Annotated in this window: 37 protein-coding genes and 2 pseudogenes (1 of these 39 cut by a window edge); 14 read left to right on the forward strand and 25 right to left on the reverse strand. The window is 60.6% G+C overall.

Features of this window, described 5'->3' with window-relative positions:
• Positions 1 to 914, reverse strand: the 5' portion of a protein-coding gene (locus EKN06_RS09610; RefSeq protein ID WP_127612662.1) for an efflux RND transporter periplasmic adaptor subunit. Its footprint begins 247 nt before the window's first position; only the first 914 of its 1,161 coding nucleotides appear in the window; it begins with the start codon at positions 912 to 914; the stop codon falls past the left edge of the window.
• Positions 915 to 1,007: 93 nt separating this feature from the next.
• Here EKN06_RS09610 and EKN06_RS09615 point away from each other — a divergent pair, with 93 nt between their 5' ends.
• Complete coding sequence (locus EKN06_RS09615) at positions 1,008 to 1,622, forward strand: TetR/AcrR family transcriptional regulator (RefSeq protein ID WP_127612663.1); 615 nt, start codon at positions 1,008 to 1,010, stop codon at positions 1,620 to 1,622.
• 39 nt (positions 1,623 to 1,661) lie between these two features.
• Here the strand turns inward: EKN06_RS09615 and EKN06_RS09620 are convergent, their stop codons facing one another.
• Entirely contained in the window at positions 1,662 to 2,696 is a 1,035-nt protein-coding gene (locus EKN06_RS09620; protein WP_164844020.1) for an NADP-dependent oxidoreductase, read from the reverse strand.
• Between the two features lie 96 nt (positions 2,697 to 2,792).
• Positions 2,793 to 4,232: a glycosyltransferase family protein gene (locus EKN06_RS09625; protein ID WP_127612665.1), complete on the reverse strand. Its 1,440-nt coding sequence runs from the start codon at positions 4,230 to 4,232 to the stop codon at positions 2,793 to 2,795.
• 288 nt (positions 4,233 to 4,520) lie between these two features.
• Here EKN06_RS09625 and ku point away from each other — a divergent pair, with 288 nt between their 5' ends.
• The 3 genes from ku (at position 4,521) to EKN06_RS09640 (ending at position 8,317) form a co-directional block, all read left to right on the forward strand.
• Complete coding sequence (ku, locus tag EKN06_RS09630; RefSeq protein WP_127612666.1) at positions 4,521 to 5,357, forward strand: non-homologous end joining protein Ku; 837 nt, start codon at positions 4,521 to 4,523, stop codon at positions 5,355 to 5,357.
• Positions 5,357 to 7,873 (forward strand): DNA ligase D, encoded by a 2,517-nt coding sequence (ligD, locus tag EKN06_RS09635; protein ID WP_127612667.1) that lies wholly within the window; start codon positions 5,357 to 5,359, stop codon positions 7,871 to 7,873. Before ku ends, ligD begins: the two co-directional genes overlap by 1 nt.
• 123 nt (positions 7,874 to 7,996) lie before the next feature.
• Complete coding sequence (locus tag EKN06_RS09640) at positions 7,997 to 8,317, forward strand: YbjQ family protein (RefSeq protein ID WP_127612745.1); 321 nt, start codon at positions 7,997 to 7,999, stop codon at positions 8,315 to 8,317.
• A gap of 6 nt (positions 8,318 to 8,323) precedes the next feature.
• Here the strand turns inward: EKN06_RS09640 and EKN06_RS09645 are convergent, their stop codons facing one another.
• Complete coding sequence (locus EKN06_RS09645) at positions 8,324 to 9,178, reverse strand: class I SAM-dependent methyltransferase (protein WP_164844021.1); 855 nt, start codon at positions 9,176 to 9,178, stop codon at positions 8,324 to 8,326.
• A 280-nt stretch (positions 9,179 to 9,458) separates the two neighbouring features.
• Here EKN06_RS09645 and EKN06_RS09650 point away from each other — a divergent pair, with 280 nt between their 5' ends.
• Positions 9,459 to 11,219: a DEAD/DEAH box helicase gene (locus tag EKN06_RS09650; RefSeq protein WP_127612669.1), complete on the forward strand. Its 1,761-nt coding sequence runs from the start codon at positions 9,459 to 9,461 to the stop codon at positions 11,217 to 11,219.
• Positions 11,220 to 11,335: 116 nt separating this feature from the next.
• Here EKN06_RS09650 and EKN06_RS09655 read toward each other — a convergent pair whose 3' ends face one another.
• On the reverse strand, positions 11,336 to 13,810 hold the full coding sequence (locus EKN06_RS09655; RefSeq protein WP_127612670.1) for a patatin-like protein: 2,475 nt from the start codon (positions 13,808 to 13,810) through the stop codon (positions 11,336 to 11,338).
• Between the two features lie 230 nt (positions 13,811 to 14,040).
• Between EKN06_RS09655 and EKN06_RS09660 the strand changes: the two genes are divergently transcribed.
• From EKN06_RS09660 to EKN06_RS09670, 3 genes are all read left to right on the forward strand, one after another.
• Positions 14,041 to 14,508 carry a ferritin-like domain-containing protein gene (locus EKN06_RS09660; RefSeq protein ID WP_127612671.1) on the forward strand — a complete coding sequence of 156 codons (468 nt, stop codon included), beginning with the start codon at positions 14,041 to 14,043 and terminating at the stop codon, positions 14,506 to 14,508.
• Between the two features lie 72 nt (positions 14,509 to 14,580).
• A complete protein-coding gene (locus tag EKN06_RS09665) occupies positions 14,581 to 14,847 on the forward strand; it encodes a hypothetical protein (protein WP_127612672.1) in 267 nt (88 codons plus the stop codon).
• A gap of 249 nt (positions 14,848 to 15,096) precedes the next feature.
• Complete coding sequence (locus EKN06_RS09670) at positions 15,097 to 15,897, forward strand: DUF2189 domain-containing protein (protein ID WP_127612673.1); 801 nt, start codon at positions 15,097 to 15,099, stop codon at positions 15,895 to 15,897.
• 99 nt (positions 15,898 to 15,996) lie between these two features.
• Here the strand turns inward: EKN06_RS09670 and EKN06_RS09675 are convergent, their stop codons facing one another.
• The 3 genes from EKN06_RS09675 to EKN06_RS09685 form a co-directional block, all read right to left on the reverse strand.
• Positions 15,997 to 17,304, reverse strand: a complete 1,308-nt coding sequence (locus tag EKN06_RS09675) for an HlyD family type I secretion periplasmic adaptor subunit (protein ID WP_127612674.1) — start codon at positions 17,302 to 17,304, stop codon at positions 15,997 to 15,999.
• Positions 17,288 to 19,045: a type I secretion system permease/ATPase gene (locus EKN06_RS09680; protein ID WP_240654749.1), complete on the reverse strand. Its 1,758-nt coding sequence runs from the start codon at positions 19,043 to 19,045 to the stop codon at positions 17,288 to 17,290. The genes EKN06_RS09675 and EKN06_RS09680 overlap by 17 nt, the downstream gene beginning before the upstream one ends.
• 175 nt (positions 19,046 to 19,220) lie before the next feature.
• On the reverse strand, positions 19,221 to 22,919 hold the full coding sequence (locus tag EKN06_RS09685) for a DUF7507 domain-containing protein (RefSeq protein ID WP_127612675.1): 3,699 nt from the start codon (positions 22,917 to 22,919) through the stop codon (positions 19,221 to 19,223).
• Between the two features lie 817 nt (positions 22,920 to 23,736).
• Between EKN06_RS09685 and EKN06_RS09690 the strand changes: the two genes are divergently transcribed.
• Positions 23,737 to 25,407, forward strand: coding sequence for an FAD-binding protein (locus EKN06_RS09690; protein ID WP_240654751.1), 1,671 nt, complete (start codon positions 23,737 to 23,739; stop codon positions 25,405 to 25,407).
• A 9-nt stretch (positions 25,408 to 25,416) separates the two neighbouring features.
• On the opposite strand, the gene EKN06_RS16125 is transcribed toward EKN06_RS09690, so the two are convergent.
• The 12 genes and pseudogenes from EKN06_RS16125 to EKN06_RS09750 form a co-directional block, all read right to left on the reverse strand.
• Positions 25,417 to 26,112, reverse strand: coding sequence for a VOC family protein (locus tag EKN06_RS16125; RefSeq protein ID WP_127612677.1), 696 nt, complete (start codon positions 26,110 to 26,112; stop codon positions 25,417 to 25,419).
• Positions 26,087 to 26,575: pseudogene (locus EKN06_RS09700) on the reverse strand (arginase family protein); the annotation flags it as partial. The pseudogene EKN06_RS09700 and the gene EKN06_RS16125, both read right to left, overlap by 26 nt.
• A gap of 77 nt (positions 26,576 to 26,652) precedes the next feature.
• Positions 26,653 to 27,516 carry an archaetidylserine decarboxylase gene (gene asd, locus EKN06_RS09705; RefSeq protein ID WP_127612678.1) on the reverse strand — a complete coding sequence of 288 codons (864 nt, stop codon included), beginning with the start codon at positions 27,514 to 27,516 and terminating at the stop codon, positions 26,653 to 26,655.
• 252 nt (positions 27,517 to 27,768) lie between these two features.
• A complete protein-coding gene (locus EKN06_RS09710) occupies positions 27,769 to 28,575 on the reverse strand; it encodes a lipid II flippase family protein (RefSeq protein WP_127612679.1) in 807 nt (268 codons plus the stop codon).
• Positions 28,576 to 28,639: 64 nt separating this feature from the next.
• On the reverse strand, positions 28,640 to 29,419 hold the full coding sequence (locus EKN06_RS09715; protein ID WP_127612680.1) for a sulfite exporter TauE/SafE family protein: 780 nt from the start codon (positions 29,417 to 29,419) through the stop codon (positions 28,640 to 28,642).
• A gap of 31 nt (positions 29,420 to 29,450) precedes the next feature.
• On the reverse strand, positions 29,451 to 31,916 hold the full coding sequence (locus EKN06_RS09720) for a TonB-dependent receptor (RefSeq protein WP_127612681.1): 2,466 nt from the start codon (positions 31,914 to 31,916) through the stop codon (positions 29,451 to 29,453).
• A gap of 121 nt (positions 31,917 to 32,037) precedes the next feature.
• The gene (locus EKN06_RS09725; RefSeq protein ID WP_127612682.1) at positions 32,038 to 32,208 is read right to left on the reverse strand and encodes a YezD family protein; all 171 of its coding nucleotides are present in this window, start codon (positions 32,206 to 32,208) and stop codon (positions 32,038 to 32,040) included.
• 134 nt (positions 32,209 to 32,342) lie between these two features.
• Positions 32,343 to 32,792, reverse strand: a complete 450-nt coding sequence (locus EKN06_RS09730; protein WP_127612683.1) for an RrF2 family transcriptional regulator — start codon at positions 32,790 to 32,792, stop codon at positions 32,343 to 32,345.
• 52 nt (positions 32,793 to 32,844) lie between these two features.
• Positions 32,845 to 34,161 carry a chromate efflux transporter gene (chrA, locus tag EKN06_RS09735; RefSeq protein ID WP_127612684.1) on the reverse strand — a complete coding sequence of 439 codons (1,317 nt, stop codon included), beginning with the start codon at positions 34,159 to 34,161 and terminating at the stop codon, positions 32,845 to 32,847.
• Between the two features lie 823 nt (positions 34,162 to 34,984).
• The gene (locus EKN06_RS09740) at positions 34,985 to 36,022 is read right to left on the reverse strand and encodes a S66 peptidase family protein (RefSeq protein WP_127612685.1); all 1,038 of its coding nucleotides are present in this window, start codon (positions 36,020 to 36,022) and stop codon (positions 34,985 to 34,987) included.
• Between the two features lie 723 nt (positions 36,023 to 36,745).
• Positions 36,746 to 37,468 (reverse strand): ImmA/IrrE family metallo-endopeptidase, encoded by a 723-nt coding sequence (locus tag EKN06_RS09745; protein WP_127612686.1) that lies wholly within the window; start codon positions 37,466 to 37,468, stop codon positions 36,746 to 36,748.
• Positions 37,469 to 37,572: 104 nt separating this feature from the next.
• Positions 37,573 to 37,902, reverse strand: coding sequence for a helix-turn-helix domain-containing protein (locus EKN06_RS09750; protein ID WP_127612687.1), 330 nt, complete (start codon positions 37,900 to 37,902; stop codon positions 37,573 to 37,575).
• Positions 37,903 to 38,009: 107 nt separating this feature from the next.
• On the opposite strand from EKN06_RS09750, the gene EKN06_RS09755 reads away from it, so the two are divergent.
• From EKN06_RS09755 to EKN06_RS09765, 3 genes are read left to right on the forward strand one after another with little or no spacing between them, the layout of a single operon-like run.
• Positions 38,010 to 39,338 (forward strand): site-specific DNA-methyltransferase, encoded by a 1,329-nt coding sequence (locus EKN06_RS09755; RefSeq protein ID WP_127612688.1) that lies wholly within the window; start codon positions 38,010 to 38,012, stop codon positions 39,336 to 39,338.
• Positions 39,338 to 40,174, forward strand: a complete 837-nt coding sequence (locus EKN06_RS09760) for a DUF5681 domain-containing protein (protein ID WP_127612689.1) — start codon at positions 39,338 to 39,340, stop codon at positions 40,172 to 40,174. Before EKN06_RS09755 ends, EKN06_RS09760 begins: the two co-directional genes overlap by 1 nt.
• Positions 40,175 to 40,185: 11 nt before the next feature.
• Positions 40,186 to 41,103, forward strand: a complete 918-nt coding sequence (locus EKN06_RS09765; RefSeq protein WP_127612690.1) for a hypothetical protein — start codon at positions 40,186 to 40,188, stop codon at positions 41,101 to 41,103.
• A 94-nt stretch (positions 41,104 to 41,197) separates the two neighbouring features.
• Here the strand turns inward: EKN06_RS09765 and EKN06_RS09770 are convergent.
• The 4 genes and pseudogenes from EKN06_RS09770 to EKN06_RS09785 form a co-directional block, all read right to left on the reverse strand.
• Positions 41,198 to 41,478 (reverse strand): annotated as a pseudogene (locus EKN06_RS09770) (transposase); the annotation flags it as partial.
• Between the two features lie 76 nt (positions 41,479 to 41,554).
• A complete protein-coding gene (locus EKN06_RS09775; RefSeq protein WP_127612691.1) occupies positions 41,555 to 42,358 on the reverse strand; it encodes a hypothetical protein in 804 nt (267 codons plus the stop codon).
• Positions 42,359 to 42,503: 145 nt separating this feature from the next.
• Positions 42,504 to 43,349: a hypothetical protein gene (locus EKN06_RS09780; RefSeq protein ID WP_127612692.1), complete on the reverse strand. Its 846-nt coding sequence runs from the start codon at positions 43,347 to 43,349 to the stop codon at positions 42,504 to 42,506.
• 104 nt (positions 43,350 to 43,453) lie between these two features.
• Positions 43,454 to 44,677: a S8 family serine peptidase gene (locus tag EKN06_RS09785; RefSeq protein ID WP_240654757.1), complete on the reverse strand. Its 1,224-nt coding sequence runs from the start codon at positions 44,675 to 44,677 to the stop codon at positions 43,454 to 43,456.
• A 65-nt stretch (positions 44,678 to 44,742) separates the two neighbouring features.
• Here EKN06_RS09785 and EKN06_RS09790 point away from each other — a divergent pair, with 65 nt between their 5' ends.
• Both EKN06_RS09790 and EKN06_RS09795 read left to right on the forward strand, forming a co-directional pair.
• Positions 44,743 to 45,249 (forward strand): sigma-70 family RNA polymerase sigma factor, encoded by a 507-nt coding sequence (locus EKN06_RS09790; protein ID WP_127612693.1) that lies wholly within the window; start codon positions 44,743 to 44,745, stop codon positions 45,247 to 45,249.
• Entirely contained in the window at positions 45,246 to 45,938 is a 693-nt protein-coding gene (locus EKN06_RS09795; RefSeq protein WP_127612694.1) for an anti-sigma factor family protein, read from the forward strand. Before EKN06_RS09790 ends, EKN06_RS09795 begins: the two co-directional genes overlap by 4 nt.
• Before the next feature lie 112 nt (positions 45,939 to 46,050).
• Here EKN06_RS09795 and EKN06_RS09800 read toward each other — a convergent pair.
• A partial coding sequence (locus tag EKN06_RS09800) for a winged helix-turn-helix domain-containing protein (RefSeq protein WP_164844022.1) occupies positions 46,051 to 46,343 on the reverse strand: 293 nt, incomplete at its 5' end.

The raw sequence follows: 46,343 nt of genomic DNA on the forward strand, positions 1-46,343 counted from the left end.
ATCACGGCCCGCTGCGGCACGGCGATCCCGCCCGCGGCAAGCCCGGCATAGATGCGCGCCTTGACGAATTCGCCAGGGAGCAACCTGCCGTTGGAATTGGGAAATTCGGCGCGGATTTCGATCGTTCCCGTGCTTTCGTCCACCGTCAGCGCCAGAAAGTCGATGTAGCCGGGCACCGCATATTCTTCGCCATCGGCCAGGATCAGGCGGACCTCGATCCGGTCCGGATTTTCCAGTTCGATGACGCCGGAACCGATCTGGTCACGGATGGCGAGCAGCTCGCTGGCCGATTGGGCGAACGTGACGTAGACCGACTCGGTCTGTTCGATTCGGGTCAGCAGCGTACCTTCCGTCTGGCTGACCAGCGCACCTTCGGTGACTTCTGCCCGCCCGGCCCTGCCGCCGATTGGGGCGCGAACCGTGGTGTAGCCAAGCTGGAGCGAAGCGGCATCGAGCTGGGCGCGGATTTCCGCCACACCGGCGTCGGACTGCCGCGATGCCGCAACGGCTGCGTCGAATTCCTGTTTGCTGATCGCGTTTTCGGCGACGAGCGGGCGGTACCGATCGACCACTGCCCGGGCATTTGCGGCGGTTGCGCGGGCACGCTGAAGGCTGGCCTGCGTCTGCGCATAGCTGGCGCGCAGTTCGCGCGGGTCGATGCGGAAAAGCGGCTGTCCGGCCCTGACGAAAGTGCCTTCTTCATAGAGCAGCCGCTGCACGATCCCGGTAACGCGGGCGCGCACTTCGGCTGTCCGGACCGGTTCGACCCGGCCGGGCAGTTCGACTACGTTAGGCAGGCTTGCCGCTTTTACCGTATAAGTCTTGACCGGAACGGCCGCAGGCGCGGCAACGTCATCAGCCGCAGAACATGCGGTCAGCAACAGGGCAAGAGTGCCTGCCAGTATGGCTTTCATGAAAAAGGGCTTTCCAAGCGATTGTGCAAGTGCGAAGGTGTAATAGACATTACACAGGTGGTGAGCAAGGGCTTGGAGGATGGATTTTGAGAAATGGTCGTAAGACAGGAATGTGACAGGCTGGACCGCCGGCGCGAGGCTATCCTTTCCGCGGCAAGAGTGCTTTTTGTTTCAAAGGGTTTCGAGCAGACGACGCTGGGTGACGTGGTCGAACGCGCGGGCGGTTCGCTTGCGACCGTATACAAGCTTTTCGACAACAAGGAGGGACTGCTGGAGGCGGTCGTCTTCGACCGTATCGTTTCAGGAGAGGAAATGATTCGCCGTATCGTGGACGAAGAGCGTGATCCGGCGATGGCCCTGACGCGTATAGCCAAAGAGTTGCAACGAACCCTGCTCGACCCCGACGAAATCGCACTGGTGCGCGTGGTCATCGCGCACAGCATCCGCAACGAGATGTTTGCCGAACGATTCTTTTCGTCCACAGCCCGTTGCTCGCGCCTCGCACTGCAAGAAGCTTTCGAACGTTGGGCGGGACAAGGCGTAAAGCTGGCCGGTGAACCGCGCGACCTTGCCGACCTGTTCATCGGCATGATCGTCAGCGATATGCAGACCCAGGCGATCAGCCATGGGTTCGATGGCACGCCGACTTGCGATACGATCGCTTTCCGCCTGCAATTTTTCCTGCGCGGCGCCGGCCTGGCTAACTGAGCCTATATCGAACAGCCGGGCAACGTGCCCGGCCCCGCGTCAATCGGCTCTTTCGGGAAGGTCCATTTCCAGCACCGACTTGCCCACCGTCCTGCCGCTCATCAATTCGCAGAAAAGCCTGGGGGCATTGGCGATGCCGACCATTTTGTTCTCGCGATAGTTCAGCCAGCCCGACCGCAACCCGTCGATGTTGGTTTCCAGCGCGGCGTCCAGATGTTCGCCATAGCTGTAGAGCAGGAACCCTTTCAGCTCGAGTTCGCGGGTCACGATCTGCCAAGCATTGTACAACGGCGGCGGATCGTCCGCACGGTTGTATCCCGCGATCATCCCGCAACAGACGATGCGGCCGAACGTGTTCATGTTGTTGAACATCGCGTCCAGCGTCGGCCCGCCGACGTTGTCGTAGTAGATGTCGACGCCTTCGGGACAAGCCTCGCGGATCGCGGCGTCGAGATCGTCCGTCGACTTGTAGTCGATCACCGCGTCATAACCCATTTCGTCGAGCGCGATGCGGCACTTTTCCGGGCCGCCCGCTATGCCCACGACGCGGCATCCCTTGTGCTTGGCATATTGCGCACCGATGTGGCCGACCGCGCCGACCGCGGCGCTCATCACCACGGTTTCGCCGGGCTTCATCCGTCCGATGACGTCGAGCCCGACGATGGGCGTCTGCCCCGATCCGCCCAGCACGCCGACGTAATAGGTCAAAGGCATGTCCGCGGCGATATCCAGCTTCGTCAGCAGGACCGTGTCGGCGTTGACGATGGTGTAATCTTCCCACCCCATCAGGCCGCGCACGAAATCGCCGGGGTCGTATCCTTCGAGGTTTGATTTAACGACCTGCCCCATCGACAGCGCCATCAGCGTGCCGCCGATCGGAATGGGTTCGAAATAATTCTTGTCGTTATCGTCCAGCCAGCCGCGGATCGCGGGTTCCATGGAAATGGCCCGCACGCGCACCAGCATCTCGCCCGGCCCCGGCTCTGCTGCCTCGCCCGTTTCGATGCGGAAATTGTCTTCCTTCGGATTGCCATCGGGCCGGCTGGCTAGCACGACTTTGCGATTCTGGAGCACGGTGCTCTCCCTTGTCATCTTTTTCAGGCCAATCAATCGACGAAGCCCGGCGCCGTTCAAACTCTCTTATCTGGCAGGTAGTGCGCAGTCCGTGCGTCAGATCATCGGTTTTGCTGTAAATGGCCGCATTCCGGGCACGCAGCGCGGCAGCTTGCGTGCAACCTTTGCCTGGCCGGGCCCGATTTCGTACAAGAAATAGGCCTTCCCGTCATAACCTGCGGGCACGGATCCGATCCGTACGATCTCGGGCCTCGATCGGAGGCGGAGGTTGCTCAACAAATAAAACCGCCCGTCGCGGCGCGCCCTTGCCTCCAGCCAGCCGACCAATTCTTCGACCGTCGCAAAGCGTTCCTGCTGGTTCCAGCGGATCAGGTCCTGCATGCAGTCGGCCCGGGTCCGTTCGAACAGGATGCCAGTCATCGCCGAAACGCCCTGTCCATGCTGGGTGGGCAATGCGGCCCAGTGTTCGTCGCGCAATCCAAGATCGCCGATCAGCCTTGCGGTTTCGGGCGCGGTATCGAACGGCCGCGCAAGGTTGTTGCCCGCCGTCGCCAGTCCGGCGACCGCAATCAGCACCAGCCAGAAGGAAAAGAGAGAGTGCAGCCTTCCGCCTTGGACAAGAGCTCTCCACACCAGCGCGATCAACAGCACGGCGGCGAGCATCATGTGCCGGTTCTGCAAAGGGTAGAGGAAGAAAAAGAAGGCGAGCATCGAAGCGAGGAACGCGGTCATGGCGACCCGGTCTGCGGGTCGACCCCGCGTCTGGACCCACACGATGAGCAGAAACGGAGCCCACAGCGTCCAGCTCGCAACGGTCGGCAAAGGCATGTCCCACATGGGCCGATCGATCCCCTGCACGGGGAAAAACAGGATCGAGACCCGAGCCAGCCAAGCCTCCACGCTACTGAAATCGTGGTTCGATGGCGGATAGATCGGCACGACATCGGGCGCGGGCAGGACCGTCCATGCCGACACCAGCCCCAGCAGTACCCAGAACGCCAGCCCCGGCCACCAGACCGACCGTTCTTGCCAGCGGAACCAGACGAAGATTACAGAGATAACGCCGAACAGAAAATCTGTGAACGGCAACATCGCGATCAGGAACCAGACCAGCCGCCGCCGATCCCAGAACGCGACAATCGCGAAGATCAACATGACGCCCAGCGTATAGCCGCGCGAGATGGTGTTGAATTCGAACAGGACGAATTCAGACAAGGCGATCAACAACCGCGCCCAGCGTGGAAACGGGCTTTCGAACAGGATCAGGTATTGCGTGACGAACCCAAGCAGCAGGGCTGCTGCCGGCAATGCCGCATAAGGGCCCAAAACTTCACTCAATCCCCGCAGCAACAGGTACCAGAGCGGCGGATGTCCTTCATAAGACAGGTTTTCCAGCAAAGCACCGACATCGGGCGACTGCACTGCGATCTGCAACGCCTGCCATTCGTCGACGAATGGCCGGTGGGTCAGGGCAAGCCATGCCTGCAACGCGAATACCAGCGCTGCGACGACTGGCCAAGCGAAGCGCGAAGCCAACAGCCTCGCCAGTCCGGTCGCGGCCAGAAATGCGTCCCGGTTTCGCCACAGGCGCGCCACATGACCGTCCGACGAAGCAGAGCGGTTCGCAGGCAGGCGTCGATCCGATGGCGGCGGTATATTCAAACACGAACCCGAGAGACGAAGGACCGCTGAACCCATACGACACGCTAACGGCCCGCGATAGCGGCGCGCGGCGCTTTTCCCGATCCTGCCGCTTGCGCACATGGGTCCGCGATGAAACAATTGTCCTGCTCGAACGCTTGTGCAGCAACAAGGAGTGCGATGATGGCGGCAAGGGCATACTGGCAGGGGCAGATCAGGCTCGCGCTCGTTTCGATTCCGGTCGAAATCTATGCGGCCACGAAATCGGGCGCGCGGATCAGTTTCAACCAGATTCACGAGCCGTCGGGCAAACGCATCGCTTATGAAAAGGTGGTGCCCGGAATCGGCCCGGTCGATCGCGACGAGATCATCCGCGGGTACGAGGTGTCCAAAGGCAACTATGTCCTGTTGGAGGACGAGGAAATCGAGGCGGTCAAGGTCGAGAGCAAGCGCACGTTGGAACTCGTGCAGTTCGTCGATGCGTGCGAAATCGACCCGCTTTATTTCGAAAAGCCTTATTACGTCGCGCCGCAGGACGACCTGGCCGAAGAAGCCTTCGTCGTTTTGCGAGAAGCATTGCGCAAGGCGAAGAAGGTCGCGCTGGGCCAGCTTTCGGTGCAGGGGCAGGAAAAGCTGGTCGCGATCAAGCCGTGCGGCAAGGGGCTCTTGCTCGAAACGCTGCGCTACGAAGACGAGGTTCGAGGGGGGCAGGAGTTCTTCGACGGGATCGAGGATGCGAAACCGAAAAAGGAACTGCTCGACCTTGCCACCGCGCTGATCGACCAGAAAACCGCCCCGTTCGATCCGGGCGAATTCCACGATCGCTATTCCGACGCGCTGAGAAAGCTGATCGCCAGGAAAGCGAAATCTAAAACCGGCAAGGCGATCATCGAGGATGCGGGCGACACCGCCGACAAGGGATCGAACGTCATCGACCTGATGGCCGCGCTCAAGCAATCGGTCGGGCAGGACAAGCCGCCCGCGAAGAAATCGGTGACCCGCAAGCGCAAGTCCGCCTGATGCCCGCCAAGGACCTGCTCGCAGAATATAACGCCAAGCGCGATTTCGCCAAAACGGCGGAACCTGCGGCCAAGGGCGCAGCGAGGGGCAAAGGTGGCGGCAACCTGTTCGTCGTCCAGAAGCACGATGCGACGCGGCTGCACTGGGACTTGCGGCTGGAAGTCGACGGCGTGCTGAAAAGCTGGGCAGTGACGAAAGGGCCATCCCCCGATCCCGACATCAAGCGGCTGGCGGTGAGGACCGAAGACCACCCTTTGTCCTATGCCGATTTCGAGGGCGTCATACCCAAGAGCGAATATGGCGGCGGCTCCATCATGGTGTGGGACCGGGGAACCTGGGCGCCGATCGCGGGCAAAAGCGCGAAGGACATCGACGAAGGCCACCTGCACTTCACGCTGCACGGCGAAAGGATGAAGGGCGATTGGCTATTGATCCGGCTGAAGCCTCGCCCGGGCGAAAAGCGCGAGAACTGGTTGTTGCGCAAGATCGGCGACGAATATGCGCAGGATGGCGACCCCCTGGTCCAGCGCGCACTGACGAGCGTGCTGACAGGGCGGTCGATGGCGGAAATCGCCTCAGCCCAGCAGGGCGATGATCCGCCGGTTGGCCAGCAGAACGACGCCTTCGTCGCCCGGATGGAAAAGGCGTCGTCCTCCAATTCGTCACCAACCAAATCGCGCAAGGCAGCCGACGCGCCGATTCCGAAATTCCGCAAGCCGCAGCTGGCGACGCTGGTCGACGACGTGCCCGCCGGCAACGGCTGGATGCACGAAATCAAGTTCGACGGCTATCGCGCCATCGTCGCCGCCAAGAGCGCGGACGTTCGCATTTATACCCGCAACGGCAAAGACTGGACCGACAAGTTCGCGCCGCTAGTCGCCGCGCTGGCCACGCTCGACTTGCCTTCGTGCCTGATCGACGGAGAGATCGTTGCCACCGACGCGCGCGGCAATCCCGATTTTTCGGCGCTCCAATCCGTGCTGAAACGCGGGCACGGCGCGCAGGGCGATGGAGACGCCCTGTCATTCCACGCATTCGATTGTCTCGAACTGGCGGGACAGGATCTTGGCCCGCTACCAAATATCGAGCGCAAGGAGCGGCTGGAGGCGCTGCTGTCCCAAGCCCGGCCGCCGATCCACGTCGCCGACCATGTCATCGGCGCGGGCGAAAAGCTGTACGATGCGATGTGCCGCGCCGGGCAGGAAGGGATCATCTCCAAACGGATCGACGCGCCCTATGCCTCTCGCCGGTCGCGCAATTGGGTAAAGGTGAAATGCACCCGGCGACAGGAATTCGTGATCGTTGGCTGGAAAGCATCGAGTGCCAAGGGTCGCCCTTTTGCATCCCTGCTGCTGGCCCAGCACGAAGGCGGGGGCCTGATATACAGGGGCAATGTCGGCACGGGTTTTGCCGCCGACGATCTTGACGATCTGACCGCAAGGATGAAGCGGCTGGAGCGCAAGACCTCCCCTGTGGATGTGGGCAAGACCGAGGCGCGCGGCGTTACGTGGGTCAGCCCGCAGCTCGTCGCCGAAATCGCCTTTGCCGAATTCACCGCCGACGGGCGCGTACGGCACGGCAGCTTTATCGGCCTGCGCGGGGACAAACAGGCTTCCGAGGTTGCGCCCGAAACATCCGACGATCCGCCCATCCCGGAACCCGTTGCCATCACCAGCCGCGATCGCGTGGTCTTTCCCGAAAGCGGGCAGACCAAGGGCGCGCTGGCCGATTATTACGCCACCATCGCGCCGGTCATGCTGCCCTTTGCCGCGCGTCGTCCGATCAGCATCGTCCGCTGTCCGCAGGGGCGCGGCAAGAAATGCTTTTTCCAGAAACACGACAGCGGCGCGCTGGGCGATGCGGTGCGCCATGTTCCGATCCGCGAAAAGGACGGCGGGACCGAGGATTACCTTTACATCGAAGATATGCGCGGCCTGCTGCAATGCGTGCAGATGGGCACGATCGAATTCCACGGCTGGGGCGCAAGGACCGACGATGTCGAAGCGCCCGATCGCATGGTGTTCGACCTCGACCCCGACGAAGGGCTGGACTTCACCGACGTTAAGCGCGCCGCTAACGACATTCGCGCGCGGCTTGCCGACATAGGCCTCGTCAGTTTCGCGATGCTGTCGGGCGGCAAGGGTGTGCACGTCGTGGTGCCCCTGACGCCGGGGCATGGCTGGGACGCGCACAAGGATTTTGCCCGCCGCTTTGCCGAAGCGCTGTCGATCGCCGAACCGGACCGCTTCGTCGCGACGATGAGCAAGGCGAAGCGCAAGGGCAAGATATTCATCGACTGGCTGCGCAACCAGCGCGGATCGACCGCCGTCCTGCCCTATTCCGCCCGCGCCCGCGCCGGGGCGCCAGTCGCGGTGCCGATCGCGTGGGGGGAACTGGAGCGACAGGACAACGCGCATCCTTTTTCGATCGACGATGCCAAACGGCTGCTGGACCGGGCGCAATCGAAATCTCTTGCCGGATGGGGCTTTGCCGATCAGGCCCTGCCCGATGTCTAGGGCGGCGATGCCCCCCTTCACGAAGCCGCAACCTTGCGGCACTATTCACCCTGACCGAACAACCGTTTTCGCGATTAGGGAGAATATCGAATGGCAAGTCCGTGGGGAAATGGCGATGGCGGCATGATTGTCACAACCACTCCCACCGTGCAGGGGCGCGAGATCAGCGGCTATCTCGGCATCGTGACCGGTGAAGTCATCGTTGGCGCGAACCTGTTCCGCGACATCTTTGCCTCCATCACCGATCTCGTCGGTGGTCGTTCGGGCAAGTACGAGGAAGTGCTCGCCCGTGCGCGGCGCGAAGCCATCGCGGAAATGAAGGAAGAGGCGATGAAGCTTGGCGGCAATGCGGTCGTCGGCGTCGACCTCGATTACGAAGTGCTGGGCCAGAACGGTTCAATGCTGATGGTCAGCTGTTCCGGCACGGCGGTCGTGCTGGGCTAGGGCCCTTCACCCCGCCGCGCTGCCGATCAACCACATCGCACCGCGAAGCCGCACACTGTCGCCGTCGGCATAAACGCCAAGAGCCTCGCGCAGGGATGCGATGCTCGCGGCGACGATCTTGTCGGGTTGGTTGCGCAGCCAACTGTTGACCGCGCCGATCTGCGTCGACTGGATCACGGCTTCTTCCAACCCGCGCCCGGCCGCGATGTCGAGAACGAGGTCCAGCCGCTCAAAGCTAGGCGGCATCCAGCCAGCCGCGGCCAACACCTCGGTAACATGACCAGGATCAGCAAAGGCGAACATGCCGGGCGCGTGGGGCACAGCGACCGGGCGCGGCGGCAGGTGTCTTGCAACCGCCGCCATCGGCACCGCCATCCACGGGTTTTCGTCCAGCGCGCGCCAACACGCGATCGCCATGCGCGCACCCGGCGCGGCAGCGCGGCGCATGTTCGCAAAGGCCGCCACCCGGTCGCCAAAGAACATCGTGCCGAAAGCGGAGACAAGCAGGTCGTATTGATCCAGCGCTTCTGTTGCGGGATCGACCTTGCGCCAATCGACATTGGCGATACCGGCTATTCCGGCCCGCCGTTCGCCTTCTGCCAGCATCGGTCCGGAAATGTCGTAGCCCGCCACCCGCCCCGTCGGCCCGACAGCGTGCGCGAGCGCCAGCGTCGGTGCACCACAGCCGCAACCGATGTCCGCCACCTGCTGCCCGGGTTTCGGCGCGGCAAACGCCAGCAGCGCGTCGGTCACCGGAGCCAGCGTTATGTCGGTGTGTTCCTGCCGCGCGACCCATGTCTGCCCGCCGGCACCGTTCCAGAACGCCAGCATGTCGGCATTGATTTCGTCGGGATGGGGCATGAACATCTTCCTGTCGGGCGACCGTGGCCCTTTCTATTACGACGGGGTTGAAAAGCGAAACCGGGCGGGCGCGAAACGCCATTGATGGCACTCGTTAAAATCTCTTGAAGCCAAACGGACACAAACGCTGTATGGGCGCCGCAAAGCCGGCTGTGCGAATTGTTCGATTTGTCGGTTTAAAGCTTGCGGTATCCAGCGCTCCGACCTCGCGGTCTTGTCGCTCCGCAACGCCCCTGCATTCGGACTGCCGCCTTTGCGGCCAAAAAAATCGTTGGAAATCATGACATTCACTAATCTACCGCCGCTTTTCGGCGAAGCACTTGCCGAACGCGGTTACGCCGATGCCACATCGGTTCAGGCCGCCGTTCTTGCCTCCGAAGCGATCGGACGCGATTTGATCGTTTCGGCCCAGACCGGGTCGGGAAAGACCGTCGCCTTTGGCCTGTCGATGGCAAACGAACTGCAGGACACCTTCGGCATTCCCGCAGAAGGCCCGCTTGCTCTCGTCATCGCCCCCACCCGCGAACTGGCTTTGCAGGTCGGCCGCGAGCTCGAATGGCTTTACGCCAAGGTGGGCGCGCGTATCGCCACCTGCGTTGGCGGCATGGATCCGTCCAAGGAACGCCGGTCGCTGCGCGGCGGGCCGCACATCGTCGTCGGCACGCCGGGCCGCCTGCGCGATCACCTCGAACGTGGCGCGCTCGACCTCAAGAGCTTGCGCGTGGCGGTTCTCGATGAAGCTGACGAAATGCTCGACATGGGCTTTCGCGACGATCTCGAGGAAATTCTCGACGCGACCCCGACCGAACGGCGTACCCTGCTGTTTTCGGCGACAATGCCCAAGCCGATCGTCGCCTTGGCCAAACGGTATCAGCGCGATGCCCTTCGCATTTCGACCGCGGGCGATTCGCGCGGCCACGGCGACATCGCGTTTCAGGCGGTGACCGTATCGCCTGCCGAAATCGAAGCGGCGGTGGTGAACCTGCTCCGCTTCCACGAGGCGGAAACGGCGATGCTGTTCTGCGCCACGCGCGACAATGTCCGCCGCCTTCATTCGACGTTGCAGGAACGCGGCTTTGCCGTGGTCGCGCTTTCGGGCGAACATAGCCAGTCGGAACGCAATCAAGCGCTGCAGGCACTGCGCGACAAACGCGCGCGCGTTTGTGTCGCCACCGACGTCGCCGCTCGCGGCATCGACTTGCCCAGCCTCAGCCTCGTCATTCACGTCGAAATCCCGCGCGATGCCGAAACCTTGCAGCACCGTTCGGGCCGCACCGGGCGCGCGGGCAAGAAGGGCACCGCCGTAATCATGGTCCCCTATCCGCGCCGCAAGCGGGTCGAGGCGATGCTGCGCGGTGCGAAGATCGACGCCGAATGGATGAACGCGCCCACGCCCGAAGCGATCCGCGCACAGGATCGCGAACGGCTGATCGCCGCGATGCTAGAACCCGTCGAATTCGACGATGAGGATCGCGCGCTGGCCACCTTGTTGATGGCACAGCGTTCGCCCGAAGACATCGCCGCAGCACTGGCCCGCGCCCATCGCGCCGCCATGCCGCAGCCCGAAGATCTTGTCGAAAACACGCCCCAAGCCCGTCAGGCTGCGCAACAGGAACGCCATCGTCCAGGGTTCGAAGACACCGTGTGGTTCAGTATGGATATCGGACGCCGACAGAATGCCGATGCGCGCTGGATCTTGCCGCTGCTGTGCCGTCGCGGCCATATCACCCGCAACGAAGTCGGCGCGATCCGCATCGGTGGCAACGAAACGCATTTCCAGATTCCCCGCACGATCGCCGACAAGTTCGCGGCAGCGGTCGTCCGCACGGCGCAGGACGAAAGCGGCGAAGAAACGGTCCACATCGAAGCATCCGAGGGCCCGCGCGAGACTGCACGCGAAAACCGTTCCGGTCCGCCCCGCACGATGGCGCCCGGTGGCCGCAAGCATGGCCCGCCGGGCGCCGGCGGCCGCGTTGCGGGCAAGGGCGGCAAGCCCGGTGGCCAGCCCGGTGGCCAGCATCGCAAGGGCCGCAAGCCCTGATCCAATCCAGACCCGCATATGCGCTGTTCGGTCCAAAGCCTGACATGCATGTGCGGCCTGCGGACACGGCGGCGAGCGCGTTTTCGAACGAGATGCGCTCGCCGCACCCTGACCGGTCATGTTTTCGACAGTAGCGCCCGAATGGCATCGACCGTCTTCGTGGCTGTGGTGAGAAGCTCTCCCTCCTGATCGAGAACGATCTTGAATGCCTCCCGCTTGTACGCACGAAAATCGATACTGGCCCTTAGCGAACCATCGGTGACGGCGCTGGCGATGATGTCGATCAGGCGCTCGACACCATTGAGCCGTCCCCAAAGGTAGTCGTTTTCGCGCGCCTCGCGACTCATGAAACCGCCGAAACCGATCACGGACGACCCTAGCAGGCTTCGCGATTCCAAAAGATCCTTGAAGCTGTCGCCGTCGATCGGACTGATCCGGTCGACCAGAATATTGCTGAACGAATAAGTCTCGGGCCGCTGCGGATGCGATACGCTCATCGCCTGAAGGAGAACGATGTCCCAATACGGAAACCCGACGTATCCGGACCGGATCTCTTGCCGGTACGCCTCCTCCATCTGGTCCAGCAGCGGGGACGTCAGAAGTTCGTCGAGTTCTTCATTCGAGCCGACCAGCGACAGGGCATCTTCAAGCTCTTCGAAGAACTTCGTGATGTCCCCGTCGCGAACCGCGGCATAGGCCGCCGGGTCCGCATATCGCTCACATTCGGTGGAGCAGAACAGCATTTGCGCGCGACTGGCGAGCGCGGGATGATCGCGATACCCGAACGAACTGCGATCGATATCCTCAAGACATTCCGACAGGCGCTTCTTCAACTGGTCCAGATCGCTCGAAGAAGTCGTAGCGCCTCCCGCATCGTCGCTTCGCCGATACAGCGAATTGACGCTGCTTATAATCAGGGAAATCCGGCGCTTTTTATAGGGGATCGCAAAGTAGACGATGAACCGTGAAAACGCCGGCAGATCGGCATCTTGCGCGACATTATCGGGGATCAGGTAGTCGTTGATAAGAATGCCATGCGCCGTGCACCATGCCTCTACGACCTCCTTGACCCAGACCGCCTCCCGCGACGTCGCGCTGTAATGGCATAGGTCGTCGATTATCGCGGCAACGACGTCGATGCCTTCGCGTACCAGCGCCCGGATCCAAGGATCGTAGACCAGCGCCATTCGGGCAAGCGCATTGGTGGACGTGAGCCTGAGGTGACGCAGTTCGGCCTCCGACATCTTCCCCCCGATCGTCCCTTTCGTCGCTTGCTCTATCAACGCAATGACGTGCTTGCGCGAAATTTCGACGATCTCCTGAAGTCGGTCGACTTGTGCATTCAGCAGGCCGATTTTCTCCAGTTCTTCGTAGATCGGGATCGTGCGCGGCAAATCGCTCAACGCGCTGCGGATCGTCGAAAAGAAACCGGGAACCTCGAGAGCGCTGCTTGCGCCATCTCTTGCGGGGTGCGGATCGACGTAGACGAGGCGCCGGTCGACATCCCGATAGGCGTAATGTTCGGAAATGGCATCGATGGCCGCCTGAACCGGTCGGTTATTGAGCACGCTGCCGTCGAGAAAGACGAAATCCTCCGGCCTGGCGCCAGCGGCCAGATCGGCCGCGAAGTTGCCCTGGAAAAATGCATCCCTTTCGGGCCAATCCCGCCCTGTATTTCCCAGAAACCGATCCAGTTCGCCGACGCTGCACGGCGGAAACGCACCGGGGTAGCTCGCAGTCGCTCTGCTGGCGAACGCGAGCCCCGGGATATTGCCGTCGTCGAATTCGGATTCTGCCCTGAACCCCGGGGATCGCTGCGTCGTGAACCGGATCAACCGTTTGTGCTCGCGTTCGTAAACGACGGGTGGATCGTGAATGAAGATCGGTCTTTGGACCCCATGAAAATCGGTCACCGACAGGAACACGTCCAGAGAGCATTCGGACGGCAGAAGCGTGGCACCCTTCGCCATGTCACCCCTCATCGCCTCCAGCCCGACAGTCAACAGTTCGAGGAAATGAGTGCCATCCAACGGTGGCTTGAACCAGCGCGACCTGATGAATTTGGAAATGCGCCGCCGCATCATGACACTGCTTTCGGGTGGAAGCAGGCCCTCCTTCACCATCCTCACGAATAACAAGCGGGCAATCGGCCAGATGTACCATTTGCTCCACGATTTTGCCCTCGCTTCGGGGGCCAGCAGGCTGATGATGTCCGCCTGCTCCAGCCACATCGAGGTCTGTGGCGCCAGATCCAGATCATGTGCGATGGCGCGGCCCAGCGTGACGGCATTGATGCCACCTGCCGATGATCCCGAGATGATGTCGACGATCACCCGGAGATTGAAGGACTGCCCCAAGGCTTTCAAGAGATTGAAATAAACCGGCTCGGTCGACACCGGACCCTTGGCATTGCGGGATTGTTCGTAAGTGTGCGACGGGTCCTGCTTGATCGCCTGCGACCTTTGCGAATGATAGGACCGCGATGCCCGCACAAGGTTCAGAATCTCGCGATTGACGCCGTGCTGATAGATCGCGAGCGAAACGCCGCCGTAAAGGACCAGCGCGAGCCTAAGCTCTTTTTCCTTCACCATCGCACCTATCGGTTAGCCGGCATGGCGGAAGGCTTACGAACCCACCGTCATTGCGACTGTTCCGACCCTGACGGCCTTTATTCCCGATCCCGAAACTATAGCCCAAGTCCCCGCCATAGACCAGATATTCGCCCGCTCCACTTTGACAGTCAGAACGCCGGCGACTGACGCCAGCGCAAAATTGTGCTATGGCAAAGATGCGGGGAAGATCTGTTGAAAGGAAACTTCCGATGAAGGAAATCGACAGGGATCGCGTCGTCATGATCCTGAACCGTATCCTTGAGCAAGAGCTGGCTGGCGTCGTGCGCTATACGCACTATTCGTTGCTGGTATTCGGCTTCAACCGCATTCCCATCGTTTCTTGGTTGCGAAGCCAGGCCGATGAATCGCTGCTTCACGCGCAGCAAGCCGGTGAGATGATCACACTGCTTGGCGAACACCCATCGCTGAAGATCGGCCCGCTGCTGGAATCGCACAATCACGATATTGGCGCGATACTGCGGGAGTCGCTGGAATCCGAGGCATCGGCGCTTGCCCAGTACAAGGAGCTTTTGGGCGCGGTCGAAGGCAAGTCGGTCACGCTTGAGGAATATGCTCGCAAGATGATTTACCAAGAAGAACTGCACGCCGGCGAGGTCGACAAGATGTTGCGAAAGCCGGGTGATATCGCCGCCTATGCACAAGTCGAGCCTGCCTGATCGGCCGTTAGACTGGACCTGCGCGATATGGTAAAAACGCAACGGATATTTTACGCAAAGGCCAATGTGACGATGGCACCTCCACGGTCCGATCCACGCTCGCTTTACAAGGACCCGGAGTCCTTGCGCTGCGATACGTCGCTGCCGCTTGAAGAACGGCAACGCCTGCTCACGCAATGGAAAGACCTGCTGGACGAACGCCTCAATTCGGAGGCCGAGGGGATGTCGGCACCATCCCCAATGACCGCAGAAGCGGAGGGACGGATCGCGGATGAGGAGCGCAGGGTCAGCAACGCCCTGATCGCGATCGAAGAGGAGATGGCGGCCCGCACGCGATAGGCACCTGTTCGACGGACCGGGGCGCTTTGCCGCCGGGGTGTGGCGGGCAATGGCGCACTGTGCGTCGCATTCTAAAACCTTGCACGCGACTCCGCAGAAGGTGTATTCTCATAAAGTGGCAGGACTGTAATCCTGAGTTCCGAAAAGCGTCTCCACGAGCTTTTTAGCGAAGTCGACTTTACCCCGGTCGCCCGGAATGCTCGATAATTGAAAGCCTTTTCGTCCTGCCCCGCTGAGAGGAGCCGGATGATGGCTGTGGTTCATACCAACGAACGTCGCGTGCAGGCACACGACTATCCTGTTCGCGCAATATATTTGCATGACCTGCGGATTGCGCTTGGTCAGGGATGGCAGGATTTCTTGGCAAAGCGGGGCGATCTCATATTCCTTGGGCTCGCCTATCCCGTGGTGGTCGTGCTTGCCGCAGCACTTGTCATGAATGCTTCAATCCTGCCGCTTGTGTTCCCCCTCGTCGCCGGGTCCGTCATTTTCGGCCCCGTCATCGCCAGCGGCTATTACGAACTGGCCCGGCGTCGAGAGCTTGGACAGGATTCGCGCTGGCGGCATTTTTTCGATGTGCTGCGCGGTCCGGTCGCCATCCCCTTGGCCGGCCTGACGGGCATGACGGTGCTGGTCTTCGCGCTATGGGTCGTGGCGGCGTGGTTCATCTATGGCCCAACGGTCGGCGCGCTGGTGCCCGAGGGGTTTGCTTCGGCGCAGCAATTCCTGCGCACCGTATTTGCAACGCCGCAGGGGTGGACGATGATCGTCGTCGGCAATGTGGTCGGGCTGGCGTTCGCGATCCTCGCGCTGGCTATCTCGATGGTGTCGTTTCCGATGGTCGTCGACAAGCGGGTAGAACCGGCCGTCGCGGTGCGCACGTCCATTCGCGTCGTGCGGAAAAATCCAGTGACATCGGCGATCTGGGGCCTGATTATCGTTGCGCTTTCGCTTGTGGGCGCGGCATTTGCGCTCGTCGGCTTGGCGGTAGTGTTTCCGGTCTTGGGTTACGCGACATGGCATCTCTATACGCGCGCGGTCGTCCGGTAAGCCCGGATCGGTTATGGCTATAGCTCTGGGCCATAGCTTGGGGTCATAGCCTTGCCTGATCCCGATGGCTGGTGGCGAACACCGCCGGCCTCGCCGCAGTCAGTCGCGAAAGGCCGTCTGGCTCAAGCGGGTCAGGGGCGTGAAGATGTACGACAGGATCGACCGCTTCTCGCCAAGAAGGTTCACGTTCGCGATCATGCCCGGCCCGATGGCGAGGACGGAACCGGACTTGTCGCGCAACTGGTCGGTCGTCTGCACTTCGACTTGATAGAATGTTTCGCCTGATTGTTCGTTGAGCACGGCATCGGGCGAGATGGAAGTGACCTCCCCCTTCAGCGTGCCGTATACTGCCCGGTTATAAGCGGTGATCTCCAGATGCGCTTCCTGCCCCAGACGCACGTTGCCGATGTCGGAAGGGCGCACCTGCGCCTCGACATAGAGCACGTCGTTGGACGGGACGATCTCGGCAATGGGCAGGCCCGCGGAAACCGAACCGCCGACTGTGGTCACCAGCACGCGATTGACCTTGCCGCTCATCGGTGCGCGGATCACCGTGCGATCGACGCGGTCGGACAAGGCAGGAAGCTGCAATTGCTTGGCGGTCAGTTCGGCCTGGGCGGTGGATAGCTCGCTTCCTGCCCGGCTTAGCCAATCGCTCCGCGCCTGAGCGGCGGATGCGGCAGCCTCGGCGACGCCGGCCCTGGCCCGGGCCAGCGACGCTTCGGCGGAATCGACCTCTTTCTGCGCGACGAGAGCGGTATTGTCCGCCTTGATGAAATCCATCTTCGGGATGACTTTAGTATCCACCAGCGGGCGCAGCATTTCCACTTCGCGTTGCGCGGTCAGCAGGTTCGACCGCCGAGCCTCGAGCAGGGACTGAGCCTCGATCACCGCGCGTTCGGCCTGAACCACGCGGGCCCGGCTGACTGCCACGGCGCTTTGCAATTCGGCCATGCGCGCCGAATGTAGCGATTGTTCTATCGCGATCTGGTTGTCCGAAGCCGAGCCGTAATCGGGCGTGCTGCCACGCACTTCGCCGGTCAGGCGCGCGATCTTTGCCTCCAGCGCGCCGACTTCGGCATGCGAGCTGCCATAGGCCGCGTTCGTCAGCGTGGGCGAAAGCCGCACCAGCACATCACCGCGCTTTACGTTGTCGCCCACCTTGACGAGGATCTGTTCGACCACGCCTCCTTCAAGGTTCGATACGACCTGCAGCTTCGAGCTTGGCACGACCTTGCCCAGCCCGCGCACCGTTCGGTTAATCTCTGTCACCGATGCCCAGATGACGAGGACCACGATGAAGCCCATGATGATCCACAAGATGTAATTGGCCGATTTGCGGGCCGCGAACTCCTGGCTTTCGATCGAGGCTTCGCCTCCGGTGAGCCTTTCAAGCAGCGCGTTCATCGTTTTTCGCTCCAGATACCGTCCTCAATTTCGAAATGCGGGCGTTCACCGCTTCTGGCGTCCCGTCGGCCATGATCCGGCCCGCGGACAACATGATGATCCGGTCGGCCAGCTGCAGGAGCGAGGGACGGTGCGTGATGAGGATGAGCGTGCGGCCCTTGAATTCGTTGCGGAGATTTTCGATCAGCCGGCGTTCCGTTTCGACATCGACCGACGACGTCGGTTCGTCCAAAATGATCACCGGCGGACTGCCGACCAACGCCCGGGCAAGAGCGATCGATTGCTTTTGCCCGCCCGACAGGCCATCCCCGCGGTCGGCCAGCGAAAGATCGTAGCCCTGTGGCATGCGTGCAATGAATTCGTGGGCAAGGCTGACTTGCGCGGCGCGCACCATCTCGCTGTCGTCGACATCCTCGCGACAGAGCAGGATGTTGTCGCGGATCGATCCGGTCAGCAGGGTATTGTCCTGAAACAACGCGCCGACCTTGGGCCTGAGCGCCGCCGGCGAAAGCTGCCGAATGTCGACCCCGTCCATCATGATCAGGCCGCTGGTCGGCCAGTACAGCCCGATCATGAGACGCGCGATCGTGGATTTGCCGGAACCGATAGGACCGACGATCGCGACATGTTCGCCCGGCCGCACTTTGAAGCTCACGTCGCGCAGCGCCATTTCCGCAGCACCCGGATAGCGGAAATCGACACTGCGGAATTCGATGCCACCATCGACCCATGAAAGATTGAGCCCGGACCCTTCCGGACCTTCGACCGGCCGCTCCATCAACCGGTTGATCTGGGTATAGGCCGTGCGCGCGGCGTTGGCGCGCGTGAGCAGTTGCGCGATGGTGCCGAGTGGCGCAACGACCCGTCCCGCCAGGATCGAACATGCGATCAGGCCGCCCATCGTCAGGGAATGGTTGGCGATTGCGAACACGCCGAAGATCACCACGCCTGTATAGGCGGTCGTCTGGGCCGTGCCCGCGATGTTGATCGGGATTGTCGAAATCAGGCGCTGACGCAGAGACGCACCGGCATGATCAGTTACCGCCGCATCCCAGCGGCGGGTCAGGATCGGACCGGCATTGGCCGACTTGACCGTTTCGAGGCTGCCGATCATCTCGACGAGGACCGACTGCTTGCCCATTTGTCCGCTCAACGATTCCGCCGAAAGCTTGCGCATCATAGGCTGCGTCGCCAACGCGGCGATCACCACGAGCGGGATCATCATCAGCGGCACCATGACAAGCCAGCCACCGATGAGCGCGATCACGGCCAAGGTCAGAATGATGAACGGCAGGTCGACCAGCGCGGTTATCGTCGCCGAGGCAAAGAAATCGCGCAGCGTGTCGATCTCGCGCACCAGGCCCGAAAGGCCGCCGGTCGAATGGCGTCCAAAATCGAACCGCATCTGCAATATGCGGTCGAAGATGGCCTTGCCGATATCCCGGTCGACCCGGGCGCCCGCCACATCGACGAAATAGGCGCGGAGGATTTTGAGCACGAAATCGAAGAGCAGGATGATGACCAACCCGATCGACAGACCTATAAGGGAATCCGTCGCGTTATTGGGGACGACGCGATCATAGACCGTCATCGTGAACAGCGCGGTGATCATCGCGAACATGTTGATCATGGCAGCCGCCATGGCGACCTTGAGATAGATGGCTCGATTGGCCTTCAGCGGTTTCGACAGCCATTCGGCCATCCTGCCTTTGGGCAGTTCGATTTCCGTTAGCGACGCCAAGTTACCCCCCTTCGGCCCGTTTTCGGCCGGGCTGATGTCTCCGGATCGTTCGTCTTCGACTTCAACAAATTTTCGGCGTGGCTGTGTCGGGGGGAAGAAAACATCCGATATTGCATCGCTTTCTCCCCCCACATTCTTCGATCAGATTCCGCCAGATGTCGTGATCAGACGCATGTCAGGCGATCAACGTCATCTGGGTCAGATCAGCGGTGTTGTCGTTGACCTGCGCCATGGCGATGAGAGCGAACGGATCGTCACGGTCACAACAGTATTCGTCGCCGTTGATGGTGCCGAAATTGTTGAATTCATCGAGCGCTGCGTGAATGTCGTCCGCACCGTCCTTCCAGGTGGTGGAATTGGTCTTCACCGCCGCACCGGTCTTGATCTCGTTCAGGCTGATCTTGTCGTCGGAACCGATGGCAAGGCTCTGGAACCAGTCGATGGCATCGCCCAATGCTTCCTCGGGCGAATAACCTTCGGCGCCATAGCGGTCATCGAAACATTGGCCATCGTCGCCACCATTGGCGAGATAGTTCAGCCAGCTTGCGACCGTATCCCGGCCCAGAATCCACACCCCGTCAGCCTGCTTGCCAGTCAACTGGCGGTTGGATGCATTGATCAGTTCCTGCGCGGCGTCGAGCGAGATGAAGAGCGTGTCTTCACCGTTGTTCTCGATGCCGTCGCCGTTCCAGTCGCCGACCAGCAAGCCGGCCACGTCCGCTCCGTCGATGACGCCACTTCCGTCTGAATCGACCGCATATAGCAGTTCGCCGTCGGCAAAGCCGGGTTGTCCGGCATGCTTGGCTTCATCCCCTGCGATGCCGTTCCAGAAAACGTAACCGTTATTCGACCAGAAGCCCGGCGTGCCGACACCTACGCATTCCTCGCTCGGCAGTACAAAGTAACCGGCCTCGTTCTCGTCGCTGACGCCCTGATCGGTCGTCACCTCGGCGACATTGACATGGTTGCCGAGAACGGATTCGTATTGGTAGTAAACCTTTACGATCGCATCGGGAGCAAGGTCGAAGTCGATGACCTGATCCGTACCGGCCAGATCCGACCAGGTGCCACCGTCGATGTCCCATACGCCGTCGGCGTCATAGTCGGCATAGACCAGCGCTTCGCCGCCGGCATTGATCGTGTTGTAATCGAGGTTTGCACCGTCGAGAATATCCTCCAAGGTCACACCGGTCAGCGTGATGTTGCCGGTATTGATGAGGATGACCTCGAACATCACTGTCGTCGACGTGCTGGCTTGCGGCTTCGTCAGATCGTCCGCCGCCACATAGACGTTGCTGGTGTAATCGGTCTTGACGTTCTTCTCGATTGACACGTCGGGATCGCAGACCACCGGGGTCTCGACCTCGTTGCCCTGGGTGTCGGTGAAGTAGTGCGGATCGCCCTCTTCGCCAAAGTCGAACGTCGCGGCCACCGAGTTGGTGATCGTCTCGTCCGTCGCGCAAAGCTCGTCGAGCTCTTCCTGCGTGACCGTCTCGGTCCATTCGTAGGTCCAGGTCTCGCCGACCTGCAGCACGTTGTCGTCGGTATCCGATTCCAGGAAATCGTCGAAGATGCTCGCGTCGACGCCTTCGAACGTGTCGACCACGTCCACCAGGTTCAGCGTCACGTTGCCGGTGTTGGTGATCGTGATCCGGTAGGTCACCGTGTCGCCATCGCTGTCGACCGCATCGTCCGCCGTCGTCCCGGTGTCGCCGCCTTCAAGCTCGACGCCGCCCGATACCGACACGATCTCCTTCACCGCCGTGAACTCGGGATCGCAGACCACCGGGGTCTCGACCTCGTTGCCCTGGGTGTCGGTGAAGTAGTGCGGATCGCCCTCTTCGCCAAAGTCGAACGTCGCGGCCACCGAGTTGGTGATCGTCTCGTCCGTCGCGCAAAGCTCGTCGAGCTCTTCCTGCGTGACCGTCTCGGTCCATTCGTAGGTCCAGGTCTCGCCGACCTGCAGCACGTTGTCGTCGGTATCCGATTCCAGGAAATCGTCGAAGATGCTCGCGTCGACGCCTTCGAACGTGTCGACCACGTCCACCAGGTTCAGCGTCACGTTGCCGGTGTTGGTGATCGTGATCCGGTAGGTCACCGTGTCGCCATCGCTGTCGACCGCATCGTCCGCCGTCGTCCCGGTGTCGCCGCCTTCAAGCTCGACGCCGCCCGATACCGACACGATCTCCTTCACCGCCGTGAACTCGGGATCGACGCAGACGTCGACCGTGGCGTCGTCGTCATCATCGACAGAGGTGCCGGTCGTCGCGCCCTGGCCCGAAACATCGGCGACGTTATCAAGATCTCCGTCGCCGTCGATCCCGTTCGTATCGAGGTCGTCCTGGGTAACGGCGCGGGTGTAGGTGTATGACCAGACTTCGCCCGCATCCAGCATGTCGTTGCCGTTGGTATCGCCAACCCGTGCGACTTCGCCCGCCTCGAGCGTGTCGTCACCGTCATCCAGAATGACGACAGTGCCGTCCTCGAAAGTGTCGGTCACAACCAAGTTGCTCACCGATTCCTCGCTCGTCGGGCCGATACCGTCGAAATCTTCGAGGCTTACCTGAACCGTGTAAGTGATCGTTTCGGATGTGGCATCGGCGCATTCGTCCTCACCGTCGATATCGGCGGTCTTGTCGATGTAGACCTGCGGAATTAGCGGCCGGTTTCCGATTGGGTCGGCATAGTAAATCGTGCCAGGATCGTCGCTGCCCGAAACGACAATCGTGTCGTATGCCTGCGTCGTCAGGAAATCCGCATCCTCGTCCGCTTCCTTCACGAAATAGGTGAAGCCGGTCTTCACGCCGAAGAACTTGAATGATCCGTCTGCTTCGGTCTCGGTTGTCTGGAGAAGCTGGTCCTCCGTTTCGTCAAGAACGCCGTCGCCGTCCGTGTCGACCCAAAGCTCGATCGTGTAGGACGCCGGCGGAGCGCCTTCGCCCAAGTCCTTCTCGCCATCCGCGTCGGCATCGCTGAACTTCGTGCCGACAATCTTCACCGCGTTCTGCGTCCGCCACTCCTCGAACGTCGCGTCGGTATCGTAATCGTTGTCGTAAGGGTCCTTGCCGGTCGCATCCGGGATGGGGTCCGCAAAACCGAATTCGGAATACAGATACAGATACGTCTCTTCCGGATCGAGGCCCTCGAAATAGCTTACGGGCACAAGTACCGAAAGGTCGGACCGGCCCGAACCGGTCGAATAGGCGTCCGTAAGGATAATGGAAACATCGTACACACCCGAACCTTGCGGCACGAACGAAGCATTGTACGACGTCGCTCCATCCATGTCGTAGGCAATGCTCTGCGTAAACAGATTGGCCTTCGTGGTGATATCCGCATTATCGGCTGTAAATAGGATAAACCTGTCTAGCGATATCTGCGCGTTCTCAAGGCTGCTGTTGTTCTCGTTCGCATCCATGAGGAATTCGTAATACGCGTTGCCGAATTCATCGGTCGTAATCGCGATGTCCGCCAGCGTGATTGTGTGCGTGAAGTTCGAGGATGTCTTGATCTGGTTGTTGGACGTACTCGAACTGTCCGCGTTGAAACCGCCTTCGGTCCCGGTATTCTGAATGCCGAGAAAATCGTTGAAATTGCCCGTTCCCGAGTTGAGGGCCGCACCGCCTTCGAAGATCGCCCCGCCGATCTCGACCAGGCCGAGGTCGCTGGAACTGAAGCTGACCGGGTCGCCATTGCTATCGTAAGTGTAGCCGGTCAGGTCGAGATCGACCTTGCCATCACCGGTCAGATCATCATCGTTCGTGGACCCATCCACGTAGAGATCGGTAATCCCGTTAGCGAGGATGTTGTCCTTGTTCCAGGTGAACCCGCTGTAATAGTCGGTTGCTTTGTCCCAATACTTGATGATCGACATGGCTCAATTCCCCAAAAATCAAGCGTCAAAAAAAGCGCCTACAGCGGTGCTGCGGCGCCAACGGAAAGCTTACGGTTCGCCCCATGCCCACAAGGATGCAAATGTCCCCGATTGACCAAAACGCCTGAGCGCCATCGACGCACGGCAAAACCGTGGGCGCTGCGGTATCCGAATATTGGCTTCACGAAAAAAACGAGCCACCGATACCTCCATCCCGGACGGCACGAAGGTCGTCTCGGGTCTCCAAATGAGAGAAGTAGTCGCTTGTTACCGGTATAATTTACAAATCAGGGAAATCCCGTAGGGCAAATATGCGTAGACGCTAGTCACCGCCGACCCGATTGATGGAGTTGAGAGGCAAATAAAGTTGCGCATAGCTGCCGCCAGGGAATCTGCGCATTCAACAAACCAAACTTTTCAATCTCTGTTAACAACTTATTAACATGTTTCTACACTGCCTCAAAGGGCAAATCGCTGCGTGCAGATGGCCTGTTATGCTTGGCCTAACTTGAGTTAACTTGTCAAAACAAGAATCTGTTCGATTTCATCTATTTGCCGCACCGCATCACTCGCTAACATTCCCCGTTCATAAAAGCCTTCCAGTAAACCGGGCCAAGCCTTCAATAGGGAAATGGGTGGGACGCAGTCGTGTCGAGACTCGCACGAAGCAAGTCGAGTCGAACTACTCATCGCAATCTTTGCCAATCGGTGCCTCAAGACGAGCGCACTAGCCAAAGTGTCAGTCCGTTGAATGACGGCTCTCTCCTCCTATGCGTTTCAAGTACAAGAGATCGCAAAGCAGATGAGAGGATGCCGCATGGCGGGGATGGATATCGATTTCGACTTTCTGGTCGTTGGAAGCGGCGCTGCCGGGCTCGTCGGCGCCATCGGCGCCTCCATCATGGGCTTGCGCCCCCTGATCATCGAGAAGGCCGACGTATGGGGCGGAACGACAGCCATCTCAGGCGGCGTGCTTTGGATTCCCGGCAACGATGTGATGGCCCGCGATGGCGACAGCGATGATGCGCAAGGCGCGCGCAGCTATGTGAATGCGCTGCTGGGTGACGTGACAGAGCGTGAAATGGCCAAGGCCGAAGCTTTCCTGGCGAACGCCCCCGAAATGGCGCGCATGCTGGCAGGGGAAGGGCTGAACTGGATCCGCAGCCGGAAGCATCCCGATTATTATCCGCATGTTACGGGCAGCAGCGTCGGTCGCACCCTTGAATCGGCTCAGGTCGACGGCAGGATGCTGGGCGACAGGTTCCATACGATGCGCGCGGCCAGCCTTGATCTGCCGGCGATCACCAGCGACCAGTTTGGAACGGTGACACGGGCCAAGACGGCGCCCGGACCGCTTCTGGAAACCGCCCTAACCGTCGGCCGCTACAAGGTTCGCCGGCTGCTCGGCCAAAAACCTCTCGGCAACGGCCGCGCGCTGGCCGCGTCCTTGATGAAGATCGCAATGGCGCGCGGCATCCCGATCCGCCTTTCGACGCGCTTGATTGAATTGCTCCACACGGACGGAGCGGTCACCGGGGCCGTAGTCGAAAGCGATCATGGGCGGGAGCGACTGGATGCACTTGCGGGCGTGCTGCTGGCAGCCGGCGGCTTTGCGAGAAACGCGGCGCTTCGCAAGGAGTTGCAGGACAGGGACAGGGTATGGACCAACGCGATCCCCGAAGATGAAGGGGACGCCTATGCCGCAGCCTCCGCCATAGGCGCGGATCATGAGCGGACCGACGATTGCTGGTGGATGCCGTCGATTCAGGTCAGCCCATCGGCGAACGGCCTTGCGCTGGGCTTGCGCGCGCTTCCGGGCAGCATCGTGGTCAACGCCCAAGGGCGGCGCTACATGAACGAAGCTGCGTCTTATATGAGCACCGGCAAGACGATGTTCGAAAATGGCGCCGCGGACGCCGACCACTGGCTGATCATGGATGGCAAGTTTCTCAAGCGTTATATCTTCGCCGAACTCTCGCAGAAAGGCATTCGCGACCAGATGATGGCGCAAGGATACCTGAAGCGCGCCGCGTCGATCCGCGAGCTTGCGATCCAATGCGGGCTCGATCCAAACGTGCTCGAGGAGACTGTCGAACGGTTCAACACCTTCGCACGCGAAGGACAGGATCTCGACTTCGGACGTGGCAATACCGATTACGACCGGTATTGGGCCGATCCCAATCATGAACCGAACCCCAGTCTGGGTGAAATACGCCACTCTCCTTATTGGGCAGCGGTCTTGCGGCCCGGTGATCTCGGCACCAACGGCGGTATTAAAACTGACGAGTGGGCTCGTGTGCTCGATACATCCGAACGTCCGATCACGGGCCTTTACGCAGCCGGGAACTCGGCCAGTTCTCCCTTTGGTCGGACCTATCCCGGCGCCGGGGCAACTATCGCGGCGGCATCGACCTTTGGCTACATGGCAGCGATGCATGCCGCCAAACGGCACCGGAACGCGCCATCAGCACCCATGGCGCAGATTTAACATCGAATTTTAAGGAAGGTTTCGGCCGTAATCCGCCATGGGGGTCACGAATTCGATCATATTGCCATTGTTGTCGCGGACGAACAGAATCCGCCGTGCCGCGTCGGGTATATCGGTGGGCGGCAGTTCGATCGGCACTCCTCTTGCCGCCAGTTCGCGCGCAACGGCATCCACATCGGGGACAAGAAAGGCAAGATGGACGATGCCCCTGTCATCGAGAGCCTCGAAGACATTGGCCGGCTGACGTTGGTGCTGAAGTTCTTTGGGAGTTCCAACGACCTCGATCATGAAACCGTTCAGCTCAATATAGGCGACCTGAACACCGGGCAGGGTCGGGATGGTCCATTCGCGCTGAATATCGAAGCCCAGCTTTTCCCGATACCAAGTGATCGTCCCTGCGTAGTCCGCGGTGGAAATCATCACATGATCGGCGCGTATCTGCGCCAGCGGATCGGGGCTGGATGGTTCTGGGCCGGATAGTTCGAGGCTGGACGGTTTGACCGGGGTGTCAGCCGCCAGGGCCATCGGCGCGGCTAATGCCATTGCCAGCACGCTGGCGCCGGCAAGATGGGCGAGGGTACGTCGAAGATCTGCCAAGCCTGTCACTCCGGTTACATCGCCCATCACGGATGTTTTGCAGGTGAGTTTAGCGTTGCCAACTGTGCATTTCGGCAGACCGAGCCAAGGCATCCAGATATTCGTCATCGCTCGTTAAATCAGGCAATGCGATGTCCAAGGATGAGAGCCCCTTTCTCTAGGGGAAGTTCTTTTCGGCGTGGGTCGACAGCGTAAAGATGTCACTATGGCCCGACTTAAGCACCACGGTCCCGTCTCCCTGATGCACATCGAAGTCGAGAATCAGGATGCGCGAAACGTCGCCTTCCTCGATCAATCTGTTGGCAGCCACCGCAAGGTCATTAAACACAGTACCCTGCGCCGATGTTCGCTAGGACATGGTGGCTTCCACCTGCGCTATTAGCTGCAAACCCGTGCTTAATAGCCAGCTTTGCCGCGAGCCATGTCCCGCCCGGTGAGAGTTGCGATCTGTGCGCAGTCCGCTCGCCAATCGTAAAGCCGATACGCCGTTGCTTGGCGGCAGGACGGTGCAACTGATGACCTCTTCGCCATAATCCGGGTGGTGGATGGCTTCGAGCCACACCCTCGGCATGACTTGGAGCACACATGCAGCATCGTTACGCAGGTGATGGGCCCGACCACATCATGCGTTTCGAGGCAATCGGACGGTCACTGCTGCTCGTGAAACGGTCGATTGCCCATCAGTTCGCCAAGGCGCACCGGATGTTCCGAAGCCCAGTTTTCGTTGAAGGCGATGGTGTCATGCCTGAACAGCATCACGATCGTTGAACCCAGCAGGAAACGCCCCATTTCCTCGCCCTTCTTCAGCTCGATGTCCTGATCGGCATAGGTCCACTCGGAGATCTCGCCGGTCCGCTTTGCATTGACCACGCCGTGCCAAACGGTAGCCATGCTTCCGACAATGGTCGCGCCAACGAGCACCATCACGAACGGACCGTGTTGCGGCGACTGGAATACGCACACAACACGCTCATTGCGAGCGAACAGGTTGGGCACGCCCCGCGCGGTTGTCGGATTCACCGAAAACAATGCGCCAGGTACGTAGATCATGCGCCTTAGCGTGCCGTCGCATGGCATATGCAGGCGATGGTAGTCCTTAGGTGACAAGTACAGATTGGCAAAGCTGCCGTGGCGGAACAGGGCGGCCAGCTCAGCATCGCCGCCGACCAAATCGGCGGTCGTGAAACGATGACCCTTGGCCTGCAGGATGTGGTCGTCATCGATCGCGCCATACTGGCTGATCGTTCCGTCTACCGGGCACAGGAAATCGGCCGACGCCAACGGTCGCGCACCGGCTTTCAGCCGACGCGTGAAAAACTCGTTGAAGGTCTTGTAGCTGGCAATATCAGAATTCTCGGCCTCGCTCATGTCGACGCCATATTTGGCTACGAACCAGCGGATCAGCGCCGTCGTCATCGAGCCGCCCCGCGCTCCGGCGATACGCCCGGCGAAGGTAGTCAGACGCTGCTTGGGCAGCAGGTATTGAGGCAGGACTTTCAGGCGATCGGACATGCTATCTCATAACGCAAACAGGGGCGATATGCTGCCAGCAGTCCATGGTCAATTTTTGAGTCAGGAAAAGACAGTCTCCTTTGCGACGGCTATCAAATTTTTGGGTCATTCAAATGTAATTTGCGAGCAGATTCAGGTTGATCAGACTGATGACCGCCCGCTTTCTGAATCGCCATTTTCAGGCCTCAGAAGTATTTCGCGGAAGTCGTCGCCGACCGCAAATTAGCTTATAAAATCAGCCAGAGACCAGCACTAGAGGATCTCCGAGGTGTTCGCGATCAAGATCGCGGCCGGCAGCAGCAGAGCCTGCGCCAACAAGGTGCCGACCAGCCGGCTAATCGAAATCCATACCATTGTACGCCGGAACACGGTTTCGGGGATCGTGCCATCGACCACGTCGTCGGTCATGGCCGATATCTGCGGATCGATCAGCGCGAACAGCAGGATGGTGGCAAAGCCGTTGACGATGGCGGACATCTGCGATGCGGTGACCCGGAATTCGGGGCTGAGATATCCTGCGTAAAGCGATGACAGGACGCCCACCACCAAAAGCGCCTGCGCCAGGCAGTTGGCAAGCAACACGCTCCAACTCACGCCGCGCGGTTTGCCAAGGGCGCGCACGGTTTCGGACGACGGGATCGCAATCGATTCCCGTATGGTGCGCAAGCCCGCCGGCGTCGCGGTGCGCAGGATGAGCCGCGTCGTCGAACGGTTATGCTGAAAGGAAAGGATCGCCCGGGCAAACAGCCGCTGCCCCGTCGGCACCAGCAATATGCCAAGGGCAACCGCCAACGCGGCCGAGAACAGGACGATCCTCAGATCCCACAGCAAGGTCGCGCCCCCGCCGTCCGTCAAAAGCGCGGTCTCGATCCGTTTGGCGATGAAAGGACCGAGAAATCCGTTGGACGTGCGCGATATCAGCAGCAGGATGTTGAAGAGAGCGAAACTCAGCGCGATCCGCCGGGTCCGGACCCCTGCAATTCGCGCGGCATAGGCAAGCGCGCCGATGAGGTTGATGACCCCTGTCAGCAGGCAGATCGTGACAAGTTCGCTATCCATGTTCGGCGCTCCCAAACGTCCGGAATTCCAGGCCCTACGGATTGTCGGGCCGCCCCAGCTCGACCTAGAAGATCGGCCAGGCGCGGATGATCGAGAACATGCTGGTCGCAACCAGCACCACGGCAACCGCGCACAGCAACAGGCGAGGCTTGACGCGCTTGGCGATCACCGCGCCGAACGGTGCTGCGGCAACCCCGCCGACGATCAGGCCCATTGTCGCAACCGTGAACGCCTCCAGCCCGATCGATGCGATGAAGGTGATCGAGATCGAGGTGGTCAGCAGAAATTCGGCAGTGTTTACCGTGCCGATCGTCTTGCGCGGATCGCTGCCCTGAACCAGCAGGTTGGATGTCACCACCGGGCCCCAGCCGCCACCGCCCGCGGCATCGAGAAATCCGCCAGCCACTGCCAGCGGCGCAGTATACCGGGGATCCCGCACATCGGTTTGCAGTTCGCGAAACGCCTTCCACAACAAGTAGAAGCCGATCCCCGTCAGGTACATCATCACGAAAGGCTTAGCGACCGAGGCATCGATATTCGACAGCAAGTAAGCCCCACTCACACCGCCCAGCACACCGAACGGCACCAACCTGCGGAACAGGCGCCAGTCGATATTCCGGTGCCAGATGTGGCTGGCCCCCGAAGCGCTGGTCGTGAACATTTCAACGAGATGGACACTGGCCGAAGCGCTGGCCGGCGGGATGCCCAGAACGCTGACCAGCAAGGTCTGCGAAATCACGCCAAATGCCATACCCAGCGCGCCGTCGATCATCTGTGCCGCAAAGCCGACCGCGATGAACGGCAGCAGATGATAGATGGTTATATCCGCCATGAAATCGAACATGAGGTAGTCCCCTTCGCAAGTTCGCGATTGATCAGAATTTGGCGGCGATTGTAAGTCCGTACGTTCGCTGATCGCCGGGCTGCCCCACGATCAGGCCAGTGTTGCCCGATGGCACTGCGAGCTGCTCGAAGTATTGGGCATCAAAAGCGTTGCGCAGCCAGCCGAACACGTTGAGGCCGTCGTCGCTGCGAAATCCTGCGCGGAAGTTGGCGATCGTGTAGCCCCCGACCTGGGTGTAGATCGACGGCGTTGGGTTCGACGAGAAGCCGGATCGGGTGTTCGCATCGACGCCCACATAGACTTCGCTCTCTTGCCCCAGAAAGCTCACCGGCGCGTTCGCTTCGGCGCCATAGGAGAACACCCATTTGGAAATACCCGGCAAATCCTGCCCGGATATGTCGCAGTTTGCCGGGCTGTTGGTGCCAGGCGCGCCGGGACTGCCGATGACTGCGCCCGACCCGCCCCCCGACAATTCGGGCGGGCAGGGCGCGTCAGCGAACTGGCGATAGGTGGCATCGGTATACGACCCGGCGACATAGGCATTCAAACGCTCGGTCGGGCGGATCGATACGTCCCATTCGATGCCCTGCGTACGGACGGCTTCGGCATTCGCGAGATAGCCGCGCTGCACGCCGAACTGACCGTTGACGACCAATGCCTGATAATTCTGAATATCGGTCCGGAATGCCCCGAGGTTGAGCGTGACCCGGCCGTCCCAGAACTGCGACTTTACCCCAACTTCATAGTGCGCAACCGATTCGGGCAGCACCGTGCCCGCAGCCAGGATCGGATTGCCGACGGCATCGTTGGGCACACCGTTCAGGTTCACGCCGCCGGGCTTGAAGGTCTTGGCGTAAGTCGCATAGCCGTGGACGTCATCGCCCAGACGGTACGTCGCCGTCAGGTCGTAACTGAAGTTCCAGTCTGAAAATTTGGGCGCGAACCGCTGGGGCGAAGCAACCCCGCGCTGCGCCACGATGCGGGGATCGGTGCTGGCAAAAGTGACGAGTTCCCCGGCCCCGTTGACGACCACGGAGTCATAGAGTCCAACCTTCTTGTCGTAATTGACGCGGAAACCGGGCTGGATGCTGAGCCGGTCCGAAACCTGCCAGGTAAACTGGCCGAACACGGCAAGGCTGGTGTTGTCGAGACGGATGTCGTTGTTGGCGGTCAGCCCGTCCAGAACGCTCGGATCGTTCGACAGCGCGTTGGACGGCGCAAGCAGCCAACGGCTGGCAGCAGGCCCGAAGCGGGTCAGACCTTCGGTCCGAACTTCCTGCCTGAAGCCAAAGGCCCCGAGCAGGAAGTCGTAGTTTTCGCCTTTCTGCGAATAGCGGAGCTCTTGCGTATATTGGGTTTGTTGCGACGGATTGTTGGACGCCGTGTTGATCGGCAGCCCGGTGAAGTCGCGATCGTTTTCAGGCAACCAGTCCCAATAGCGGTATGCCGTGATCGACGTGAGCGTTCCGGGTCCCGTGTCCCAGATCACCCGCACCGAGCCGCCGCCGATTTCATTATCGGCATTGAGCGGTGCATCGACGTCGGTCAGCCGATCAAACGGGTTCGTGCTTACGACCGCATACCCCTGCGCCGCGGCAAGTGCATCGTATTGCCGATCGAGCGTTCGCTGGGTCGCCGCGGTGCGCACGTATATCTGGGCGCAGCATTCGGGGTTCTGACGGCTGACGTCGCCTGCGAAAAGCACTTCGACATCGTCGCTTGGCTGCCACAGCAGCTGGGCGCGCAATCCAAGATTGTCCTGTTCGTTGATCCAGTTGTTCGACGTGACGTTGTAAATTGTTCCTCGCCGACCGGTCGATGAAATGGCGAAGCGCGCCGCCAATTCGTCGGCCAGGGGGCCGGACAGCGATGCCTTGGCCTGCTTGAAACCGAGGTTGCCGAAAGTGACCTCGGCACTCCCTTCGAAATCGAAGGTCGGGCGCCGGGTCGTGATGTTGACCGCGCCTGCCGTGGTGTTCTTGCCATAGAGCGTGCCTTGCGGCCCGCGCAGCACCTCGATCCGATCAACGTCGAGAAAGTCGAGCGTGGCCGACGCGATGCGCGCGAAATAGACGTCGTCGACATAGATGCCCACGCCTTGGTCGAACCCGTCGTTGGTCAGCCCGAACGGCACCCCGATGCCACGGATGTTGATAGCGGTGTTGCGCGGATTGGACGAATAGAAGTTCAGCGCCGGGGTCAACTGCTGCAGCCGCTGGACGTTGAACGCGCCGGTGGCATCAAGCTGTTCGCCGCTCAGCACGCTGATCGCCACGGGAACTTCCTGCGCGGTTTCCTCCCGCCGGCGTGCGGTTACCATGATGGTATCGCCGGACACTGCGCCGGAACCGGCAACGGCGACGGCACCGGCAACGACACCGGTATTGGCCTTAGGTTCAGGGATTGTGGCAGCAGATTCGTCCTGCGCAAAAGCAGGGGTCGTGGGGACGAGCGTCGCGCTGAGCAGCAGCAGGCCGTGGAATGATTTCGAATGCATGGTTTCGCTTTCAGAAACTGGAATGCATCCGGCTGTCCGGTCTGCTGGTCGTAAGGATGAAGATGGTGGCGCATATGGCTTGGGATTTGGTGCGGACCTGTCTTGGGGTCCGGTCGACCGCTCAGTCGCCGATCCGCCTGCGTTCGGTCACGTCGATTTGCATGACCCGCCCGTCGTGTACCGTGAGCTGGATCGCGCCATAGCGCAGACGGGAAAGGGCGTCGGTGATGACACCCAGCGTTTCTGGCAAGATTCCGGCGGTCTGGCCGGTTTGCTTGTCGTCTTTCGGCATTGCCTGACCTTTCGTTTAACGGCTTAGCACCGCACCGACTCTCTATTCTCAAGCAAATAAGTTGACAATATGGCGGCCGCCAAAGATTTTGAACTTGCGGCAAAAGGCAGGCTTTGCGCGGTAGGTCGCGCCTGTCAGGAAGCGGAGAAGTCCTCGTCCGTGAAAGCAGGGACGGGTTCGATCCGATCCGACAGGCGCCTGGAATCGAGCAGGCGCGCCGTGTGGTCCCGCACGTCGAGCATCAGCGCGCGAGTTCGGCACTCGCCTTCTTCGACACAGTTCTTGCATTTTTCATGCGCAAAGCGACTGGCGCAGGGGACCAGCGCCAGCGATCCGCGCATGATCCGGATCAGATCGCCATATGTGATGTCGATGGGCGATAGCGCCAGCCAGTATCCCCCATCGCGCCCGCGCTGCGATTCGACGAGGCCGAAGCGCGTCAGTTCGGACAGGATCACGGTGAGGAACTTGACCGGGATATTCTGCTTTTCGGCGATCTCGGCCAGCTGCACGGGGCCTTGACCATGGCAGTCGGCCAAGTGCTGCATGGCGCGTATCGCGTAACGGGTTTTCTGGGATAACACGGCGCCTTGTCTATCGCGCCGGTAGAATATCCAGTCAAGATTGATGCCGCGCTCAGACTGTCATGTGAAGCGCCAGCCCCAATCCCGCCGCCACGGCAAGGGTCCTGACGATGCCCCATTTCAGTCCGAAGATCAGCGCCGCAGACACCAGAGCAATCAGGGCCGCGCGCCAATCAAGACTGGCAAGATCGGGCGCCTGCCAGCGGAGCGGGCCCATTTCATTGGACGTCAGCTTCGCAAACAGCACATGCAGCATGAACCACAGCGCGAGGTTGGCGATCACGCCCACGACAGCTGCCGTAACCCCTGCAAGCCCGCCCTGAAGCGCGGGCGATCGCTGCATCCGGTCTATCCATGGGGCAAAGACGAAAATCCACATGAAGCATGGCGCAAAGGTCACCCATGTCGTCAGCGCCGCACCCAGCACACCGGCAAGAATTGGCCCGAAGGGATCGGGCGCGCGCATGGCCGCGAGGAACCCGACAAACTGGGTAACCATGATGAGCGGTCCGGGTGTCGTTTCGGCAAGGCCCAGCCCGTCAGCCATTTCGCCCGGCGACAGCCAGCCGAACCCGCTCACCGCCTCTTGCGCCATATAGGCCAGCACCGCGTAAGCGCCGCCGAAAGTGACCACGGCCAGTTGCGAAAAGAACACGCCGATGTCCCACAACACATGGTCGCGCCCCAGCAATACCAGGACCGCGATCATCGGCGCTGCCCATACCGCGCCCCAGACCACAGCCGCCTTGACGCTTGCGGGCCACGCACTTGCCAAGGGTTCGGAAGTCGGTTCCAGCGGCTTTACCGCCAACAGGCCCGGTCGCCTCGCGGCCACAAGCGCGCCAAGCGCCAGCGCAGCCAGCATGACCAGCGGAAACGGCGCGTCGAACAGGAACAATGCGACAAAGGCAGTGGCCGCGAGACATCGCTGGAGCGTGGTTTTCAGCGCGCGCCCGCCGATCCTGATCAGCGCCTGCACGATAATGGCCAGCACCGCCGCCTTGATGCCTAGAAACAGACCGGCGAACCACTGCAAGTCGGCCGCCACGGCATAGAGCATCGACAGCGCCAGCATCACAAGCGCGCCCGGAACGACGAACAGGCCGCCGGCTATCAGCCCGCCTTTCCAGCCATGCAGCTTCCAACCGATCCATGTCGCGAGCTGCTGCGCCTCCGGCCCCGGTAGCAGGTGGCACAAATTCAGGGCCCGTAGATATTCGTCTTCGTCGACCCAGCGCCGGTCTTCGACCAGCTCGCGATGCATCAGCGCAATCTGCCCCGCCGGCCCGCCGAACGACAGGCAACCGATGCGCGCCGAAACCTGCGTCAATTCCGACAAACTGGGGAAATGGTTGGATGTAGCGACCATACTCGCAAGACCTCCGGTCCCGCCGCGGCAGGTTCATGAGGCAACGCTTGGGCGAACCGCCTGACCGGGAGGTTGCTCTGGCCCGCACAAGAGTGATTAGATGCAATCGATCCGGCAGGCAACTCGCAACACTTGAAAGATTGCAGTCCGTTTTAAAACCCTCAATCCGGAATCGAATAACCGCCAATATGTGAAATGGCTGAGCTTGGGACGCTTGGAGACGGTCGGCTTTCGGAAGTGGGGGCGGGCGAGTTGGCCGGCATTTCGCCACAACATCGCGCGCTCTCGCCCACGACTCAGAATTTGGGGGCGTCAAACCCCGCAGAACTGCGCCACTTTCATGCCACAGGGCACCCGAGGGCGACATTATGTCTGCTTGGCTGACTGTTTGGTGCTCTCGAGAAGACTCGAATTTAATGACAAAACGACCGCAACTTTTGGCATTCCATTATCAAGGCCGATATTGAGTGATCAGTTTCGGCACCCCAAATGACCGATCTGGACCCTAGCGCGTCTCCGAGCCGAAAACCGGCAGGGCCCGCCCGATCCCGGACGGGCAGTTTTCTGCCAAAGGTTTTTAGCATTTGATCATAATTTTTCAGTAGTTTAGGACTGTTTTGTGCCCGCGCAGACTATCCAACTTTTGTTGCGTTTGACCCCAAGTGGACCTTTGCCGAATTTCGTCGCGTAGTTTCGGATCCTTGAAGGCCGCCAGTCTCCAATTTTGACCCAATGGCGGATCTGAGTTCGGTTTGTTGATCAAGTGCACTCGCCAGGTGCCGCCTAGCTTTCCCAACGCTCTGAGTTCGACAGGTGGAAATCCCTAAATAGCAACTGCTGGTTCAAGCATCCTGATCGATCCAGCATGGGCATCGATCTCAACCCGGACACCAACGGGGAGGCAGAACTGATTGGCCACGTGCCCGATGTTCGCACCCGAGAACGCAGGAACGCCGAGCGGCTCCAGATACTGGCGCAAAACTTCGGGAATGGTGAAGCCTGCATAGCCGGGAATGTCTGTTGTGCAGCGCGTGCATTGTCCAAAAACGACGCCTGCGACCCTCCCGAGAATTCCCGCTTGCCCGAGTTGGGTCATCATACGATCGATCCGGTATTCGGCCTCACCTGCCTCTTCCAGGAAAAGGATCGCGCCATCAAAGTCGGGCAGCCAGGGCGTGCCGACCAGCGCAGCAAGAACCGAAAGGTTGCCGCCGAGGAGTTTTCCCGAGGCCTTGCCCTTGCGGATCGTTGTGACGCGCCACCGATCTGGGGCCGTCGCTTCATTCTGGTTCACATAGGGGCTTGTGAATGTCGGTGTCCCGCCATCGAAGGCGATTTGCCGCAAACTGTCCAGGCTGAGTTCCTGCCAGCTGTAGAACGAGTTGGGGCCGTGGATCGTTGGGAAGTTTGCACGAGCGGCGATTGCGAGGTGAAGTGCAGTGATGTCGCTCGAGCCAATCAACAGCTTCGGATTTGCGCGGATGAGGCTCCAATCCAACAGCGGAAGAATCCGCGCCGACCCCCAACCGCCATGAACGGCGAAGACTGCGCGGACGCTCTTGTCGGCGTACATGGCGTTGAGAGCCTTGGCCCGTTGCTGATCAGTGCCGGCCAGATAGCCGTATCGTGATGTCACATTCTCGCTGACCTTGGGGTTGAGACCGATGTCTGAAATGGTGCGCTTGATCTTTTCCACTTCACCAGCGTCATCACTGAACATTGCCGGCGCAACCAACCCGACTGTGTCGCCTTCGCGAAGACGCGGAGGCTTGCGAACGCCATTCCGTCCGGACGCAAGAACAGGCATTCTCCACGTGGCCGCCACACAGAATCCAGCAATCGCAGAGCGCCGACTGATCATGGCGTAAGTCGTATCAGGTTCAGGCGGGCGAAGACACCAGCTCCCGAAAACCAAAAGACAAATGACCGAGGCTTGCCTGGATCTGATTCGTCCGATTGCGCGATATACGATCTACCTCGAGCATCGCACGAACAGGAAGCGCGAGCAGGAGGAATGCATCGGGGGCCAAGTGATGGGCTGGGGAAGCATTCCTTGGCTCAAAATGGACACGCCCAATCGACTTTCGTCGCCTAAACCGACCAGGCAGATGACGAAAACAAAGCAGCTTTGACCTGAGGCGAGGAAATTCCGCGCAGAGATTTTCGCACGTTCTTACCCAATAGTGAGACCATCTGGACTGTCTCTGGCCCCAGGGGGCACAATGGATGCCCGTGAAGCCCGCAGAACTGCGCCACTTTCCCCGAAGGGCAAGTTAAGTACTTGTCTCGGAAGGGTTTTTCTACTGCTTGGTGCGCGACGCAGTCCCGAGCGAACGGGTCTCTACGCTGTTTTCCCTGATATACAGGGAATTTACAGGGAAAGTGCATTTTTCGGCACCCAATCCGACACTGCCGAGGCCTTCGAAACCGCAGGATTCAGCCATTTCCTGGGTCAAATTCCCTGCGCGCAGAACAGGGAATCTTTCTGCCCGAACAGGGAGTAAAATTTTGCAGATCAGTGAATAGTTGCCGGCGGAACAGCGTACCGGTTGAGGGTCGGTGAGCCCGACCGACTTGACGCCAGTCAGTCGGTCTCGGCGCCTTCGGCGTGGAGCAGGATCATCGTCCACCCGTCGTTCTGGACTAGCACCTGCTCGCTCAGCAATTCCACCTTTCGTGCGGCACCCGAGCTCAACCAGATCTCCGGTTCGCACTCCTCCAACTGAGAGGCCTGCCCCGGCAAGAGCTGATGTCCATTGGCGATCGAGTCCATTGGAACAGCCTCGCCAATCCTGGGTGCGATCCACGGGAAGTCATCTGGCCGATGGGCCTGAACAAGCCGTCCATCCCTGACGACGACGAGGGCGAGCGTCTCGCGATGTGCATCAACGTAGCTTCGCGCCATCGCCGCCTTGCTGACGTTGAACTCGCCGGCCAACCGGACGGCTTCGTCGAGGTCCGGCTGCCGGCTCCTGAGATTGGACCGGATCCGCTTCGGCGGCATGAGTAGCGAAGCCGCGAAGCGGTTCGCCTCGACCTCCATCTTCCTTGCCCGGTTGGCTTCGCGAGGATTTTCGAGGCGCAGGTCTGCGTGCGAGCAGGCGAACTGTTCGCCATCGCGCGGCCGATGGCTACCGATCAGGAAATGACCCAACTCGTGCCCGATCGAGAATCGCCGACGCCGGGGCGACGTGCCTTGCGCTACGACAATGGAGCCCCACGCCTTGTCGGGGTGCATGAGCAACATCGCAGCGAACGAGGTCACGGGCTGGTCCTCGATGTCCAGAATATCGAGCCGCCGGCACAAGTCCTCGATCGAGAAATCTAGCGCCAGATCAGGATCGAGTTCGTGGATCCGCGCTGCGAGTGCAGAAGGCGAACCGACCCCATCGAGCTCGATCCGACTTAGCGTCAACCCTCTTGTTCCCGCCGCTTCTTCAAGGTCTCCATCATCAACTTGATTGTTTCGCGATCGCCGCGATCGAGGTTCTTAAGGTCGCGAAACATGGCGACCACCTCAGCCGGTTGGTCGTCGGCCTCGGGGTTTTCGCCGACGAGGTCAGCCACGCGCACGCGGAACAGTTCGGCCAGTTTGACCACGAGGTCCATAGACGGGTTCGCCGTGATCCCCTTCTCAAGGTTGAAGACGTGGGCCTTCGATATGCCGACGGCGTTGGCGACGTCCTGGAGTGACAGGCGCTGGCCGACGCGCAGGTCATGCAGCTTGCTGGCGAAGCTCATTGGAGGGTCCGTTCAATCGAGAATGCCGATATCATACGCCAAGGATTGACATTTGCAAGCGTTCAGTTTATGAGTACGGCTTCGGTCAAAACGATTCGGAGGTCGAGATGGGCATTACACAAGTCACGGATCGGGCAATTACCTCGCTCCGTCCCTACACTCGCAACGCGAGGACGCATTCAAAGAAGCAGGTCAGGCAGATTGCCGCTTCAATCGAGCGGTTCGGGTTCACCAACCCCGTGCTCATATCGGACGACGGCGAGATCATCGCCGGCCACGGTCGCGTGGAAGCGGCTAAGCTGCTCAAGTGGAAGACGGTGCCGACTATTGCGCTTTCGCATCTCTCCGAGACCGAACGTCGCGCCTACGTGCTGGCCGACAACAAGCTCGCGCTCAACGCCGGGTGGGACAAGGAAATCCTCGCGATCGAGCTCCAGACACTGGTCGATCTCGAGTTCGATATCGAGCTGACCGGGTTCAGTCTTGCCGAAGTCGACTTCGTGATCGAGGAGGCCGGCGAGGCTGATCCCGATGCCAGGGATGCGGTCGACGATGCGGTCGTCATAGCTACCGGCCCCGCAGTCTCGCGGCGGGGTGACATGTGGCTTCTTGGACGGCATCGGCTGCTGTGCGGCGATGCCCGCAGTGCGGTCGACTTCGAGGCACTGATGGAAAGAGAGAAGGCTGACCTCGTCTTCACCGATCCGCCTTACAATGTGAAGATCGATGGCAACGTCTGCGGGCTCGGCACCGTCAAGCACCGCGAGTTCGCGTTTGCGTCGGGTGAAATGAACCGGGCGCAATTCACCGGGTTTCTGACTGAGACCCTTGGTAATGTGGCCTCCGCCATGCGCGACGGCGGCATCGCCTACGTCTGCATGGACTGGCGACACATGGGTGAACTGCTCGCCGCCGGAGAGGAGGCCTTCACCGAGCTCAAGAACGTCGTCGTGTGGAACAAGACCAACGGCGGCATGGGCGCGTTCTACCGCTCCAAGCACGAGCTTGTCTTCGTGTTTAAGCAGGGTACGGCCGAACACACCAACAGCTTCGGTCTCGGCCAGACAGGGCGTTACCGCACCAATGTCTGGGACTACGCCGGGATCAGCTCGATCGGTGCGAGCCGTTCGGAGGAGCTCGCGATGCACCCGACCGTAAAGCCGGTCGCACTTATCGCCGACGCGATCCGCGACTGCTCGCGCCGCGGCGAGATCGTGCTCGATGCGTTCGGCGGATCGGGGTCGACGCTGATCGCCGCCGAGAAGACCGGGCGTTCGGCGCGCCTGGTCGAGTACGACCCGCTTTACTGCGATACCATCGTCAGACGCTGGGAAGCTTACACCGGTAAGCGCGCCACGCTTACGGTGACGGGCGAGACCTTTGAGGCACTCACTGAAGCCCGCCTTGGTCTCGAGCTTGGCAGCGAGGCGGCGTGATGGCCGGCGGGGCGCAGCGTAAAGTCAGGGACCAGGAGAATGACACAGCTTCGGAAGCTGACAACCTGCCAGCCACATACGCGGTCGGATACGGGAGGCCACCTGCGGAACATCGGTTCGAGAAAGGCCGCTCGGGCAATCCTTCCGGCCGACCACGCGGCGCAAAGAACAAGGTGCCCAAGGGCCAAGGTCTCGACTTCGGAACCCAGCCCGCCAATCAGATGCTGCTTGAAGAAGCCTATCGCACGATCAGTATTCGCGAAGGCGAACGGATCGTCGAACTCCCGGTCATCAAGGCCGTGTTCCGGTCGATGGGTGTCTCGGCGATGAAGGGGAACCGGCTCGCCCAGGCGACGATGGCGGAACTCGTGCGCGGTATCGAAGAGGAAGACCGCCGGCTCCGTTCGAGCCACTTCGAGACAGCATGCGAGTACAAGATCGGTTGGCAGCAGGCGTTCGAGCACGCCCGCAAGCATGGCCTCCCTGAACCGGACGTCGTCCCCCATCCCGACGATGTCATCCTCGACATGCGCCGTGCGGAGGTCCGCTACGAAGGGCCGATGACACACGACGAGAAGATGAAGTGGGATCGGATGCTCGAGCTCCGCGACGAGCTGCAAACGGAGATCTCGATGTTTGCTGCCAGCTACCGCGAGTGCGCGGCCATGAAGAAGCCGCCGTTCGATCACATGCGATCAACGGCAGGCCTCTGGGAACGCTACACCGCAATGTTCGACCGCATGAACGATCCGCTCCCTGACCGATACAAGCGGCGGCTCGAGGATCGGTTCTACCCAATCATGCGCGAAAAATTGGATGGGAACAAAGCCGAATGACCCCTCGACCTGTGAATATTCCGAAGTGGGTCCAACGCGAGCTGGAGCGCACCGACGCGAGTCGTGTTGTCGTTGCTGCGGTGCTGAATATCGGGAGCGAAAAGGTCGACAGGTACCGCGGCCTCGGATTGGCTCTGAGCGATGGAAAGATCGTTGCAAGCCCCCCTGCACCGCCGCCCCCGTCATCCGGCAAGTACGCGCGCCGGAATCTGGATGGCTGGACCGACAGGCGTGACGACCTTCCGCTGGAGAGCCGCGAGATTTCGAGTTGGGCTCCGAGCTGGAAGAGCGCCAGCTTTCACCTGATCAGCCGCCAGATCGACGCTTATCCGCTCGAGCATCACTCTGCGAAACTGCTTACCATCTCGGCGAGCGCTGTAGAGAATTTGGTAGATGCTGCGCTGGTCCGATTTCGGGTCGACCAGCCTCTTGACCGAGAGACAGAGAGTTTTGCTGCCGACCTTCTGTTCAACGTGCACCTTCTTCGGGAAGCCATCGGGGAAGCGCACGTATTCGACGCTGATCTCTCCGATGCCGATTTCGCCCGAATACAGCACGTCGACTGGGAGCTTTTGCCAGTCGGCTCGACGGATCGCGTGCTGGAGCGACTTGCGTCTCGAAATCCGAGAAATCCAGAGCGACTGAGAGTTGCTGGCGAAAGACTAAGAGTCCTTGATCGCCTCGGTCATGATGGCTTCATTCTTGGAACAGGCAAATTTGCAGGCTACTTCGGGGCGAAATTCGGAGATCGCCTCGTCGCTCTCGAGAACCTCGAATATGGAAATGCGCTCTATGTGTTCGAAGCGGATTGGGAGATTCTCACGCAACTGAGCCGGACCGAGTTGACCAGGCTTCGAGATCCGTCAGTACACCGTTTGCCCCACCTGCCGGGATGGCAATCCGCAATTCGGAAGCTGGTTAGACGATAATAACCGCCATGCGCCCTTATTGTGGTGAAAAACTCGCTGCTGGTTCGAGTTGAGGAGTGCAACGGATAGCGGGCGAGCGTTCCCGCGATGCCTCTCAGGTCATTGCGAGGCGCGGCACCGCCCGTATCTTGGCCAGCTTGCGAAGTCCTGGACTGCGGCAGCGAGGTGGAACTCATATTTTGCGCCGTTCGGACCGCGTAACCGCAAACGGTCCGGATTCAGAATGCGCTTGAGGTAAGCGAACAGCATCTCGACCTTCTTTCGCTGGCGACTTGAGACGAGATAGGCGTCTGTGCTGGCGATATCGCGAGCCATGTCGCGTGCACCCTCGTGGATGGAGCGGGTGACCTTCCGCTTCACTGCGTCACAGCACTGTAAGCAGACAATCTCCTTCGGCCTAGGGTCAGACACCGGAAAGTAGGCCGCCAGCGACAAATCTGTAAGTGGTCATTCAATTTAATGATACTCCAATTCGAAGGCCGGTCGTGAACTCGGGCGCGCCCTCGGACATGCCCGCCGATCCGTACAGCCCGAGCGAGAAAGCTTTGCCAAGCCGGCTGTTGAGGCCAGTGATCAGACGTTGGTCGCTGGCGACCAGTTCGCTTGCGTTGTCAGCATAGCGGTAGGACACGTAAGCTTGCGTTCGGGAGCCAATCATTGCGGCAAGACCTCCCGTTGCAGCATAGCTGTCCTGCAAATTGTAGCCTTCCGGACTGCCGGGCAGCGTATAGTTGACGCTGGCAAATGGGATAATGCCACCGGGAAGCGGTTTAGACACTTCTGCCCCAAGCGTGTAGTCGCTTTTGCCGGTGCCGAGATTGTTCTCTGCGGTCGGCAGCTTGACCCAACCCGATAGCGCCATGTTCAGGATTTTCGACGGGACGAAATAGCTCGCACCGATCTCGAGATCGCCCCAACCTTCGCGCGTAACGTTGTCACTTTGCGGTTGGTTTGGATCGAAGAGGATCGGCAGGCCGAGCACTCCACCCGGGACGACGTTCGAAGGGCCCTCGACCCGTCGGTAGGGTAATGTTGCCACAAGCTGGAGACGGCCAGTCGCTACTTTCAGGCTCGTCGGCGCCGATAGAATGTTGATCTCGGTACCGGTGCCATAATCGCCTTCTTCGTATTCCACACCGGTTGAAATCTCGAACTGGGGCCCGCCATTCTTCTCGGGCGAAGCCGGGGCCGCACTTTCATCGGCAAAGGCTGCAACCGGTGTGAGAAGTAGCAAGAAGGAAAGCAGGCTACGCATGTTTCTGATCCAGTCGATTTGATGCAGGCCACGGCCACGAGAAGCAGATGCCTCGCTTGCTTCGGTTTCCGTGGCGCTATGGTCGTCGTTTCAGGGTGCTCCCGGAGAAACAGTCCGCTTCTCCGGGAGCACTGACGGTCAGGGGTTATTCGGCTGCGTGGTCCTCAGCCTGCTGTTCCGCGACCTGGCGGACTTCACCCTCGCTCATCGCGGAGACAAGCGCATCGCCGCTGGCGCTGAAGTTGCCGGCCGGGAGCAAGGCGTTCATTCCGTCGACACTGACCAACACCTGCTCGACCTGCCCTTGCGCGTCCGCGGTTAACTGGCTGACGGTGCCGAACGCATTGCCATCGGGTCCGGAGACAGGCGTGCCGCTAGCAATTGCGAAGGCTCCATCGACCTGCGCAGCAGCACTGCCCGCGGCGGCGAGTTGACCGGCGGCAAGTCCGGTAATGCCATTGGCCGAACCCTGAGCGGTGCCGGAGACATTGCCCGCGACGTTCGCTGCGGTGTTCGCTGCACCATTAACCGTACCCTGGGCCTGAGTGGCAACGCTGCTCGCGGCCCCAACTGCAGAGCCCACAGTCGAGCGAACCTGATCGGTTCCGATCAACTGGGCATTGGCGCTGCCGCTACCTGAGGCCGATCCACTAGCCGAACCGGTTCCGGTAATATTTCCGACAGGGGCCTGGGTGGCGTGAGCAACCGAGCCTGCAATGCCAGCGTCTGCGCTACCATTGGCCGCAACGCTGCCGCTTCGCGTATCGACCGACTTGTTACCGTCCGCCTTAGCGGTGGCATCGACTGTGCCGCGCGTTGCAGATCGCACGGTCTGGGTCGGCGCGCTCAGCGGCCCGCCAATCGAACCTTGGCCATTCAGTGTGCCGCCGATCATTCCGCCAAGGCCGCCGCCGCCTCCGAGGATCTGGGCGTTGGCGGGAACCGCCACCGCGAGGACGACGAGTGCGGTTGAGATAAAGAAGGGCTTCATGATCTTGTCCTTTCATCGAATGTGCGAACGGGGCTTGTTCCGTCCGTTCGATGAGAAAACGGATCGCGGCTGACGTTTAATTCACGTCGGGCGAAAAAAATTCGTCAAGGACGGCAATCACCGCATAGAAGGCCGCGACCGTAGGTATCGTCGGCCCCCTTTTTGCCGAGATCGACGGCTTCCTTGTCGAGCTGAGCGACGATCTGCGATCGGCTGCCGGTATGGGCGGCAGCGCGGGCGGCTACCAAAGGCACGGCAAACGAGGTGCCGCGTACTCGCGTACGCTCGCCCTCAGCGTTGCGGACACGCAGATTGGCACCGGGCGCAGCGTAATCGAGATGGCGTGCCTTGCCCACCTCGAGTAATGCGCGATTGCGCCCGTCTACAGCGGTTACAGCCAGAACGTCGTTGTAGGATGCAGGGTAGGCGGGCGGTGCAGCCGGACCATCGTTTCCGACGGCGGCGACAATGATCACACCCTGGCGCTGCGCAGACGCGACCGCTTTTTCCAACAAGGCATTGCGGGGGCCGACGAGACTTATGGAGATCACCTTGGCGCCCCCTTGCGTCAACCAACCGAGTGCCTTGGCGATGGCCAGTGCATTGCCGCCCGCCGGATCGGTGCCGTAAACATCGGCCACGCGAAAGTCCTTAATGCCTGCGTATCGAAGCAGCGAGGCGATCGCGCTGCCGTGATTGCTTGGATAGGGCGCGCCCTCTACAAAGCCGCGTATAGACGACGGCCTAACATGATTTCCGGGCGCACCGTCGATCATGCCGACGGCGGAGCGGATCGATGTTGCCGACGCGGCCAACATTACGGGGATGGCCGATGCGGCCGCCCCACCGGCAGGGAAGTGGAGGTTGTCGGCGCTTACGGTGGCATCGGGCAACAGGTCGCGCAATGCCTCTTCGGCGTCCGCCAAGGACAGCGACCTGGGAACGATCAGTCGAACCAGTTCTATGTCCAGACCTTCGATTTTCTCGGTATCGCGGACGACAAATCCCGCTTGCCGGGCAATGGCCAGCGCTTCGGGGGGGGCATCCAGCAGAAACAATTCGCCGCGCCTTGCCGGATCGCCGTTGCTGTCCCGCTCAATGGAGTCGGGATGACTGCGCAGTAGCTTCGCAATCCTGTTGTCGCGGATTTGGAGCAAATGTCCCGCAACGCGCGTTGCGTCTGCAGTCGCATCCTGAACCGTATCGCCGACCGCGTCTGTGACATTTCCGAGCGGCGGAACGCCGATCGGTGGCAACCGCAGTTGCGCCGTCGCGGGCAGTGCCGTGACCGCCAGAACGGCCATGATCACAAGGAAAATGCGTCTCATCGGTGCCATTGTCCAAAAATCTGCCTTAAGCATGGATGAAACGCGCCACCCTATCCGTTTAATCCATGAAAGGCAGAGAAACCCTGAGCAATCGTTTCGAAGATGGCGTTGTGGCCCTGTTGCCTCGGTTGCGACGTTTCGCGATAGGCCTCTCGCGCGATTGGGCCGATGGGGATGATCTTTGCCAGATTACCATCGAACGCGCCCTTACTCGTCGCGAAAGCTATGAGCCAGGCACGCGCCTCGACAGCTGGATGTATCGGATCATGCGGAATTTGTGGATTGACGAACAGCGTGCACGGGGACGCCGGTCGCAGACTTTCGTATCGGAAGAGGCTGGCGTGGCCATCGGCGCGCTGGGCGCACAGGACGCTGCCGTTCAGTTGGGCGACGTGGACCGCGCCATGGCGAGCCTGCCCGATGACCAGCGCGAGGCGGTGCTTCTGGTGATGGTCGAAGGCTACACTTATCGCGAAGCGGCCGAGATCGTTGGCTGCCCGATCGGGACCTTGAATTCCCGGCTGGTTCGGGGCCGTGAAGCCTTGTTGGTAAAGCTGGGAGAAGCGGCATGAGCCTGACGCGCGAGGAACTGGCGGCGTTCGCCGATGGCGAACTCGATCCGGAACGGCACGCCGAAGTCGAACGTGTCGTGGCGGCCGATCCCGAACTGGCACGCGAAGTCGCGGCGCACCGTGCCTTGCGCGCCCGGCTGTCGGCGCACTACGCGCCAATCCTGGACGATCCGGTGCCGGAACACCTTGGCGCCTTGTTGCAGCGCCAGGGCAACGTCGTCGATCTGGCGAAGCGACGTGAATCCCAGTCCGCCGTGCGGTCCGGCATTCCGCGGTGGGGGTGGATCGCGGGACCAGCGCTAGCCGCATCGCTTATCCTGGCATTGTTCATCCCTCGCGATACCGCGTACGAGGGTTATGCGGGCAAGCAGGTCGCCGCTGCTCTCAACGATCAGCTTGTTGCCGCGCAACCTGCCAATGCGCGTGTTCGTATTCTGCTCAGTTTTCGTGACCATTCGGGTGCCTATTGCCGTGCCTTCGCTGAGGCAGAACAGGGCGGTATCGCGTGCAAGGATGCGCAAGGCTGGCGCGTGATAGACCGCCTTGACGGCAGTAACATCGAGAGTGGCGTATATCGCCAGGCTGGCAGTGTCCGCGCGGAACTGATGGCACATGCGCAAGAGATGGCCAAAGGCTCAGCGCTTGATGCGGAACAGGAAGCAGAGGCAAAGAGAAGGCTTTGGCAATAAGGTCAGTGAAATGTCTGTGATTTTGTAATTCTGCCCCAAACCAGACAGTCCGGAAACGGCCCAGACTGCGCCCCACGCCGAAGGCAAATGGCTGGACCGTCACAGCCCGGCATCAGGCAGCTGCAGAGAGTTCCTGCGGGTCGTCCAGTATGTAGCCGCGGCCCCAGACCGTCTCGATGTAATTGTCGCCGCCGCATGCCGTCGCCAGCTTCTTGCGCAACTTGCAGATGAAGACGTCGATGATCTTCAATTCCGGCTCGTCCATCCCGTTATACAGGTGGTTGAGGAACATTTCCTTGGTCAACGTCGTGCCCTTGCGCAGCGAAAGCAGTTCGAGCATCGCGTATTCCTTGCCGGTCAGGTGCACGCGCGAATTGTCGACTTCGACGGTCTTGGTGTCGAGGT

It is taken from the genome of Croceicoccus ponticola, from assembly GCF_004004515.1.
Lineage (GTDB): Bacteria > Pseudomonadota > Alphaproteobacteria > Sphingomonadales > Sphingomonadaceae > Croceicoccus > Croceicoccus ponticola.

What these genes read in the sequence shown, in the direction of transcription:
- EKN06_RS09725 (WP_127612682.1), bottom strand. Translation starts at nt 32,208, where the DNA reads ATGCCGAAAGACGACAAGCAAACCGGCCAGACCGCCGGAATCTTGCCA.
- EKN06_RS09785 (WP_240654757.1), bottom strand. Translation starts at nt 44,677, where the DNA reads ATGAGACGCATTTTCCTTGTGATCATGGCCGTTCTGGCGGTCACGGCA.
- EKN06_RS09660 (WP_127612671.1), top strand. Translation starts at nt 14,041, where the DNA reads ATGAAGGAAATCGACAGGGATCGCGTCGTCATGATCCTGAACCGTATC.
- ku (WP_127612666.1), top strand. Translation starts at nt 4,521, where the DNA reads ATGGCGGCAAGGGCATACTGGCAGGGGCAGATCAGGCTCGCGCTCGTT.
- EKN06_RS09615 (WP_127612663.1), top strand. Translation starts at nt 1,008, where the DNA reads ATGGTCGTAAGACAGGAATGTGACAGGCTGGACCGCCGGCGCGAGGCT.
- EKN06_RS09755 (WP_127612688.1), top strand. Translation starts at nt 38,010, where the DNA reads ATGGGCATTACACAAGTCACGGATCGGGCAATTACCTCGCTCCGTCCC.
- EKN06_RS09775 (WP_127612691.1), bottom strand. Translation starts at nt 42,358, where the DNA reads ATGCGTAGCCTGCTTTCCTTCTTGCTACTTCTCACACCGGTTGCAGCC.
- asd (WP_127612678.1), bottom strand. Translation starts at nt 27,516, where the DNA reads ATGTCCGATCGCCTGAAAGTCCTGCCTCAATACCTGCTGCCCAAGCAG.
- EKN06_RS09675 (WP_127612674.1), bottom strand. Translation starts at nt 17,304, where the DNA reads ATGAACGCGCTGCTTGAAAGGCTCACCGGAGGCGAAGCCTCGATCGAA.
- EKN06_RS09780 (WP_127612692.1), bottom strand. Translation starts at nt 43,349, where the DNA reads ATGAAGCCCTTCTTTATCTCAACCGCACTCGTCGTCCTCGCGGTGGCG.
- EKN06_RS09760 (WP_127612689.1), top strand. Translation starts at nt 39,338, where the DNA reads ATGGCCGGCGGGGCGCAGCGTAAAGTCAGGGACCAGGAGAATGACACA.
- EKN06_RS09740 (WP_127612685.1), bottom strand. Translation starts at nt 36,022, where the DNA reads ATGATCAGTCGGCGCTCTGCGATTGCTGGATTCTGTGTGGCGGCCACG.
- EKN06_RS09720 (WP_127612681.1), bottom strand. Translation starts at nt 31,916, where the DNA reads ATGCATTCGAAATCATTCCACGGCCTGCTGCTGCTCAGCGCGACGCTC.
- EKN06_RS09655 (WP_127612670.1), bottom strand. Translation starts at nt 13,810, where the DNA reads ATGGTGAAGGAAAAAGAGCTTAGGCTCGCGCTGGTCCTTTACGGCGGC.
- EKN06_RS09795 (WP_127612694.1), top strand. Translation starts at nt 45,246, where the DNA reads ATGAGCCTGACGCGCGAGGAACTGGCGGCGTTCGCCGATGGCGAACTC.
- EKN06_RS09640 (WP_127612745.1), top strand. Translation starts at nt 7,997, where the DNA reads ATGATTGTCACAACCACTCCCACCGTGCAGGGGCGCGAGATCAGCGGC.
- EKN06_RS09710 (WP_127612679.1), bottom strand. Translation starts at nt 28,575, where the DNA reads ATGGATAGCGAACTTGTCACGATCTGCCTGCTGACAGGGGTCATCAAC.
- EKN06_RS09715 (WP_127612680.1), bottom strand. Translation starts at nt 29,419, where the DNA reads ATGTTCGATTTCATGGCGGATATAACCATCTATCATCTGCTGCCGTTC.
- EKN06_RS09685 (WP_127612675.1), bottom strand. Translation starts at nt 22,919, where the DNA reads ATGTCGATCATCAAGTATTGGGACAAAGCAACCGACTATTACAGCGGG.
- EKN06_RS09670 (WP_127612673.1), top strand. Translation starts at nt 15,097, where the DNA reads ATGGCTGTGGTTCATACCAACGAACGTCGCGTGCAGGCACACGACTAT.
- EKN06_RS09665 (WP_127612672.1), top strand. Translation starts at nt 14,581, where the DNA reads ATGGCACCTCCACGGTCCGATCCACGCTCGCTTTACAAGGACCCGGAG.
- EKN06_RS09650 (WP_127612669.1), top strand. Translation starts at nt 9,459, where the DNA reads ATGACATTCACTAATCTACCGCCGCTTTTCGGCGAAGCACTTGCCGAA.
- chrA (WP_127612684.1), bottom strand. Translation starts at nt 34,161, where the DNA reads ATGGTCGCTACATCCAACCATTTCCCCAGTTTGTCGGAATTGACGCAG.
- EKN06_RS09750 (WP_127612687.1), bottom strand. Translation starts at nt 37,902, where the DNA reads ATGAGCTTCGCCAGCAAGCTGCATGACCTGCGCGTCGGCCAGCGCCTG.
- EKN06_RS09645 (WP_164844021.1), bottom strand. Translation starts at nt 9,178, where the DNA reads ATGCCCCATCCCGACGAAATCAATGCCGACATGCTGGCGTTCTGGAAC.
- ligD (WP_127612667.1), top strand. Translation starts at nt 5,357, where the DNA reads ATGCCCGCCAAGGACCTGCTCGCAGAATATAACGCCAAGCGCGATTTC.
- EKN06_RS09690 (WP_240654751.1), top strand. Translation starts at nt 23,737, where the DNA reads ATGGCGGGGATGGATATCGATTTCGACTTTCTGGTCGTTGGAAGCGGC.
- EKN06_RS16125 (WP_127612677.1), bottom strand. Translation starts at nt 26,112, where the DNA reads ATGACGAATATCTGGATGCCTTGGCTCGGTCTGCCGAAATGCACAGTT.
- EKN06_RS09790 (WP_127612693.1), top strand. Translation starts at nt 44,743, where the DNA reads ATGAAAGGCAGAGAAACCCTGAGCAATCGTTTCGAAGATGGCGTTGTG.